53 protein-coding genes, 2 tRNA genes and 3 pseudogenes (2 of these 58 cut by a window edge) are annotated in these 55339 nt (G+C 73.1%); 33 read left to right on the forward strand and 25 right to left on the reverse strand.

The annotated features are described in order from the left end of the window. The 6 genes from ACGRHY_RS19110 to ACGRHY_RS19135 all read left to right on the forward strand — a co-directional run. On the forward strand, positions 1–337 hold the 3' end of the coding sequence (locus tag ACGRHY_RS19110; RefSeq protein ID WP_394636536.1) for a LuxR C-terminal-related transcriptional regulator. The gene continues 2543 nt to the left of window position 1, outside the view; 337 of the gene's 2880 nt are visible here — the last part of the coding sequence; its start codon lies off the left edge, out of view; it ends in the stop codon at positions 335–337. Between the two features lie 225 nt (positions 338–562). Further along, positions 563–1873, forward strand: a complete 1311-nt coding sequence (locus ACGRHY_RS19115) for a PucR family transcriptional regulator (protein ID WP_394636537.1) — start codon at positions 563–565, stop codon at positions 1871–1873. 232 nt (positions 1874–2105) lie between these two features. Next, a complete protein-coding gene (locus ACGRHY_RS19120) occupies positions 2106–3368 on the forward strand; it encodes an NAD(P)/FAD-dependent oxidoreductase (protein ID WP_394636538.1) in 1263 nt (420 codons plus the stop codon). A gap of 85 nt (positions 3369–3453) precedes the next feature. Then, positions 3454–3984 carry a GNAT family N-acetyltransferase gene (locus ACGRHY_RS19125; protein ID WP_394636539.1) on the forward strand — a complete coding sequence of 177 codons (531 nt, stop codon included), beginning with the start codon at positions 3454–3456 and terminating at the stop codon, positions 3982–3984. A gap of 10 nt (positions 3985–3994) precedes the next feature. Beyond that, positions 3995–5914, forward strand: a complete 1920-nt coding sequence (dnaG, locus tag ACGRHY_RS19130; RefSeq protein ID WP_394636540.1) for a DNA primase — start codon at positions 3995–3997, stop codon at positions 5912–5914. Positions 5915–6209: 295 nt separating this feature from the next. Further along, positions 6210–7358, forward strand: a complete 1149-nt coding sequence (locus ACGRHY_RS19135; protein ID WP_394638118.1) for an RNA polymerase sigma factor — start codon at positions 6210–6212, stop codon at positions 7356–7358. 26 nt (positions 7359–7384) lie between these two features. Here ACGRHY_RS19135 and ACGRHY_RS19140 read toward each other — a convergent pair whose 3' ends face one another. From ACGRHY_RS19140 to ACGRHY_RS19160, 5 genes are all read right to left on the reverse strand, one after another. Then, positions 7385–8860, reverse strand: a complete 1476-nt coding sequence (locus tag ACGRHY_RS19140; protein ID WP_394636541.1) for an FGGY family carbohydrate kinase — start codon at positions 8858–8860, stop codon at positions 7385–7387. 44 nt (positions 8861–8904) lie between these two features. Beyond that, positions 8905–10164, reverse strand: coding sequence for a cation:proton antiporter (locus ACGRHY_RS19145; protein ID WP_394636542.1), 1260 nt, complete (start codon positions 10162–10164; stop codon positions 8905–8907). 2 nt (positions 10165–10166) lie between these two features. Then, on the reverse strand, positions 10167–10640 hold the full coding sequence (locus tag ACGRHY_RS19150) for a cation:proton antiporter regulatory subunit (RefSeq protein WP_394636543.1): 474 nt from the start codon (positions 10638–10640) through the stop codon (positions 10167–10169). Between the two features lie 282 nt (positions 10641–10922). Next, a tRNA-Ile gene (locus tag ACGRHY_RS19155) sits at positions 10923–10996 on the reverse strand. A 224-nt stretch (positions 10997–11220) separates the two neighbouring features. Then, positions 11221–11293: transfer RNA gene (locus ACGRHY_RS19160), tRNA-Asn, on the reverse strand. 202 nt (positions 11294–11495) lie between these two features. Here ACGRHY_RS19160 and ACGRHY_RS19165 point away from each other — a divergent pair. Next, on the forward strand, positions 11496–11807 hold the full coding sequence (locus tag ACGRHY_RS19165; RefSeq protein WP_093849012.1) for a YtxH domain-containing protein: 312 nt from the start codon (positions 11496–11498) through the stop codon (positions 11805–11807). 38 nt (positions 11808–11845) lie between these two features. On the opposite strand, the gene ligD is transcribed toward ACGRHY_RS19165, so the two are convergent. After that, the gene (ligD, locus tag ACGRHY_RS19170; RefSeq protein WP_394636544.1) at positions 11846–12739 is read right to left on the reverse strand and encodes a non-homologous end-joining DNA ligase; all 894 of its coding nucleotides are present in this window, start codon (positions 12737–12739) and stop codon (positions 11846–11848) included. 213 nt (positions 12740–12952) lie between these two features. Between ligD and ACGRHY_RS19175 the strand changes: the two genes are divergently transcribed. From ACGRHY_RS19175 to ACGRHY_RS19185, 3 genes are all read left to right on the forward strand, one after another. Further along, a complete protein-coding gene (locus ACGRHY_RS19175) occupies positions 12953–13732 on the forward strand; it encodes an IclR family transcriptional regulator (protein WP_394636545.1) in 780 nt (259 codons plus the stop codon). Positions 13733–13797: 65 nt separating this feature from the next. Continuing rightward, a complete protein-coding gene (locus ACGRHY_RS19180; protein ID WP_394636546.1) occupies positions 13798–14664 on the forward strand; it encodes an SMP-30/gluconolactonase/LRE family protein in 867 nt (288 codons plus the stop codon). Positions 14665–14727: 63 nt separating this feature from the next. Further along, positions 14728–15693 (forward strand): SCO2400 family protein, encoded by a 966-nt coding sequence (locus ACGRHY_RS19185; RefSeq protein ID WP_394636547.1) that lies wholly within the window; start codon positions 14728–14730, stop codon positions 15691–15693. 45 nt (positions 15694–15738) lie between these two features. Here ACGRHY_RS19185 and ACGRHY_RS19190 read toward each other — a convergent pair whose 3' ends face one another. Further along, positions 15739–16206 (reverse strand): MarR family winged helix-turn-helix transcriptional regulator, encoded by a 468-nt coding sequence (locus tag ACGRHY_RS19190; RefSeq protein ID WP_394636548.1) that lies wholly within the window; start codon positions 16204–16206, stop codon positions 15739–15741. A gap of 84 nt (positions 16207–16290) precedes the next feature. On the opposite strand from ACGRHY_RS19190, the gene ACGRHY_RS19195 reads away from it, so the two are divergent. Continuing rightward, positions 16291–17307: an NADP-dependent oxidoreductase gene (locus ACGRHY_RS19195; protein ID WP_394636549.1), complete on the forward strand. Its 1017-nt coding sequence runs from the start codon at positions 16291–16293 to the stop codon at positions 17305–17307. A 130-nt stretch (positions 17308–17437) separates the two neighbouring features. Then, positions 17438–17863: pseudogene (locus ACGRHY_RS19200) on the forward strand (organic hydroperoxide resistance protein); the annotation flags it as partial. Between the two features lie 79 nt (positions 17864–17942). Here ACGRHY_RS19200 and ACGRHY_RS19205 read toward each other — a convergent pair. Continuing rightward, entirely contained in the window at positions 17943–18884 is a 942-nt protein-coding gene (locus ACGRHY_RS19205; RefSeq protein WP_394636550.1) for an SGNH/GDSL hydrolase family protein, read from the reverse strand. A 342-nt stretch (positions 18885–19226) separates the two neighbouring features. Here ACGRHY_RS19205 and ACGRHY_RS19210 point away from each other — a divergent pair, with 342 nt between their 5' ends. After that, positions 19227–19721, forward strand: a complete 495-nt coding sequence (locus ACGRHY_RS19210; RefSeq protein WP_394636551.1) for a DUF3145 domain-containing protein — start codon at positions 19227–19229, stop codon at positions 19719–19721. A gap of 313 nt (positions 19722–20034) precedes the next feature. Here ACGRHY_RS19210 and ACGRHY_RS19215 read toward each other — a convergent pair whose 3' ends face one another. The 6 genes from ACGRHY_RS19215 to ACGRHY_RS19240 all read right to left on the reverse strand — a co-directional run bounded on the left by ACGRHY_RS19215 (position 20035) and on the right by ACGRHY_RS19240 (position 26590). Continuing rightward, positions 20035–21297 (reverse strand): beta-ketoacyl-[acyl-carrier-protein] synthase family protein, encoded by a 1263-nt coding sequence (locus ACGRHY_RS19215; protein ID WP_394636552.1) that lies wholly within the window; start codon positions 21295–21297, stop codon positions 20035–20037. 87 nt (positions 21298–21384) lie between these two features. After that, positions 21385–21633 carry an acyl carrier protein gene (locus tag ACGRHY_RS19220; RefSeq protein WP_093654688.1) on the reverse strand — a complete coding sequence of 83 codons (249 nt, stop codon included), beginning with the start codon at positions 21631–21633 and terminating at the stop codon, positions 21385–21387. 71 nt (positions 21634–21704) lie between these two features. Further along, positions 21705–22709: a ketoacyl-ACP synthase III gene (locus ACGRHY_RS19225; protein WP_394636553.1), complete on the reverse strand. Its 1005-nt coding sequence runs from the start codon at positions 22707–22709 to the stop codon at positions 21705–21707. 14 nt (positions 22710–22723) lie between these two features. After that, positions 22724–23680 (reverse strand): ACP S-malonyltransferase, encoded by a 957-nt coding sequence (locus tag ACGRHY_RS19230; RefSeq protein ID WP_394638119.1) that lies wholly within the window; start codon positions 23678–23680, stop codon positions 22724–22726. A gap of 100 nt (positions 23681–23780) precedes the next feature. After that, positions 23781–24983 carry a PucR family transcriptional regulator gene (locus tag ACGRHY_RS19235; protein WP_394636554.1) on the reverse strand — a complete coding sequence of 401 codons (1203 nt, stop codon included), beginning with the start codon at positions 24981–24983 and terminating at the stop codon, positions 23781–23783. A gap of 338 nt (positions 24984–25321) precedes the next feature. Then, the gene (locus ACGRHY_RS19240) at positions 25322–26590 is read right to left on the reverse strand and encodes an MFS transporter (RefSeq protein ID WP_394636555.1); all 1269 of its coding nucleotides are present in this window, start codon (positions 26588–26590) and stop codon (positions 25322–25324) included. A 72-nt stretch (positions 26591–26662) separates the two neighbouring features. Between ACGRHY_RS19240 and ACGRHY_RS19245 the strand changes: the two genes are divergently transcribed. From ACGRHY_RS19245 to ACGRHY_RS19255, 3 genes and pseudogenes are all read left to right on the forward strand, one after another. Beyond that, on the forward strand, positions 26663–27271 hold the full coding sequence (locus ACGRHY_RS19245; RefSeq protein ID WP_394636556.1) for a CGNR zinc finger domain-containing protein: 609 nt from the start codon (positions 26663–26665) through the stop codon (positions 27269–27271). Between the two features lie 266 nt (positions 27272–27537). Next, positions 27538–28212, forward strand: coding sequence for a pirin family protein (locus tag ACGRHY_RS19250; protein ID WP_394636557.1), 675 nt, complete (start codon positions 27538–27540; stop codon positions 28210–28212). 429 nt (positions 28213–28641) lie between these two features. Further along, a pseudogene (locus ACGRHY_RS19255) lies at positions 28642–28830 on the forward strand (IS110 family transposase); the annotation flags it as partial. 168 nt (positions 28831–28998) lie between these two features. Here the strand turns inward: ACGRHY_RS19255 and ACGRHY_RS19260 are convergent. Next, positions 28999–29428 (reverse strand): annotated as a pseudogene (locus tag ACGRHY_RS19260) (transposase); the annotation flags it as partial. Positions 29429–29538: 110 nt separating this feature from the next. Here ACGRHY_RS19260 and ACGRHY_RS19265 point away from each other — a divergent pair. The 3 genes from ACGRHY_RS19265 (at position 29539) to ACGRHY_RS19275 (ending at position 31418) form a co-directional block, all read left to right on the forward strand. Further along, positions 29539–29688 carry a hypothetical protein gene (locus tag ACGRHY_RS19265; RefSeq protein WP_394636558.1) on the forward strand — a complete coding sequence of 50 codons (150 nt, stop codon included), beginning with the start codon at positions 29539–29541 and terminating at the stop codon, positions 29686–29688. Positions 29689–30316: 628 nt separating this feature from the next. Beyond that, on the forward strand, positions 30317–31078 hold the full coding sequence (locus ACGRHY_RS19270; protein ID WP_394636559.1) for a hypothetical protein: 762 nt from the start codon (positions 30317–30319) through the stop codon (positions 31076–31078). Between the two features lie 217 nt (positions 31079–31295). Then, positions 31296–31418: a hypothetical protein gene (locus ACGRHY_RS19275; RefSeq protein WP_394636560.1), complete on the forward strand. Its 123-nt coding sequence runs from the start codon at positions 31296–31298 to the stop codon at positions 31416–31418. 73 nt (positions 31419–31491) lie between these two features. Here the strand turns inward: ACGRHY_RS19275 and ACGRHY_RS19280 are convergent, their stop codons facing one another. Both ACGRHY_RS19280 and ACGRHY_RS19285 read right to left on the reverse strand, forming a co-directional pair. Continuing rightward, on the reverse strand, positions 31492–32205 hold the full coding sequence (locus ACGRHY_RS19280) for a type 1 glutamine amidotransferase (RefSeq protein ID WP_394636561.1): 714 nt from the start codon (positions 32203–32205) through the stop codon (positions 31492–31494). Positions 32206–32282: 77 nt separating this feature from the next. After that, positions 32283–33101, reverse strand: coding sequence for a serine hydrolase domain-containing protein (locus ACGRHY_RS19285; protein WP_394636562.1), 819 nt, complete (start codon positions 33099–33101; stop codon positions 32283–32285). Positions 33102–33234: 133 nt separating this feature from the next. On the opposite strand from ACGRHY_RS19285, the gene ACGRHY_RS19290 reads away from it, so the two are divergent. Beyond that, positions 33235–33699 carry a MerR family transcriptional regulator gene (locus ACGRHY_RS19290; RefSeq protein WP_394638120.1) on the forward strand — a complete coding sequence of 155 codons (465 nt, stop codon included), beginning with the start codon at positions 33235–33237 and terminating at the stop codon, positions 33697–33699. 63 nt (positions 33700–33762) lie between these two features. On the opposite strand, the gene ACGRHY_RS19295 is transcribed toward ACGRHY_RS19290, so the two are convergent. Next, a complete protein-coding gene (locus ACGRHY_RS19295; RefSeq protein WP_394636563.1) occupies positions 33763–34659 on the reverse strand; it encodes a DUF4429 domain-containing protein in 897 nt (298 codons plus the stop codon). Between the two features lie 288 nt (positions 34660–34947). Then, positions 34948–35610, reverse strand: a complete 663-nt coding sequence (locus ACGRHY_RS19300) for a TetR/AcrR family transcriptional regulator (protein ID WP_394636564.1) — start codon at positions 35608–35610, stop codon at positions 34948–34950. Positions 35611–35726: 116 nt separating this feature from the next. On the opposite strand from ACGRHY_RS19300, the gene ACGRHY_RS19305 reads away from it, so the two are divergent. Beyond that, entirely contained in the window at positions 35727–37328 is a 1602-nt protein-coding gene (locus ACGRHY_RS19305; protein ID WP_394636565.1) for an MFS transporter, read from the forward strand. A gap of 142 nt (positions 37329–37470) precedes the next feature. Continuing rightward, the gene (locus ACGRHY_RS19310) at positions 37471–37923 is read left to right on the forward strand and encodes a peptidase inhibitor family I36 protein (RefSeq protein ID WP_394636566.1); all 453 of its coding nucleotides are present in this window, start codon (positions 37471–37473) and stop codon (positions 37921–37923) included. On the opposite strand, the gene ACGRHY_RS19315 is transcribed toward ACGRHY_RS19310, so the two are convergent. Beyond that, positions 37904–38710, reverse strand: a complete 807-nt coding sequence (locus tag ACGRHY_RS19315) for a potassium channel family protein (protein WP_394636567.1) — start codon at positions 38708–38710, stop codon at positions 37904–37906. The genes ACGRHY_RS19310 and ACGRHY_RS19315 overlap by 20 nt on opposite strands. A gap of 60 nt (positions 38711–38770) precedes the next feature. Here ACGRHY_RS19315 and ACGRHY_RS19320 point away from each other — a divergent pair, with 60 nt between their 5' ends. After that, entirely contained in the window at positions 38771–39061 is a 291-nt protein-coding gene (locus tag ACGRHY_RS19320; RefSeq protein ID WP_394636568.1) for a small hydrophobic protein, read from the forward strand. Positions 39062–39153: 92 nt separating this feature from the next. Here the strand turns inward: ACGRHY_RS19320 and aceE are convergent, their stop codons facing one another. Continuing rightward, positions 39154–41886, reverse strand: coding sequence for a pyruvate dehydrogenase (acetyl-transferring), homodimeric type (gene aceE / locus ACGRHY_RS19325; protein ID WP_394636569.1), 2733 nt, complete (start codon positions 41884–41886; stop codon positions 39154–39156). A gap of 421 nt (positions 41887–42307) precedes the next feature. Here aceE and ACGRHY_RS19330 point away from each other — a divergent pair, with 421 nt between their 5' ends. From ACGRHY_RS19330 to ACGRHY_RS19355, 6 genes are all read left to right on the forward strand, one after another. Then, positions 42308–42748 carry a DUF3052 domain-containing protein gene (locus ACGRHY_RS19330; protein WP_093654740.1) on the forward strand — a complete coding sequence of 147 codons (441 nt, stop codon included), beginning with the start codon at positions 42308–42310 and terminating at the stop codon, positions 42746–42748. A gap of 145 nt (positions 42749–42893) precedes the next feature. Next, positions 42894–43367 carry a peroxiredoxin gene (locus ACGRHY_RS19335; RefSeq protein WP_394636570.1) on the forward strand — a complete coding sequence of 158 codons (474 nt, stop codon included), beginning with the start codon at positions 42894–42896 and terminating at the stop codon, positions 43365–43367. A gap of 104 nt (positions 43368–43471) precedes the next feature. Continuing rightward, a complete protein-coding gene (locus ACGRHY_RS19340; RefSeq protein WP_394636571.1) occupies positions 43472–44047 on the forward strand; it encodes a TerD family protein in 576 nt (191 codons plus the stop codon). 144 nt (positions 44048–44191) lie between these two features. Beyond that, on the forward strand, positions 44192–44770 hold the full coding sequence (locus ACGRHY_RS19345) for a TerD family protein (RefSeq protein ID WP_093848968.1): 579 nt from the start codon (positions 44192–44194) through the stop codon (positions 44768–44770). 73 nt (positions 44771–44843) lie between these two features. After that, complete coding sequence (locus ACGRHY_RS19350; protein WP_394636572.1) at positions 44844–45995, forward strand: DUF475 domain-containing protein; 1152 nt, start codon at positions 44844–44846, stop codon at positions 45993–45995. 169 nt (positions 45996–46164) lie between these two features. Beyond that, positions 46165–46890 (forward strand): Tellurium resistance, encoded by a 726-nt coding sequence (locus tag ACGRHY_RS19355; protein ID WP_394638121.1) that lies wholly within the window; start codon positions 46165–46167, stop codon positions 46888–46890. 55 nt (positions 46891–46945) lie between these two features. Here ACGRHY_RS19355 and ACGRHY_RS19360 read toward each other — a convergent pair whose 3' ends face one another. Further along, positions 46946–47971, reverse strand: coding sequence for a TerD family protein (locus ACGRHY_RS19360; RefSeq protein ID WP_394636573.1), 1026 nt, complete (start codon positions 47969–47971; stop codon positions 46946–46948). Positions 47972–48151: 180 nt separating this feature from the next. On the opposite strand from ACGRHY_RS19360, the gene ACGRHY_RS19365 reads away from it, so the two are divergent. From ACGRHY_RS19365 to ACGRHY_RS19380, 4 genes are read left to right on the forward strand one after another with little or no spacing between them, the layout of a single operon-like run. Next, a complete protein-coding gene (locus ACGRHY_RS19365; protein WP_394636574.1) occupies positions 48152–49324 on the forward strand; it encodes an HpcH/HpaI aldolase/citrate lyase family protein in 1173 nt (390 codons plus the stop codon). Further along, the gene (locus ACGRHY_RS19370; RefSeq protein ID WP_394636575.1) at positions 49321–51909 is read left to right on the forward strand and encodes a phosphoribosyltransferase; all 2589 of its coding nucleotides are present in this window, start codon (positions 49321–49323) and stop codon (positions 51907–51909) included. Before ACGRHY_RS19365 ends, ACGRHY_RS19370 begins: the two co-directional genes overlap by 4 nt. Then, positions 51906–52772, forward strand: a complete 867-nt coding sequence (locus ACGRHY_RS19375; protein WP_394636576.1) for an HAD family hydrolase — start codon at positions 51906–51908, stop codon at positions 52770–52772. The genes ACGRHY_RS19370 and ACGRHY_RS19375 overlap by 4 nt, the downstream gene beginning before the upstream one ends. A gap of 14 nt (positions 52773–52786) precedes the next feature. After that, on the forward strand, positions 52787–53458 hold the full coding sequence (locus tag ACGRHY_RS19380; protein WP_394636577.1) for an O-methyltransferase: 672 nt from the start codon (positions 52787–52789) through the stop codon (positions 53456–53458). 49 nt (positions 53459–53507) lie between these two features. On the opposite strand, the gene ACGRHY_RS19385 is transcribed toward ACGRHY_RS19380, so the two are convergent. From ACGRHY_RS19385 to ACGRHY_RS19395, 3 genes are all read right to left on the reverse strand, one after another. Beyond that, on the reverse strand, positions 53508–53735 hold the full coding sequence (locus tag ACGRHY_RS19385) for an FmdB family zinc ribbon protein (protein ID WP_394636578.1): 228 nt from the start codon (positions 53733–53735) through the stop codon (positions 53508–53510). A 124-nt stretch (positions 53736–53859) separates the two neighbouring features. Further along, the gene (locus ACGRHY_RS19390; RefSeq protein ID WP_394638122.1) at positions 53860–55119 is read right to left on the reverse strand and encodes a hypothetical protein; all 1260 of its coding nucleotides are present in this window, start codon (positions 55117–55119) and stop codon (positions 53860–53862) included. 101 nt (positions 55120–55220) lie between these two features. Next, positions 55221–55339, reverse strand: partial view of a hypothetical protein gene (locus tag ACGRHY_RS19395; RefSeq protein ID WP_394636579.1) — the 3' portion only. Its footprint extends 103 nt past the window's final position; only the last 119 of its 222 coding nucleotides appear in the window; its start codon lies beyond the right edge, outside the window — the gene reads right to left on this strand; its stop codon occupies positions 55221–55223.

A 55339-nucleotide genomic window follows, 5' to 3' on the forward strand; every position in this document is an offset into this window, starting at 1 on the left:
CGCGGCCCGCGGGGTGCTGCGCGACGCGCTTCTGGCCTTCGAGCGGTGCGGCGCCCGGAGCTGGGCCGACCAGGCCCGCGCCGAGCTGCGGGCCACCGGCGAGACGGCGGGGCAGGGCGCGCCGCGGGTGCTGGGCCGGCTGACCCCGCAGCAGCTGCGCATCGCGCGCTGCGTGGCCGAGGGGGCCACCAACCGGGAGGTCGCGCTGCGGCTGTCGGTCAGCCCCCGCACGGTCGACCACCACCTGCGCAACGTCTTCGCCGCGCTGGGCATCCGCTCCCGGGTGGAGCTCACCCGGGTCCTGGCGGCGGCCGGCGACGGCCGGCACGACGGCTGAGGACGGGACCGGGACGAGGCCGGTGGCAGGGTGTTCGCCGCCGCACGCCCCGGATGCCCCTCCCACGCGCTGCACCGGTTCGCCCCGCACCGGCCACGCACGTCGGGCACCTGGGAGACTGAGCGGTCGCTAAGCGATTTCCGCACACCTCTGGATATCCCGGTCCGGGCCTGCTGACAATGCTGCATCGAGCCGCTCCCGACACCCGCCAGGTGGAGGACCGAGATGCACCCCGTCGTACGCGCCCCCGTGAACGCCGAGGCCGTGGCCGTGCTGCACCGGGCCGCCCGGCCGCTGATGGACGAACTCCCCCGGCTCACCGACCGCGTGGTCGAGCTGCTGCGCGAGGAGGAGCCCGCCTACCGTGCCGCCTCCGTCGACCAGGACGAGCTGTGGCACGAGGTGTACCGCTCCCTGCGGCACAACGTGGGCTCCCTGCTGCGCCCCAAGGAACTGCGCGACGCCGCCCGCCGCTGCTCGTGGCGGATCGGCGCCGACCGCGCCGAGCAGGGGCTGCCGCTGGACGCCCTGATGCGGGCATTCCGGCTCGGCGGCGCGGTGGTCTGGCAGTCCCTGGTGGACCGGGTCACCCGGTACGACCCCGACGGCGCGCGGCTGCTGGTCCACGTCGCGGCCGAGGTGTGGGACTTCGTCGACGAGCACTGCGCGGTGGTCGCCGAGGCGTACCGGCAGACGGAGCGCCGGCTGGCCTGGCGCCACGGCAACCGCCAGAGGCTGATGGCCGACGCCCTGCTGGAGGGCACCATGCGCGTCGCCGACCTCGCGGAGACCTCCGAGGCGCTGGGGCTGCCCGAACGGGGACGGTACGCGGTGGTGGCCGTCGCGGGCCCCGGCCGGGAGGCCCACCGTGCCCTGATCCGCTCCCGCGTCCCCGCGGCCGTACGGATCCTGTGGCACCCCCGGTCCGACGCCGACCTGGGCATCGCCACGCTCGGCTGCGACCCCGGCTTCCCCGGCGGCCCCGGCGACCCCGGCACCGCCGACGGGCTGCTGGCGGAGCTGGCCGGCGCCCTGCCCGCGCTGCCGGGGCTGCGCACCGGCGTCAGCTCCGCGGTGGAGGGCCTGGCCCGGATCGGCGACGCCCGACGGCTCGCCGAGACCGCGCTGCGCTCCGCCGCCCCGGGCGGGGCGCCGGTCCTGCTCCAAGAACATCTGCCCGCCGCCCTGCTGGTCTCCTCGCCCGGCCTGGCCGCGGCGCTGGCCGAGCGGGTGCTGGGCCCGGTGCTGAGGCTGGAGGGCGCCGACCGGGACCTGCTGCTGGACACCCTCACCGCCTGGCTGGAGTGCGACGGATCCGCACGGCAGGCCGGGAGCAGGCTGTTCTGCCACCGCAACACCGTCCTCAACCGGCTGCGCCGCTTCGAGCAGCTCACCGGCCGGTCGCTCGGCCGCCCCCACGAGCTGGCCGAGCTCTCCCTCGCCCTGACCGCCCACCGGATCCTCCGCGGCCAGGCGGGCGGTCAGGTCCCGGGGGCGGCGCGGACCGTGCCCGGCCAGGACCGCCCCGCGGTCTGAGGCGCGCACACACGGAGGCGGGCGCGCGTACCGCATGGTCCCGGACAAACGAGGACGGTGCGCGCGAAGAGGGATAGAGCGGCCCGGAGGGTGGGGAGGATCTGTGTGAGAAGTCCGCGGACCCCGGACCGCGCCCGGAGACCCGCCCGCCGCCCCTTCCGGCGGCGGGACCGGCGGGGCGCGCTCCCGGGAAGTCCCACCGCAGGGGGGCAGTGCAACGAGGAGGAAGCACGTGGTCGACGCACATCGCACGTTCGTCATCGTCGGCGGCGGCCTGGCCGGGGCGAAGGCGGCCGAGACCCTGCGGGCCGAGGGCTTCACCGGCCGTGTCATCCTGATCGGCGACGAACGCGACCACCCCTACGAGCGGCCTCCCCTGTCCAAGGGCTACCTCGGCGGCACCGCCGAGCGCGACGGCGTCTTCGTCCACGAGCCCGCCTGGTACGCCGGGGCCGCCGTCGAACTCCACCTGGGCCAGCCGGCCGTCCGCCTCGACCGGGAGGCCGGCACGGTGCAGCTCGGCGACGGCACCCGGATCCACTACGACAAACTGCTGCTGGCCACCGGCGCCGAGCCGCGCCGCCTGAACGTCCCCGGCACCGAGCTGGCCGGGGTGCACCACCTGCGCCGCCTGGCGCACGCCGACCGGCTGCGCGGCACCCTGGCGGGGCTGGGCCGCGACAACGGGCACCTGGTCGTCGCGGGTGCGGGCTGGATCGGCCTGGAGGTGGCCGCGGCCGCCCGCTCCTGGGGGGCCGAGGTCACCGTCATCGAGCCGAACCCCACCCCCCTGCACTCCGTCCTCGGTCCCGAGCTGGGCGCCGTCCTCGCCGACCTGCACCGCGAGCACGGCGTACGCCTGTACTTCGGCACCTCCCTCACCGAGATCGTCGGCCAGGACAGCCAGGTCCTCGCCGTGCGCACCGGGGACGGCGAGGAGCATCCGGCGCACGCCGTGCTCGCCGCCATCGGCGCCGCCCCCCGTGTCTCCCTGGCCCGGGCCGCCGGTCTGGAACTGGCCGCAGAGCCCGTGGGCGGCATCGCGGTGGACGCCTCACTGCGCACCAGCGACCCCGGCATCCACGCGGCCGGCGACGTCGCAGCCCTCCACCACCCGCTGTTCGGCACCAGGCTGCGCGTCGAGCACTGGGCCAACGCCCTGAACGGCGGACCGGCCGCCGCCCGGGCGATGCTCGGGCAGGAGGTCTCCTACGACCGGGTGCCGTACTTCTTCTCCGACCAGTACGACATGAGCATGGAGTACTCCGGCTGGGCGCCGCCCGGCTCGTACGACCAGGTGGTCGTCCGCGGAGACCTCGGCAAGCGGGAGTTCACCGCGTTCTGGCTCGGCGAGGGACGGGTGCTGGCCGGGCTGGGCATGAACACCGAAGGCGTCACCGGGCCGGTCCAGCGGCTCGTCCGCTCCGGCCGGGAGACCGATCCGGAGAAGCTGGCCGACCCCTCGGTGCCGCTGGGGGAGCTGGCCGGAAAGTGACCCGCCGGACCCGCCCCGGACCCGGCCCGTCCGCCTCACCCGCCCCGACCGCGGGCGGCCGCCCGCGGAGCCGTAGCGTGGCGGCATGACCGCCCCCGCCATCCGTACCGCGCCGGTGCCCGTCCTGGAGATCCTCGGCCTGCGACGGGAGGTGCTGCGCCCGGGGCTGCCGCGCCAGGCGGCGGTCTTCCCCGAGGACGGCGACCCCGCCGCGTTCCACATCGCCTCCTACGAGGGGGACGCGCCGGAGGTCCTCGGATGCGGCACGTTCTTCCCCGAGCCGTTCCCCGGGCCGCTCCCCGAACCCCTCTCCGGCCCGCCGGCGGACTCCGCCGCGACCGCCTACCGCTTCCGGGGCATGGCCAGCGCCCCCGCCGCCCGCGGCCGGGGCCACGGCGCCGCCGTGCTGCGCGCGGGCACCGCCGAGGCCGCCGCCCGCGGCGCCGCACTGCTGTGGTGCAACGGCCGCACCCCGGCCCGGGGCTTCTACGAGCGCCAGGGCTTCCGGGCGCACGGCGAGGAGTTCGTCATCGAGGGCGTCGGCCCGCACCTCGTCTTCTTCCGGGAGGTCCGGCCCCGGACCCGCCGTACCGGGGATGTCGCAGGGCGGCCGTAGACTCTCCGCCGTGGCGGGACGGATCAACGACGACGACGTGAAGGCGGTGCGGGACGCGGTCCCGATCGACGCCGTCGTCTCCGAGTACCTCCAGCTCCGCCCGGCCGGCGGCGGCAACCTCAAGGGCCTGTGCCCCTTCCACGACGAGAAGTCCCCCTCCTTCCACGTCAGCCCGAGCAAGGGCCTGTACCACTGCTTCGGCTGCCAGGCCGGCGGGGACACCCTCGACTTCGTGATGAAGGTGGACCATCTCTCCTTCTCCGAGGCCGTCGAGCGGCTCGCCTCCCAGGCGGGGGTCACCCTGCGCTACGAGGAGGGCGGCTACGCCCCCGGCCGCCAGCAGGGCGAGCGCATCCGGCTGGTCCAGGCGCACAAGGCCGCCGCCGCCTTCTACACCGAGCAGCTCGACTCGCCGGAGGCCGAGACCGGCCGCCGCTTCCTGGCCGAGCGCGGCTTCGGCCAGGAGGCCGCCGCGCACTTCGGCGTCGGCTACTCCCCGGCCGGCTGGGACCACCTCACCCGCTTCCTGCGCGGCAAGGGCTTCAGCGACAAGGAGCTGATCCTGGCCGGCCTCGCCCAGGAGAGCCGCAACGGCCGCCCCATCGACCGCTTTCGAGGCCGGCTGATGTGGCCCGTCCGCGACATCACCGGCGAGGTCGTCGGCTTCGGCGCCCGCAAGCTGCGCGAGGACGACAACGGGCCGAAGTACCTCAACACCCCCGAGACGGCGATCTACCGCAAGTCCCAGGTGCTCTACGGCATCGACCTGGCCAAGCGCGAGATCGCGAAGACCGGCCGGGCCGTGGTCGTCGAGGGTTACACGGACGTGATGGCCTGTCATCTCGCCGGGGTCACCGGCGCCATCGCCACCTGCGGCACCGCCTTCGCAGGCGAGCACATCAAGATCCTGCGGCGGCTGCTGATGGACAACTCCCGCTCGGAGGTCGTCTTCACCTTCGACGGCGACGCGGCCGGGCAGAAGGCCGCCCTGCGCGCCTTCGAGGACGACCAGAAGTTCGCCGCCCGCACCTCCATCGCCATCACCCCCGGAGGCATGGACCCGTGCGAACTGCGGCTGGCCGAGGGCGACGAGGCGGTGGCGGCCCTGGTACAGGGGCGCTCGCCGCTGTTCGAGTTCGCCATCCGCTCGGTCACCGGGCGGCACAACCTGGACACCGCCGAGGGCCGGGCCGCCGCCCTGGAGGAGGCCGCGCCGATCGTCGCGCGGATCAAGGACGGCTCGATCCAGCACCAGTACGCCGTACGCCTGGCCGGGCTGCTCGGCATCCTCGACACCGAGTTCGTGGTGCGGCGGGTGGGGCAGCTCGCCCGCTGGGAGCGCGAACGGCGGGCCGGAGGGCAGGCAGGCCCGGGAGGTCCGCAGCAGCGCCGTCCCGCCGGGCCGCCCGCACCGCAGGTCCGGCCCGGCCCCGCGCCCGGCGGCCCCCGGCTGGACCTGCGCAGCCCCCAGCGGCTGGCCGAGCGCGAACTGCTCAAGCTGGCACTGCAGTTCCCCGCGCTGGTCTCCCCGCTCCTCGACGCTTACGGGGCCGACGAATTCACCGCCGAGCCCTATGCGGAGGTACGCCGGTCCGTCGAGAAGGCCGGGGGAGTGGAGCGGGCCGACGAGGAGTACCTGGCCCGGGTGCGGGACGCCGCGCCGGACGACACCGTGCGGTCGATGATCACAGAACTGAGCGTCGAGCCGCTGCGCACCCCGCGCGAGCCCGACGAGGCCTACGCCGGGGAGTTCCTGGTCAAGGTGCGGCTGGAGGCGGTCAACCGCCGGATCGCCGAACTGAGCAGCACCCTCGCACGCATGGCGAACAGCGGGGACGAGGCCCAGACGGCCGTCGCCGAGCAGCTGTGGACGCTGGAGCGGTACGGCCGGTCGCTGCGCGACCGCGGCGCCGCCGCGCTCTGGTCGTAGGCCGCGCGCGGACCGGGTCCCGTACCGGCCGGCCCTCCCGCCGGCCGGCGGCCCTCCTGCCGTCGGCGGCCGTTCACCGGCCCGTTCTGCCACGTTCCGTGCGCGTTCGGTCACCCAGGAGTCCAGAAACCGTGCGCACGCCCCTCGTGGCGGGAGTGTGTCGTACCCCACACTGAGGGAGGTACCTGAGTCCCCGGAGCGCGTACCCACCCTGGCACCGCTCGTCCGCCGCGGTGCGGGCAGCGGTGCGGCCGCGCCCGTCCTCGTCTCGCATGTCGTCCCCTAACCGGCAGCGATCAACTTGGAGGCCGCCCCCGTGCAGACCCGGACCCTGGCCGGCGCGGCCCTCGCCGCTCCCGCCGTCCCCGACTCCCCGAGCGCTCCGGTCCTGGCCGTCGTACCGCCCGACGGCCCGGCGGCCGCCCCGCCCGACCACCTGCGGGCCGTCCCCGGGCGGGACGCGGAACCGGATGCCGAACGCCTCCGGGCGGAGCCCCCTCTCGCCCCCCGCCTGGGCGGACCCGACGGAGCCGGCCCCTCCGCCGACCTCTTCCGCCAGTACCTGCGCGAGATCGGCCGCGTCCCCCTGCTGACGGCCGCCGAGGAGGTCGAACTCGCCCGGCGCGTCGAGGCGGGGCTGTTCGCCGAGGAGAGGCTCACCCGCACCCCCGGCCCCGACGAGAACCTCGCCCTCGACCTCGACCGGCTGGTGGTCATGGGCCGGGTGGCCAAGCGCCGCCTGATCGAGGCCAACCTCCGCCTGGTGGTGTCGGTGGCCAAGCGGTACGTCGGCCGCGGGCTGACCATGCTCGACCTGGTCCAGGAGGGCAATCTGGGCCTCATCAGGGCCGTGGAGAAGTTCGACTACACCCGCGGCTACAAGTTCTCCACCTACGCCACCTGGTGGATACGCCAGGCCATGTCCCGGGCACTGGCCGACCAGGCCCGCACCATCAGGGTCCCGGTGCACGTCGTGGAGCTGATCAACCGGGTCGTCCGGGTCCAGCGCCGCATCCTCCAGGAGCGCGGCTACGAGCCGACGCCCGAGGAGGTCGCCGCCCAGCTCGGCCTGACCGGGGAGCGGGTCGGCGAGGTGCTGCGGCTGGCCCAGGAGCCGGTGTCGCTGCACGCCCCGGTGGGCGAGGAGGACGACGTCAACCTCGGCGACCTCATCGAGGACGGCGACGCCCCCTCGCCCGTGGAGACCGCCGCCTTCCTGCTGCTGCGCCGGCACCTGGAGGCGGTGCTGTCCACCCTCGGCGAGCGCGAGCGCAGGGTCGTCCAGCTGCGCTACGGGCTCGTCGACGGCCGGCCCCGCACACTGGAGGAGATCGGCCGCCTCTTCGGCGTCACCCGCGAGCGCATCCGCCAGATCGAGTCCAAGACCCTCGCCAAGCTCCGCGACCACACATACGCGGACCAGCTCAGGGGCTACCTGGACTGAGCCCCCGGCCCGGCCGGGCCGGGGGCTCAGCCGAAAGCACCCGGATGCGTCTGCTCCCGCACCGTCGCGTACTGCTGCCGCACCGCCTGGCCCACCGCCAGTTCCTCGCCCGCTTCCAGGACCCGGCCGGCGGGGGCGGGCCACACCGGGGGCTGCTGCGGCGAGAGCGTGCCCCGGGACACCCCCAGGGCCCAGGCGGCCTGGCGGGCGGCGCCCAGCGCCGTGTAGTCGGCGGGCTCGGGGACGACCACCTGCGCGCCCAGCAGGGCCGGGGCGATCGCCTGTACCGCCGGGAGATCCGCCGCGGCCCCCAGCAGGAAGACCCGGCCGACCGACACGCCCCGGCCGCGCAGCACGTCGAGGGCGTCGGCGAGCCCGCACAGCATCCCCTCGAAGGCGGCGCGCGCCAGATGCTCCGGCTTCATGCTCTCGCGCCGCAGCCCGGCCAGCGTGCCGGCGGTGTGCGGCAGGTCGGGGGTGCGCTCGCCCTCCAGATAGGGCAGCAGCACCAGCCCGTGGGAGCCCGGTGTGGAGGCCAGCGCCAGCTCCGACAGCCCCTCCAGGGAGGTGCCGAGCAGCTCGGCGGCACCGCGCAGCGCCCGTACGGCGTTGAGCGTGTGCACCACCGGCAGGTGCATGCCGGTGGCGTCGGCGAGAGAGGTGATCATGCCGGTCGGCTCGGCCAGCGCCCGGTGGTGCACGGAGAAGACCGAACCGGACGCCCCCAGCGAGACCACCGCGTCGCCGGGGCCGACACCCAGGCCGAAGGCGGCGGCCATCGTCTCGCCCGTGCCGGCCGAGATCAGCAGCCCCTCCGGGGTGTGCCCGGCGGGCTCGGCCGGGCCCAGCACCTGCGGCAGCTTCACCGGGTGACCGAGCGCCAGCTCGGCCAGATCCGCCCGCCAGGACTCGGTGGCGGCCGACCAGTAGCCGGTCCCCGAGGCGTCACCGCGGTCGGTGGTGCGGCGCGGCGGACGGCCCAGCAGTTGCCACACCAGCCAGTCGTGCGGCTGGAGGACCTCGGCCACGCGCCGTGCCGCCTCCGGCTCGTTCCGGGCCAGCCAGCGCAGCTTCGCCACCGGCTGCGCCGCCTGCGGCACGGCGCCCACCGCCTGCGCCCACGCCTCGCGCCCGCCGAGCGCGTCGACGAGATCGGCCGCGGCGGTCTGCGCGCGCCGGTCGTTGCCGACCAGCGCGGGCCGCACCGGGTCGCCGGCCTCGTCGAGCGCGACCAGCCCGTTCTGCTGCGCCGAGACGCCGATGGCCTGGACACCCTCCAGCACCCCGCCGGCCGCGGCGTCGCCGAGCGAGAGCAGCCACGCCTGCGGGTCGGTCTCGGTGCGTCTGCCCGCGGCCGCTCCGGTCCCGTCCTCCCCGCCGCCGGCGCCCCCGGACGCGGGATGCGGGGCGTGTCCCTGTCTGACGACGGCACCGGTGTCGGTGTCGCAGACGACGATGCGGGTGTACTCGGACGAACTGTCCAGACCGGCGACTGTCCCCATGCAGGAGATGATGCCTCACCGCCCGCGGGCGGTTCCCCGCGACCCTACGGCTGAGTGGGGGAGTCCGCGCGGGCCGCCGTGTCGGAAGGAGTCCCGGACCCTTCCCGCCCCGCGGCCGGCGGCTGTCCCGACGGGGCGGGGGAGGCGTTCACCAGCCGGGGCATCAAGGCCCTGACGGCGGGTTCCGTCCAGCGGGCGGCCGGCGGGCCGACTATCACCATCAGCAGCACGTACGCGGTGGCCAGCGGACGGATCTCGGTGGCGACCCCGGCCGCCAGACCGGCGATGACGATGGAGAACTCGCCGCGCGCCACCAGGGCTCCGCCCGCCCGCAGCCGGCCCCTGGGACCGATGCCGGCGCGCCGCGCCGCGTACCAGCCGGTGGCGACCTTGGTCACCACGGTCACCACGGTCAGGATCAGCGCAGGGACGATCACCGGCGGGATGTTGCCCGGGTCGGTGGACAGGCCGAAGAAGACGAAGAACACCGCCGCGAAAAGATCCCGCAGCGGGGTGAACAGCCGCTGGGCGCTCTCGGCGACCTCACCGGACAGGGCGATGCCGACGAGGAACGCGCCGACCGCCGCCGAGACGTGCAGCTGCTGGGCGATCCCGGCGATCAGGACGGTCAGGCCGAGCACCACCAGCAGCAGCAGCTCGGGGTTGTCGGAGGAGACGGCCTTGCTGATCAGACGGCCGTGGCGCAGCGCGACGTAGAGGACCAGGCCGACCGTGCCCAGGGCGACGGTCAGGGTGATGCCGCCGCCCATCAGGCCGACGCCGGCCAGCAGGGTGGTCAGGATCGGCAGGTAGACCGCCATCGCCAGGTCCTCCATGACGAGGACGCCGAGGACGACGGGTGTCTCGCGGTTGCCGAGCCGGCCCAGGTCGGTGAGGACCTTGGCGATGACGCCGGAGGAGGAGATCCAGGTGACACCGGCCAGTGCCACGGCGGCCACCGGCCCCCACCCCAGGGCGAGGGCGGCGACGGCTCCGGGCGTGGCGTTGAGGACGAAGTCCACCGCCCCCGAGGGGTACTGGGTCTTGAGGTTGTCCACGAGCTCGGAGGCGCTGTACTCCAGGCCCAGCAGGAGCAGCAGCAGGATCACGCCGATCTCGGCGCCGATCGCGATGAACTCCTCGCTGGCGCTGAGCTCGAAGATGCCGCCGTGGCCGAAGGCGAGGCCGGCCAGCAGGTAGAGGGGGATGGCGGACAGGCCGATCCGTCCGGCGAACCGCCCGATGATCCCCAGGCCGAGGATGATGGCGCCCAGTTCGATGAGCAGCATGGTGGTGTCGTGCATACTCAGCCCCCCGCGATGATCTGGGCGAGTTCCTCGACGCCCTGGCGGGTGCCCACGACCACGAGGATGTCGCCCGGCTCCAGTCTGAAGTCCGGCCCCGGGGCAGGGTGCGGCGCGGTGCGCCGCAGCACCGCGACGATGGACGCCCCGGTGCGGGTACGGGCGCGGGTGTCGCCCAGCGGCCGGCCCCGGTAGGGGGACCTGGCGGTCACCGGGATCCGCTCGGTGGCCAGGTCCAGCTCCCCGACGGCCAGGTCCGGAGCCTCGGGCTCGGGAGCGATCAGCGCGGCCAGGGAGGCGGCCTCGTCGGAGTCGAGCTGGAAGGACGCCTGGCAGGTGTCGGGGTCCTCGGGGGCGTAGAAGCCCAGGAAACGCCGGCCGTCCTGGTGGACGACGACGGACAGGTGCCGCCCGGAGCGGGTGGTGACGTCGTACTGGATACCGACGCCCGGAAGCGGTGTGCGTTTCATCGGCAAGGCTCTCCCCCGGGGAACGGATCGGGCGGGCCCTGGACGTGCGACGCCGCCGGAAGAGCCCGTTCGCGTGGAATGCAGCCAAGTTTCGCACAGGAGGGTTCTCCGGGAGCCGGACACCGACGCGTATCCGCTGCTCAGGAGGCCGAACGCGGGCCAACCGCGGGCCGGACCGGGCCGGTTCGGGGAGGGGCGGCGGATACGGTCCGCCTTGGCCCGGGAGCCGCTCCGGCTCCCGGGCCAAGGCGCCGGAGGAGCGTTTCCGCGGCCCGGAAGGAGTGCGGGTGGGGCGGGTGGGACTCGAACCCACGGCCGACGGATTATGAGTCCGCTGCTCTAACCGGCTGAGCTACCGCCCCGGGACGGCGCGCCACGCACATCTGTGCGCGCCGTCTGCCGCAGCATAGCCGCTCATACGATCTCCCGCCCGTGCCGGGGTGAGCCAGGGGCGCTGGGGCCCGTAACCATGGGCCGGAGGCCGGTCGCCGGAACGGAGCAGGACCCCGGCAGGGCGCCGGACACGCGCCGGGTACAAGAAGCGGGCACAAGAAGAAGGACCCCTCGCGGAGCCCTTCCCGTTCTGCTCCCCCGACTGGACTCGAACCAGTAACCTGCCGGTTAACAGCCGGCTGCTCTGCCAATTGAGCTACAGGGGACTGCTGCTCGGAGGCGCCCGTTCCGGTTTCCCGGGGGCGTTCCCCGCTGGCGAGGAATACAGTAGCGCATGCCGGGGGGTGCTCTGAAATCGGTATTCGCGGCGCGCCTCGGGGTACCCGGTGGAACGTCCGCCGCAGACCGACAGGGCGCACACCCGCGCGGCAGGGGTGCGCCGGGAGAGACCTGAGAAAGGGTGGAGCCATGCGCTACCGGCTCACGTTCGTCGTAGGAGTGGCCGTCGGGTACGTGTTCGGCACGCGGGCCGGGCGGGAGAAGTACGAGCAGCTGCGCGAGAGGGCCCGGAAGTTCGCCGAGAACCCCGCGGTGCGCAATGCCTACGAGTCCGCCGCGCACAATGGGCGGGAGATGGCCGGCAAGGCGCTGAACACGGTCTCCGACCGGATGGGCGACCGTGTGCCGGGCCCGGTCTCCGACAGGGTGCGGATGCTGCGCGGCCGCCGTGTCGAGCAGCGCACGCCGTTCGACGACGGCTGGGGCACCGGCAACGCCTGAGGAGGGCAATGCCCGGGGCGCACCCGGCGGCGCCCGTGTCAGGGTCCGCCCGGCAGCCGCCCCGCGAGAGCAGGGTCCAGGAGGGGGCCGAGCGGATCGCCGTACCTCTCCAGCCGGGAGGCCAGATCCCCGGCCGTGAAGACGAGGTCGCCGGGCTGTTCGCAGCCGGCGACCTCGTCCCACGTCACCGGGGCGGAGACGGTCGGCCGGGACCGCGCGCGCAGGGTGTACGGGGCGGCGGTCGTCCGCGTCCACAGGTTCTGGCCGTGGTCGACGAAGACCCGGCCCTCGCGCAGCCGCCGGGGCACCTGGTCCACGACGAGGTCCGGCAGCGCCTCGGCCGCCTCGCGGGCCAGCCGCTCGGCGTAGTCGGCCGCCGCCGCGGAGTCGGTGGGCCGCAGTGGGGCGAGCACGTGCAGCCCCTTGGAACCGGAGGTCTTGGCGTACGAGGGCAGGCCGTCGCGCTCCAGCCGGTCGCGCAGCCCGAGGGCGACCGCGCAGCACTGGACGATCGTCGCCGGGGCGCCCGGGTCGAGGTCGAACACCAGCCGGTCGGCCATCCCCTCGGCGGGGAGCCGCCACTGGGGTGTGTGCAGTTCCAGGACGGAGAGATTGGCCGCCCACAGCAGGGTCGGCAGGTCCTGGACGACCACCTGCCGGCCGGTCTTCCCGCCGACACGGTGGACCTCGCACACCGTCACCCACTCCGGTGTGCCGGGCGGTACGTGCTTGGCCATGAACGAATCGGCCCCCACGCCGCGGGGGGCGCGGACGAAGGACACCGGGCGGTCGCGCAGATGGGGCAGGAGCACCTCGGCGACGGAGGTGTAGTAGTCCACGACATCGCCCTTGGTGAAGCCGGCGGCGGGGTAGAGGACCCTGCCCAGGCTGGTCAGCTCGATCGTGCGGCCTTCCACGACGGTGCTCGTCATGGAGCGCGGGTTCCACGGACGGCGCCGTCCATGCGGGGCACCGTGCCGCGTATCGCGGCGGGGCGCGGGCCGGGTGCCGGCGGGGAGGGGCCGTTGCGGGGTGCTTCGGGCCGCGGCTAGCCTGTGTTCGTGATTCCGGTCGTTCTTCGGAATCTCGAACGACTGCGGGTGCCGGTGAGCCCGGAGCCCCCGGGGGAGAAGGGGAGGGCTGCCATGGGGCGCCTCGTGCCGGCCGTGACCAGGGCTCTCGACGTCCTGGAACTCTTCCTCGACGGGGACGGGACTCTGTCGGCGCCGGAGATCACCCGGAAACTGGGCCTGCCCCGCACCACCGTCCACGAACTGGTGACCACCCTGGCCGCGCGCTCGTATCTGGTGCCCGTGCCCGAACAACCCGGACGTTACCGGCTCGGGGTGCGCACCTACCAGCTCGGGAGCCGCTACGCCGAGCAGCTCGACCTCGCCGCCGAAGGGCGGCAGGTGGCCCAGAACGTCGCCGAGACCTGCGACGAGACCGTGCACGTGGCCATCCTGGAGGACGCGGACGTCATCTACATCGCCAAGGTGGACAGCACCCACGCGGTCCGCATGGTCTCCGCCGCCGGCCGGCGTCTGCCCGCGCACTGCACCTCGGTGGGGAAGATGCTGCTGGCCTCGCTGCCCCCGGACGAGCTGGACGCGCGCCTGCCCGGTTCCGGCGCCGAGCCGCTGCGGGCGATGACGCGGAACTCCATCACCTCGCCGGAGGTGCTGCGCGAGGCGCTGGCCGAGATCCGCGAGCGCGGCGTCGCCGTCGAGCGGCGCGAGTCCAACCCGGACGTGAGCTGTGTGGCCGCGCCCGTCCGGGACGGTACGGGGAAGGTGGTCGCGGCGCTCAGTATCTCGGTACCCATGATCCGCTGGAGCGAGGAGCGGCGCGCCGAGCTGGAGGCCCTGGCGGTCGAGGGCGCGGCCGAACTGTCGGCGCGGCTGGGACACCGCGGCGCGGCGTAGCCGGGCGGGCACGGGCGGACAGCCGGACACCGGCGGGTGGCCGGCGAGGAGAGGGGCGGGACGGTATGACCGGATCGGGGACGACGGTGCGGCTCGAGGTCGCGGTGCGGCAGGGGGCACTGCTGGGCGAGGGGCCCACCTGGGACGCGGAGCGCGAGCGCCTGGTGTGGGTGGACATCCTCGCGGGCCGGGTGCACACCTACGCCCCGGCCGACGGCCGCCGCACGGTGCTGGCGACCGAGCAGCACGTGGGCGCGGCCAAGCCGCGGGCGAGGGGCGGCCTGGTGGTCAACCTCCGCGACGGGGTGGGCCTGTACGACGGGGACGGCTCGTTCTCGTGGCTGCACCGCGAGCCCGTCCCGGGCCGCCGGGGCAACGACGCCGCCGTCGCCCCCGACGGCGCGCTGTGGGCGGGCACGATGGCGTACGACGAGCGCCCGGGCGGGGGCACGCTCAGCCGCGTCGCCCCGGACGGCTCGGCCGTCACGGTCCTGGCGGACGTGACGATCGGCAACGGCACGGGCTGGAGCCCGGACGGGCGGCTGATGTACCACATCGACACCCCCACCCGCCGGATCGACGTCTTCGACACCGACGGCCCCGAGGTGCTGGGCCGCCGGGTGCTGGTACGGATCGAGGAGGGCGCGGGCTTCCCCGACGGGCTGGCGGTGGACGCGGAAGGCTGCGTCTGGGTCGCCCTGTGGGGCGGGGGCGCGGTCCGGCGCTACACCCCCGACGGCAGGCTGGACCGGACGGTCGCCGTCCCGGCCTCCAACACGACGGCGTGCGCCTTCGGCGGGCCGGGTCTGCGGGACCTCTACATCACCACGGCCCGGACGGGTGCCGACCCCGGCGCGGAACCGCTGGCCGGTTCGCTGATGGTGCTGCCGGACGCGGGGGAGGGACTGGAACAGCCGCCTTTCGCGGGCTGACACCAGATCTTCACAGGGAGCGTCTTCTCCTCTTCCCGCCGGGCCTCGTAGCCTGCGGACTCCATGACCTACTGCGTCACATGCCGTCGGCATCTCAACGGCGCCCTCTCCTGCCCGGGGTGTGGCACACCCAGCCACGGCCCGGCACCGGTGGACCCCTCGGCCTCCGCCGATCCGTACGGTCAGGGGCCCGGTCCGTACGGCCCGTACGGCGGCGATGACGTGTACGGCGGGTACGGGCAGGGCGGCGGGTACGGCCACCAGGGCGGCCACGGAGGTGCCCACCAGGCGTCCGGGCAGGCCGGGGAGGAGATCCCCGGCCAGGAGCGCGGCTTCCGCGGCGGTGCCCGCGACACGTACGGCGACACGTACGGCGCGGAGGTCTCCGGCGGGCACGGCGGGCGCGATGAGTACTGCGAGCACGGCGAGCACGACGGTGGCCCGGGTGGCGGGGCCGGTGGCCGGGCGGCCGCCCGACGCGGCCGCCGGGCGCGGTCGCAGGCCGGGCGGCGGCGCCGTACCGCCGTCGTGGGTTTGATACTCGGCGCCGGGCTGGGCACCCTCGGCGTCGCGGAGTTCACCACCGAGGGCGTACTCAAGGAGCTGCCCATACCGGGCGTCTCCCCGGACGGCGGCGGGGACGGGCCCGATGAGGACGCCGACGGTGAGGAGGGTGCCGGATCCGCCGGCTCCGACGGCTCGGCCGAACAGCCGCCCGGGGCTGAACGGCCGGGCGCCGGCCCGTCGGGCCCGCCGTCCGCCGTGCCCTCCGCGTCGGGCTCCTCCTCGGCCGGGCCGTCGGGGTCGGCGGACTCCTCCGCGGATCCCTCCGCCTCCGCGGACCCCTCGGCCACCGCGGTCGAGAGCGGCGGCGTCACCACGGCTCCCGGACCCACCGCCGACCCCACCCAGGCCCCCGATCCGCCGCCCCGGGAGACGCCGCCCGCCGATCCGCCGCCCCCGGCGGAACCGGAACCCGGGCCGGAGCCGACGCCCACCTGCGAGCGCTTCCTGTGGTGGTGCACCTAGGGCAGGGCCGCTCCGCCCGGCCCTGCCCCTTCCCGCCCGCCTCGTTCAGTCCGGGGAGGCGTCCGGTGAGTCGTCGCCGGAACCGCCGCCCAGCATGCGTCTGAGCAGGTCGCGCAGGAGGGCGCGCTCCACCGGCGTCAGATCGGCCAGGGGCTCGCCGGCGAAGTCCATCGACGCGCGCAGCCGTTCGGTCGTCTCGTGGCCCGCCTCGGTTGCGGCGGCGAGCTTGACGCGGCGGTCGGCCGGGTCGGGGCGCCGCTCCACCAGGCCGCGCGACTCCAGCCGGTCGACGATGCCCGTGACGTTGGACGGCTCGCACTTCAGCCGCCGGGCTATCTCCCGCATGGGCAGGCACTGGTGGTGGAGCAGGGCGAGCAGCCGCGCCTGCGCTCCGGTCAGGGAGTGCCTGGCGGCGGCCTCGTCGTACTCCTGGTGGAAGCGGGTGACGACGGAGCCGATCAGTTCGACGACCTCGAGGGTGAGGGGGTCGGCGGGGGCGGTACGGGAGGCCATGGACCCAGAGTACCGATTCGCTTGACAACATGAAACATCAAGTGGATGGTTGTTTCACAGTCTTAAGCATATGGAGGCGTTTCCATGACGTTGCCCGCCACCGGACGTGAGTGGCATCTGACCGCCCGCCCGCAGGGATGGCCGACGCCGGAGGGGTTCGCGCTGCGCGAGGCCCCCGTGCGCGCCCCTGTGGCCGGTCAGATCCTGGTGCGCAATCTCCACCTCTCGGTCGATCCCTACATGCGCGGCAGGATGGACGACGTCAAGTCCTACGCCCCGCCGTTCGAGCTGGACCGGCCGATGGGCGGCGGTGCGGTCGGCGTCGTCGTCGCCTCCGAGGCCGAGGGATTCGCCCCGGGCGACCACGTGCTGCACGGCCTGGGCTGGCGCGAGTACGCCACGGTGGACGCGGGGAACGCGGCGAAGGTCTCCGCCGAACCGGCCCCGCTGACGACTTATCTCGGGGTGCTCGGCATGCCCGGGCTGACCGCCTACGCCGGACTGCTGGAGGTGGCCTCCTTCAAGGAGGGCGACGCCGTCTTCGTCTCGGGCGCGGCGGGCGCGGTCGGCGGCCAGGCCGGCCAGATCGCCCGGCTCAAGGGGGCCTCCCGCGTCGTCGGCAGCGCCGGCTCGGACGAGAAGGTCGCGCTCCTCACCGGGGAGTACGGCTTCGACGCCGCCTTCAACTACAAGAACGGTCCGGTGGCCCGGCAGTTGGAGGAGGCCGCGCCCGACGGCATCGACGTCTACTTCGACAACGTCGGCGGTGAGCACCTGGAGGCGGCGATCGGCTCGCTCAGGGCGCACGGCCGTGTCGCGGTCTGCGGGATGATCGCCCAGTACAACGCCACCGAGCCGCCCGCCGCCCCGCGCAACCTCGCGCTGGTCATCGGCAAGCGGCTGAGGATCCAGGGCATGCTCGTGGGTGACCACTCGGATCTGCGGCCGCGGTTCGTCGAGGAGGTCTCGGCCTGGATCCGGTCCGGGGAGCTGAAGTACCACGAGACGGTCGTCCAGGGCATCGAGAACGCGGTGGACGCCTTCCTCGGCATGCTCCGCGGCCAGAACGTCGGAAAGATGGTCGTCAGTCTGGACGGCTGACGGGCCGTCGAAGGAGCCGGGGCGTCCCGGAGGCCGTGCGCCCCGGCCGCATCCCTTCCCGGCGCGCGGCGCGCGCCGCGCGCAGGCGGCCTCGACGCAATTCGACGCAGTCCGACACAGGAGGATCCGTATGTCCGTCCAGTCCGCCGACGTTCTCTACACCGCCGTCGCCACCGCCGAGAACGGCCGCGAGGGCCGGGTCGCCACCGACGACGGCAGGCTCGATGTCGTCGTCAACCCGCCCAGGGAGCTGGGCGGAAGCGGTGACGGCACCAACCCCGAGCAACTCTTCGCCGCCGGTTTCAGCGCCTGCTTCCAGAGCGCGCTCGGTGTCGTCGCCCGCCGTGAGAAGGCGGACATCTCAGGATCGACCGTGACCGCACGGGTCGGGCTGGGCAGGACGGAGGACGGCGGCTTCGGCCTCAGGGTCGAACTCACCGCCTCCATACCGGGCCTGGACCGGGAGGCGGCTCTCCAACTGGTGAAGAAGGCCCATCAGGTGTGCCCGTACTCGCGGGCGACCGAGGGGAACATCGAGGTCGTCTTCGATATTTCGTCACACGTTCGAAATGCTGGCGCGAATGTAATGACGGGGCTCGACCGGCGTCAATGGGGCGGGCGCGGGTTTCCGCCGCTCAGGCGGGCGGACGTCCGGCGGTGACCTGCCGGTGGGCGATCTCGGCGAGTGCGCGCTGGCCCTCCGGGCCGGGGTGGAACCAGTCCCAGGAGCTCAGCTCGCGGGCGGTGAAGCGGTAGCCGTGCACCGCCCCGCCGTCGTGCCGGCAGCGCGCGTCGCGCTCGCAGACCTCCGCCAGCGCGGTGTTGTACGCCCGCACCCGCGCCGACACCTTCGCGCGGCGCTCCGCCGCCGCGGTCTCCGAGGTCCCCGCCCCGTCCAGCATCGACGGGCAGATGCCGAGCTGCCACACCTGCGCGGCCACCGGGTGGGACCGCCCCAGGGACCACAGCCGCTCCAGGTCCGGCACGCCGGCCACGTACACCTGGGTCTTCGGCGAGGCCCGGCGCAGGGTGCGCAGCGCCTCGGCGAAGTCGGCGCGGAACTCCTCCGCCGGCGTCATCCGCTCCACCGTCGGCCGGCAGGCGTCGTTCGCGCCGATCAGCACCGTCACCAGCTCCGGCCGGCGCGCCGCCGCCTTCCGGGCCTGGGCGGGCAGCTCGGCCATCAGGGCGCCGGAGCGCGCGTGGTTCCAGGTCGCGGAGGCCGGGACGCCCAGCCGCCGCGCCAGGCTGTCCACCTCGGGGGAGGTGCCGGTGGCCCAGGAGGCCTCCGGGCAGTCGTCCAGCAGCGAGCAGGCGTCGAAGGCGCGGGTGATGGAGTCGCCCAGGGCCGCCAGCGAGTCGGGACCCGTGTCCCATGCGGTGGAGGGTGAAGGGGAGGGGCGGGCCTCGGCGGACGCGCCCCGGGAGTCCGGCGCACCACCGCCGGAGCCGCCGCACGACACGGCGAACACGACGAGGGCCGCGGTGACGGCGACCGCGGCCCGGGCGGCGGACGGCGGCCCCCCGCGGCGGACGCGTCCCGCGGGCGGACGGCCGGACGGCGCGTTGTCTCGCACGGGTGCTCCCCCCGTTCCTTCCTGTGTCCCGGTGGGGTGATGGTTCGGACGGGTGGGTTGACCGCCTCGGCCGACGGTACGTCACCCCATGGGTGCCGCGGCACGGTAGCTTTTGCCATGACGGTCCGAAAATGGCCGCCGGACACGTTTGACAGATTACATCGCGTCACTTGCTGTCCCTTTTAGGGAGAATCGGCACGGATAGTGTTTACTGTTCGTAACTTCGGGAGCCGGAGGACACGTGACCGATGGGACAGGATGTCAACCGGTGACCCGGCGCATGGCCGGCAGGGATTCGAGGCCGCCACGGAAGGTCGCACTCGAACCACACAGGAGGTCCCGGTGACGACACGTGGAGTTCTGTACGTGCACTCCGCCCCCCGCGCACTGTGCCCGCACGTCGAATGGGCCGTCGCGGGAGTGCTCGGCGCCCGCGTCAGCCTCGACTGGATCAAGCAGCCCGCATCCCCGGGAACCTGGCGCGCGGAGCTGTCCTGGCAGGGCGAACCGGGCACCGCCTCCAAACTCGCCTCCGCGCTGCGCGGCTGGCGCATGCTCCGCTTCGAGGTGACCTCCGAGCCCTGTTCCACCGCGGAGGGCGAGCGCTACAGCTCCACCCCCGAGCTGGGCATCTTCCACGCCGTCACCGGCATGCACGGCGACATCCTCATCCCCGAGGACCGGCTGCGCGCCGCCGTGGACCGCGCCGCACGCGGCGAGACCGAGCTGGAGGCCGAGATCTCCAAGCTCCTCGGCAAGCCCTGGGACGACGAGCTGGAGTCTTTCCGCTACGCGGGCGAGGGTGCCCCGGTGCGCTGGCTGCACCAGGTGGTCTGACACCGGCCCGGCGCCGCGCTCGTACGGCCGCACGGCCCCCCGGACCGCGCGAGCGCGTCACAGGGTCGCGCTCCCGATCCGGCCGGGCACACGGCGAGCCGGACGGTGTCCGCGGCGGCCCCCGGCGCCGGTGCCACGGGCGCGCCGGCGTTCCGAGCGCCGGCCCGGCCTCCGCCTCCCGGAACCCCACCCCGCCGGACTCCGGTCCCTCCGGACGCCCGAGGGGCCCGCCGGACGATGTCCGGCGGGCCCCTCGGGCGATACACGCGCCCGTCGCGGCGGGCTTCAGGCGGTGCCGGTGCTCAGGCGGTGCTCAGGCGGTGCGGAAGGCCACGACGACGTTGTGGCCGCCGAAGCCGAAGGAGTTGTTGATCGCCACCAGCGGGCCCTCGCCCAGTGGGCGCGGTCCGCCGGTCACGACGTCGGCGTCGACCTCCTCGTCCAGGTCGTCGACGTTGATGGTCGGCGGCGCCGTGCGGTGGTGCAGCGCCAGCGCCGTCGCCACCGTCTCGATGCCGCCCGCGCCGCCCAGCAGATGACCGGTCATGGACTTGGTGGCGGAGATGGCGACGTGGTCCAGGTCGGAGCCCAGCACCTTGCGCAGCGCCTTGATCTCGGCGATGTCGCCCTGCGGGGTGGAGGTGGCGTGCGCGTTGAGGTGCGCGATCTCCGAGGGCTTGAGGTCGGTGGCCTCCAGCAGGCCCTGCAGGGCGTCGGCGATGCCCCGGCCGCCCGGCTCGGGCTGCGCGATGTGGTGGTTGTCCGCGGACAGGCCCTGCCCCAGCACCTCGCAGTAGACCTTCGCGCCGCGCCGGGCCGCGTGCTCGGCCGACTCCAGCACCACGACGCCCGCGCCCTCGCCGAGCACGAAGCCGTCGCGGGCCTTGTCGTAGGGGCGCGAGACCTTCGCCGGGTCGCCGTCGTTCTTCGACAGCGCCATCATGTTGGCGAACGCCGCGATGGGCAGCGGATGGATCGCCGCCTCGGTGCCGCCCGCGACGACCACGTCGGCGCGTCCGGTACGGATCATCTCCACGGCGTAGCCCACCGCCTCGGCCCCCGAGGCGCAGGCGCTGACCGGAGTGTGCACGCCCGCCTGGGCGCCCACCTCCAGGCCCACGTTGGCCGAGGGGCCGTTGGGCATCAGCATCGGCACGGTGTGCGGGGAGACACGGCGTACGCCCTTCTCCTTGAGCACGTCGTACTGGTCGAGCAGGGTGGTGACACCGCCGATGCCGGAGGCGATGACGGTGCCGAGCCGGCCAGGGTCCACCTGGCCGTTCTCCCCGGCCCTGCCCTCGTAGCCGGCGTCCGCCCACGCCTCGCGGGCCGCGATCAGCGCGAACTGCGCCGAGCGGTCCAGCTTGCGGGCAAGCGGACGGGGCAGGACCTCGGACGGGTCGACCGCCGCCCGCGCGGCGATCTTCACGGGCAGTTCGGCCGCCCACTCCTGCTCCAGGGCCCTGACCCCGGAGCGGCCGGCGAGCAGGCCCTCCCACGTCGATGCGCTGTCGCCACCCAGCGGTGTGGTTGCGCCGATACCGGTGACGACCACGGTGTGGTGGGTCGCGTTCACAGGAATTTCTCCACTGGTAGGGGAAGTGCGGTCATCCGCCACCGCGGGGCGGGTGGCGACAAACGCTTCAACGGGCGTGCAGACCGGTCAGTCCTGGTGGTTGAGGATGTAGTCCACCGCGTCGCCGACGGTCTTGAGGTTCTTGACGTCGTCGTCCGGGATCTTGACGCCGAAGCGCTCCTCGGCGGCGACGACGACCTCGACCATGGACAGCGAGTCGACGTCCAGGTCGTCGGTGAAGGACTTCTCCAGCTGGACGTCCTCGGTCGGGATGCCGGCGATCTCGTTGACGATCTCGGCGAGACCCTCGACGATCTCTTCCTTGGTGGCGGCCATGGTGGCGCTCCTTCGTGTCGTGTTACGCGTGGTGTGTTGCGGTCCGGTGTACTGCGGTGCTGAACATCCGGCTATGGGAGGGTAACGACCGTCGCCGCGTAGACGAGACCCGCCCCGAAGCCGATGACGAGCGCGGTGTCGCCGCTCTTCGCCTGCCCGGTCGCCAGCAGCCGCTCCATGGCGAGCGGAATGGAGGCGGCCGAGGTGTTGCCGGTGGTCTCCACATCGCGGGCGACCGTGACGTGCTCCGGCAGTCTGAGAGTCTTCACCATCGAGTCGATGATCCGCATGTTGGCCTGGTGCGGGATGAAGACGTCCAGGTCGTCGACGGTGATCCCGGCCGCCTCCAGCGCCTGCTGGGCGACCTTGGCCATCTCGAAGACGGCCCAGCGGAAGACCGTCTGGCCCTCCTGGCGGAGCGCCGGGAACTTCTCGACCTCGCCCTCACGGTAGTCGTCCCACGGCACCGTCTGCGAGATGACGTCCGCCTTGTCGCCCTCCGAACCCCACACCGAGGGTCCGATGGCGGGCTCCTCGGACGGGCCGACGACGACCGCCCCGGCGCCGTCGCCGAAGAGGAAGGCGGTGGTGCGGTCCGTCAGATCCGTCAGGTCCGAAAGCCGTTCGACGCCGACGACCAGCACGTACTCCGCGCTGCCCTCCACCACCAGGCCCTTGGCGATGGTCAGGCCGTAGCCGAAGCCCGCGCAGGCCGCGGAGATGTCGAACGCGGCGGCCTTGCCGGTGCCCAGCCGGTGGGCGACCTCGGTGGCGATCGAGGGCGTCTGCTTGAAGTGGGAGACGGTCGAGATCACGACCGCGCCGATCTGCTCGGGGTCGATTCCCGCGTCCGCGATCGCCTTGCCCGCCGCGGCGAGCGTCATCTCGGCGACGGTCTCCTCCGGCCCGGCCCAGTGCCGGGTGGTGATGCCCGAGCGGGAGCGGATCCACTCGTCGGACGAGTCGATGTGCTTGAGGATCTCCTCGTTGGGCACTACGCGGGTCGGACGGTAGCCGCCGACGCCGAGGATGCGCGCGTACGGTGCGCCCTTCGCAGGCCTGATCTTCGCGGTCATGCTCTCGCAAGCTCCTATCGACTGCTGTCCGGCCACTGGGCCGCGGGAGAGGCGTGCTCGGCGATCAGCTCACGGGCCGCGTCGAGGTGCTCGGGGGTCTTCAGAGCCAGCGTCTTCACGCCCGGCAGGGCACGCCTGGCCAGGCCGGTGAGGGTGCCGCCGGGGCACACCTCGATCAGCGCGGTGACGCCCATCTCCTTGAACGTCTCCATGCACAGGTCCCAGCGCACCGGTCCGGCGACCTGCCGCACCAGCCTCTGCAGGACCTCGCCGCCGTCGGCGACCGCCCGCCCGTCCCGGTTGGAGACGTAGGGCACGCGCGGGTCCTTGGGCGCCACGCCCTCGACGGCCTTCGCCAGCGCGTCGACGGCCGGGGCCATGTGATGGGTGTGGAAGGCGCCCGCCACGGGCAGCGCCTTGACCATCCGCGCCCCCTCCGGCTTGTCCTCGGCCAGGGCGGCGAGCTGCTCCATGGTGCCGGCGGCGACGATCTGGCCGGCGCCGTTGACGTTGGCCGGGGTCAGCCCCAGCCCCTCCAGATGGGCCGTCACCGTCTCCGGATCGCCGCCGACGACGGCGGCCATACCGGTCGGGGTGACGGCGGCGGCCTCGGCCATCGCCCGGCCGCGGGCGCGCACCAGCGCCATCACGGCCCCGGGGGTGAGTACTTCACCGACCGCGGCGGCGGTCAGCTCGCCCACGCTGTGGCCCGCGACGGCGCCGAGGGAGTCCAGCGGGACGCCCTCCAGCAGCGCCTGCGCGGAGACCAGCCCCGCGGCCACCAGCAGCGGCTGGGCCACGGCCGTGTCGCGGATCCGCTCGGCGTCGGCCTCGGTGCCGTAGTGCACCAGGTCCAGGTCGATGGCGGCCGACCACTCACGCAGCCGGTCGGCGACGCCGGGGAGTTCGAGCCAGGGAGTCAGGAAGCCGGGCGTCTGGGCGCCCTGGCCGGGAGCGACGAGTACGAGCACCCTCACACTCTCTCTTGTCGACGGAGGTCCACGCCGGTGGGGACCAGCACGAAGAACGGTCAGGGGAATTGTGGGAGGCCGACAAAACCGATGGGCACGACTATATCTGCCCTCCCCCGTCTGCCAGGCGACCCAGGATCAGCGCGACGCGCAGTGTGAACGCCGAACGGACGTCCGAGGGGGACCATCCGGTGACGTCCGTCACACGTCGCAGCCGGTAGCGAACGGTGTTGGGGTGTACGAACAGCATCCGCGCGGCCCCCTCCAGACTGCTCGCCTGCTCCAGATAGACACTCAGAGTCTCCAGGAGGGCGGCTCCGGCTTCCTGGAGCGGTCTGTAGATCTCCTCCACCAACAGCGCGCGCGCGGTGGGATCCGCGGCCATCGCGCGTTCGGGCAGCAGATCGTCCGCCAGCACCGGGCGCGGCGCGTCCGGCCACGCGGCGCACGCCTTCAGCCCGGCCGCGGCCGCCTGCGCCGAACGCGTCGCCGACAGCAGGTCGCCCACCACGGGGCCGGCCACCACCGGGCCCGCGGCGAACGGACCGATCAGCGACCTGGCGACGTGCAGCGGATCGTCCGAGCCGCCGGCGATGACCACCAGCCGGTCGCCCAGCACCCCGGTCAGCACCTGGAGCTTGGCGTGCCGGGAGGCACGCCGGATCGCCTCCACCGTCAGCTCGCTGTCCCCGTCGGGCGCGTTGCCCAGCACGACCGTCACATGCTCGGGGGAGCTCCAGCCCAGCGCCGCCGCGCGGGAGACGGTCCCCTCGTCGGCCTCGCCGGAGAGCACGGCGTTGACCACCAGCGACTCCAGCCGCGCGTCCCACGCGCCGCGCGCCTCGGCGGCCTGCGCGTACACCTGGGCGGTGGCGAAGGCTATTTCGCGGGCGTAGACCAGCAGCGCCTCGCGCAGCACGCTCTCGTCACCGGGCGCGGCGACCTCGTCGATCGCCGTCTCCACGACCTCGATGGTGGTGCGGACCATCTCCACGGTCTGCCGCAGCGTGATCGCCCGCGTCAGCTCGCGCGGCGCGGTGCCGAAAACGTCCGTGCTGATCGCCTGGGGTGTCTCGGGGTGCCGGAACCACTCGGTGAACGCCGCGATGCCCGCCTGCGCCACCAGGCCGATCCACGACCGGTTCTCCGGCGGCATCGCCCGGTACCAGGGCAGTTGCTCCCCCATGCGGGTGAGTGCCGCGGCGGCCAGCTTGCCGGAGGACTGCTCCAGCCGCCGCAGCGTCGCGGGGTGCGGGTGGGGGCGCTGCTTGTCGGGTGCTGGTGTCTGAGTGGGTTCTGGCACGGGACAAGACTGCCCTATTGGTACGGCCGTATGGGTGGCGGGTGTCGGATCCGTACAACAGGCGCCCGCGCGGGGCCGGGACCGGGCCGCCGTCGGCCCGGGGGAGCCGGGACCGGTGGGCCCACTACCCGCCCGGTGCCTCGGCGGGTCCGGCCGGCCGGACCGTGGTCCTCGACCTCGTGGAGCGGCGAGTCCACCGACCAGTCGGCGAGGAACTCCTCGGCGCGGCCGTGGGAGTGCGCGGTGTCGGTGTAGCGCGCCCCCCGGCTCCCGGGCGAGGTCCGGCGGTTCGCGGGTGCGGCGGCGCGACCGCGGCACCGTCCGCCCGGCGCAGAGGTTCAGCCGGAGGGCCGCTGCCCGTGGGCCGGGGCGCCGGCTCCGGCGGCCGGCTTCCCCGCCGGGCGCGGACGAGGACGAAGCAGGCGGTGGAGTCCGGCGGCGGCGAGCTGGAAGGCCGCGATGCCCAGCAGCAGCAAGTGCGGCGGCAGCCCCGCCGCGGCCCCGGCGAGGGCCGAACCGCAGGCCGCCGCCGAGATCTTCAGTCCCGCCCCGATGGTGAAGACCTGTGACCGCACCCCGGGCGGGGAGTGGTCGGCGCGGATGCGCAGCGTGGCGCTCAGCAGCGGCCCCTCGAAGACACCCGCCACCGCGAACAGCGCCGTCTGCGCGGCGAACGAGGGCGCGGCAGCGGCGGCGGCCAGGCCCAGGCCCGCACCGGTCAGGCAGAAGGGGACCAGGCGCCGGGCGGGGAAGGACCGCAGCCACCGGGCCACCGCCAGGGAACCCGTCAGCGCTCCGAGCGCCAACGCCGTCATCAGCACGCCCCCGGCGTCCGGGCGGCCCCGGTCGCCGGCGAGGAGCACAGCGGTGGTGGTCAGACCGCCGACACCGACGAAGGCCAGGGAGGTGGCGGCGGTGACCGCGCGCAACTCCCGCACGCGCCACATCGCCGCCAGGCCCGCCCCGAGATCGGTCCGCAGCGTCGTCCGGGACTTCGGGCCGGGCGCCGCGGTCCCGGTCCCGCCTCCGCCCGTGTCCGTCCGCCCGTCGTACGGCAGTGCCGCCGCGGTGACGGCCGCGCCCGCCGCCGACGCGGCCAGCAGCACCACGGCCGGGGCGGGCGAGGCCAGCGCGGCGATCACGCTCACCAGGGCGGGGCCGGCCACCGAGACGGCGTTGTAGGTGGCCGCGTCCAGGGCGTACGCGCGGTCGCGGTCCGCTCCCCCGGGCACCAGGCGGGCCACCAGGCCGGACAGTCCGCCGGTGGCCACCGGGCCGCAACCGCCGCCGAGGACGGCGACGGCCAGCACCACGGGCAGGGGCGCGCGTCCGGTGATCGCAGCCAGCGCCGCGATACCGGCCGCCAGGCCGCCCAGCGCGCCCAGGTAGAACAGCCGGGGGCTGCGGACCCGTTCGGCCAGCGCCCCGGTCAGCGGCGCGGCCAGTACGTGCGGGGCCATCCACGCGGTGAGCACGAACGCGCCCTGGGCGGCGCTGCCGGTGCGGTGCATCGCCAGCATCACCACGGCCACCGCCATGCCCTCCTCGGCGAGCCTTGCGAGGAAGGCAGTGGCCAGATAGGACCTCAGCCCGGTGTGCGCGCGCACGGGCGCCTCCAGTGTGTAACGCCATACAGGGGAAAGACGTTACCCTGTAGGGAGGTGATGGGGGAGGGAGACGTGAACGACGTGGTGACCGGAGGCGGATTCCAGCCGGCCCGGCGGCTGGTCGACCTCGCCAACGCGCTCCGCGCCGACCCGGAACTGCCCCGGGAGGCACTGGCCGAACTGCTCGTCCGTCACGGGGAGCGGCCGGAGGACCTGGCCGGGGACGCGTTCCCGGCGGCCTGTGCTGCCGAACTGCGTTCCGCCGTCGCCCGTATGACGGCGGTGCTGGCCGAGACCGGGACCGGTCCGGCCGCCCGCGCGCTCAACGAGATCCTCGCCGAGTGCGGCGCCCGCCCCCGCCTGACCGACCATGGCGGACGCCATCCCTGGCACCTCCACGTCGACCGGGACGAGGACGCGGGCTGGGCCGACTGGTTCCTGGCCACGAGCGCTCTGGCCCTGGCTCAGATCGTCACCGAGCACGGCCGCGCCGCCTGGGGCGAGTGCGCCGCCCCCGGCTGCTCCGCCTTCTACCTGGACGCCGGCCCCGGCAGTGCCCGCCGCTACTGCTCGGCCACCTGCGCCTCCCGCGCCCGCGTCGCGGCCCACCGCCGCCGCCGGAAGAAGGGCGACGCGGACAACCCGGCCGGTCGGCGGGAAGGGCGGGACGGTGCGAGGTGAAGCGGGAGAGTCGTCCGCCTTCCGGGAGCGCCGGCGGTCAGCCGTCCCGACGCCGAGCTGTACCGTTCGTCCGGCCTGCACACCGCGGCCGCTGCGCCGGGTCCTCCCCTGGCCGGCGGAGGTGGAGCCGCGCTGTACGCCGTATGCGCGACGAACCGCCGGAGTCTCCCCGCTTCGGTGAGCCCTCCTCCGAACGGCCCTGTTACGCCGGGGGAGTGAGGGTGGCCGTCGTGTGGGATGTCCGGCCGTCCGCGTACCGTGGAGGAATGCTGCACATATGGCGCGGTGCGGGCCGTTATCGGGGCGGGGAGCCGGCGGCCGGCATCGAGACACGGCACGCCTTCTCCTTCTCCGGCTTCTACGACCCGTCCAACACGCGCTTCGGGCTGCTGGTCGCCTGCAACGAGGAGTGGCTCGCGCCGGGCGCGGGCTTCGCCGAGCACCCGCACGCGGACGTGGAGATCGTCTCGTGGGTGGTCGAGGGCGAGCTGACCCATGAGGACTCGGCCGGCCGCCGCGTGACCGTGCGGCCCGGGGACGTGCAGCGCCTGAGCGCCGGGCGGGGCATCCGGCACGTGGAGCGCAACGCGGGGAGCGAGCCGTTGCGGTTCGTGCAGATGTGGCTGGTGCCGGGGGTGTTCGGCGGTGAGGCGGAGTACGAGGTCGTACGCGGCATAGCGGACAACACCCCGTACGCCCTGGCCCGCGCCGACGCGGTGCTGCACGTGCGGCGGCTGGGTGCGGGGGAGCGCACCGCGGTGCCGGACGCCCCGTGGGTGTACGTGCACGTGGTGCGCGGCGGGCTGCGCCTGGGCGGGGAGCCGCTGGAGGCGGGCGACGCGGCGCGGATCACGGACGCGGAGGGTCTGGAGGCGTCCGGATGCGAGGCCGGGGCCGAGGCGCTGCTCTGGGAGATGCACTCCGAGCCGTTCTACGGCTGAGCCCGCCCCCTCGCGGCGGTTCGGCGGCGGGCTCCCCGGCGGACTCCGGGACCGGGAGCACGCCGGAGCAGGTGGCGCGCCCGTAGGAGCCGAAGGCGGTTGGCCTCCTGTGCGGCCTCCGGATCCTTTGGCGCCGGATTCTCCGGGCGGTCGGCCGATTCCTCCGCCCGCGTGCGGTCTTTTTCCTCGTCCGGTGTGTCCGGGGGCCCGGACATGCCCTTGCTCATGGCGATCCCCGTCACCTTCTTTGTGGCCTCGCAAGGAGGCTCCCGGCCTTCGGTCCCGGCATGACCTGAGCCCCCAGTCGACGATGATCGAAAAGTGGTGTCACCGGGTCCGAAGGCATTGGCGGACCGCTGATCAGGGGCACGAGCGTCGATCCCGCACCGGGAGAGGCAGTCTCTTCGCAACGTGGATGCCGGCACGCTGATGCCGCAGGTAGGGCCGGGAAGAACGCGAGTACTGAGCAAGTACGTGAGCGGTGACGACGGTATCGACGTCTACCTGGGCCTGGACGTCGGTAAGGGCGAACATCACGCCACGGCGCTGACTCCGGCGGGCAGGAAAGTCTTCGACAGGCGGCCGCCCAACACGGAGCCGATGCTCCGAGAGGTCTTCGCTAACCCTCGATCTTTCGTGAGGGTCCGCCGACGGGGTCGGCGGACCCTCACCCGTTCTGTTCCTGAGCCCGGGCAGGTCGGCGGCCCGGCTGTCGCGTCGGGTGGGCGCCGGGTTCCGCTGCTCCGGGCCGGGTCCTCTTTCCGCAAGGGCAGGTGAATGCGCTGGTCAGCCGGGGTTGGGCAGGAGCGCGAGGCGTTCGAGGGCGCCGGTGACCGTGTCGGTCCGGGGCCAGTGGGCCGCCAGGCGGAGGATGCGGCGGTGGCCGGTGGTGACGAGCTGTCCGGCCGCGCTGAACAGGCGCAGCCGCAGCCGCAGGCGGCGGGGTTCCCAGAGCCGGGCGGTGTCGGTCAGGGTGAGCATGGGCATCCTCCCCCAGACTTCGTCCGGGGGTGCCCCCGGCCAGCAGGTCGAGGGCGATCTGGACGATCTCCAGCCAGATCCGGTTCCGGGCGGTGCGGTGCAGGGGCAGGTTGCGCAGGCCGGTGGCCCGGGCGGCGCGGATGCGGTCCCCGGCCCTCGCCCGCAGCCGGTGGCGCAGCTCCAGCTCGGCGATCGGCCGGCCCGAGGTGTTGGTCGCGAAGCAGGTCAGCCGGAGGACTACCTGCTCCTGGAGGTGAAGGGCTCTTCTCCTCTCGACAGCGTCAGACGCGCCCTGGAGGGCCGGGGCTGGGAGGTGCGCGAACCGGAGGGGGAGACCTCCTTCTGGTGGCGGACAAGTCCAAGGCCGGGCTGACGCTCAGCCGCTACTCCGAGGAGCGCTGCGGCATCCAGGGTGAGAAGTGCGGGATCTTCCGGGAGAAGGCCGCGGGCCGGTCCGGAGCGCTTTTCACCGTATCGATCATGCCTTGCGTCTGAGGCCCGGGACGGTGCGGCGGCCGGGTCTTGGACGAAGGCGCGAGAGGTTCGCAGGCCGACCGCCCGGTGCCGATGGCGGCCGAGGTGTCCTGCCGCAGGGCTTTCCGGGCCTTCGGGGCCCGGCTCGCACGGTCACCGCATCTGTGCGCAACCGGCCGTGGCATGTGCTGCTCGGTGGTGGCCTCCGAGTTTCTTCGAAGGGTCCTGGATCAGGAGGAGGCCGTGAAGGCGTGGCAGATGGAGGCGGCGCGTCACGATTGGGGTGCTCTGCGGTGCGGGTGCGGTGAGTCGGGCGCGCATCTGCCGAAGATGTTCGACCGGTTGGTGTCGGCCCGGGCGCCGGGTGAGGTGGCGGGGTGTCTGCTGAGCGGGCATCTGGAGGAGCAGCCGATGCTCTTCCGGGTCGCCCCGCCGGCGGTTCCGGTGATCCTGTCGGCGCGGATGGACGGGCGGGTGAAGGTGAGCGCTTGTTCGGTCTGCCGGAGGTGTGGCAGCGTGTGCCGACCGTGGAGCGAGGATCGGCGGATGTGCCGTCGGGCGGCGGCCGGTGATCGTGCGGGGCCGCCACGGCGGTGGGTCTCCGCACGTGTGCGAGACGGTGAACTGGTAACAGGGAATGGGGGGTTTGGTGGGCAAGAGCAGAGTGTTCCTGACGGCCGCGGCGATGGCGCCGCTGCTGGCGCTCACGGCGGCGTGCGGTGGTTCGGACGATGCCTCCGGCAAGGACGCTGAGAAGCGGTCCGGGAGCGGGAGCAGTGCGTCGACGGAGGCGGGGAAGCAGGACGGGAAGGCATCGGGGCCGGTCCTCGACGAGGCGGCGCTGAAGAAGGCGCTGCTCGCCGAGGGCGAGGTGAAGGGCTATCAGGTCGCCGCCGCCGACCAGGAGTCGGTGACGCCGAAGGCGGACCGGGACGAGTGCCGGCCGCTGGCCGACCTGACCGCCTACGGCACCGGACGTACGCCCGAGGCGCGGGCGTTCGCCGCCCAGGGGTTCGCCGGGACGGGGCAGGAGACGGCCGGGCGGATCGTGTCGGTGTCGCTGCTGTCCTACGACGGCGACGGCGCGGCCCGGACGGTGGAGGGCGTGCGGTCGGCGATCGAGGCGTGCGGCGACGGTTTCACCACCTCGGGCAACAACGGCGGGGAGACGATCCGCTACAAGGCCGTGGAGGAGATCGAGACGCCCGAGGGCGGTGACGAGGCGGTCGCGGTGCGACTGGTGGGCGAGGCGGAGGGCACCGAGGTGCCGATGCACTTCGTGGTGGTGCGCTCCGGGGCGTCGCTGGCGCAGTTCATGGGGCTGAACATCAAGTCGCCGTCGGGCGCTTCGGTGCCGCAGGACGTCGTCACCGCGCAGGTGGACAAGCTCGCCGGGGTCGCGGCCGGCTGAGGGAACGGGGGGTACGGGACCGGCCGCCCCGGTGTGCGAGGCAGCCGGTCCTGGGTCCGGTCCCGGTCCTGGGTCCGGTCCCGGTCCTGGCTCCGGTCGGGGGATACGTGGGGGAGGTGGTGGTCCGGCACGCCGGTGCGGTATGGGTGGACTTCGACGCCGGGCAGCGCGAGCGGTTCGGGCAGCCGGTGGGCGTGCGGATGCCCGACGGGCGCGTGTGGAACCCGCTGGGCGGTGTGGCCACCGGTTCGCGTACGGCTCGCAGGAGTCGGTGTCGACGTTCTTCCTGCTGCTGCACGGCCGGGACCGGCCCGGCGGGAGCGACCCCGACGCCGCCTGACGGCTTCCGGCCCATCCGCGACCGCCGCGTGCGACCGTGTCCGTGACTTCGCCGGGCGGGAGGCCGCGCAGGCTCAGCCGCCGCGTACGAGCGAGGCGAAGCGGAGGGCGACCGTGCGCCACACCCCGGCCGAGGCGGGCTCGTCGGCCTCCGCCCGGCGTACGGTCTCCGCGGGGTCGAAGCCCAGGCGCCGCAGCCGCTTCGGATCCCACGCCCGTACCTGTGCGGCCGTCGCCTCGGGGTGGAACTGCGTACCCCACGCCCGGCCGCCCACGGCGAACGCCTGGTACGGGCACCGTTCGCTCTGCGCCAGCCACCGGGCGCCGGGCGGGAGCTCGGTGATGGCGTCGACATGGTTCTCGATCGCGGCGGTACGGTCGGGCAGTCCGCGGAAGAGCGGGTCGTCCGCCGCCTCGGGCCGCAGCGCCAGCGGTGTGCTGCCGACCTCCGGCTCGCCGTGCTCCCCCGCGACCGTCCCGCCCGCGACCTGGGCCAGTATCTGGCCGCCCAGGCAGATCCCGAACACCGGGACGCCGCCGTCCAGCGCCCCGGCGACCAGGGCGCGGGTGGGGGCGAGCCAGGGGGCGCGCGTGTCGTCGTCCGGCAGATAACCGCCGCCGAGGACGAGGACGCCCCGGTGGCCGTCCGTCCGGGCGGGCAACGGCTCGCCGTCGTATGCGTGGACGATGTCCAGCGCCAGGCCGCCCTCGGCCAGCCAGGTCCCGAAGCGGCCCGGCCCGCCGTTCGGGGTGTGCTGCACCGTCAGTACGCGCGGCTGCCCGCCCATGTGCCGTTCCTTCCTCCCGCGTCGGCCGGCGGCCGGTCCGCGGCCGGTCCGTGTCGGTCCGCTTCGGTCGGGGTGTCTCAGTTCCCGCGCAGTTCGGCCAGTACCGCGTCGGTGAACGGCGGCCATGCCTCGATCGCCCAGGGGCCGAACGCCCGGTCCGCCAGGACCACGCAGGCGGCGCCCGCGTCCGGGTCCACCCACAGGAACGTACCCGCCTGCCCGAAGTGGCCGAAAGTGCGCGGGGAGGAGGAGTCGCCCGTCCAGTGCGGGGACTTGCCGTCGCGGATCTCGAAGCCCAGGCCCCAGTCGTTGGGCTTCTGGTTGCCGTAGCCGGGCAGGACGCCGGGGAGGCCGGGGAAGACCACGGACGTGGCCCCGGCGACGGTGCGCGGATCCAGCAGGCGCGGGGCCTGGAGCTCGGCGGCGAAGCGGACCAGGTCGGCCAGGGTGGAGACGCCGTCCTTGGCCGGGGAGCCCGGCAGGTCGGTGGCGGCCATGCCCAGGGGGACGAGAACGGCCTGGCGCAGATACTCGGGGAAGGGGATGCCGGTGGCCTTGGCGATGTGGTCGCCGAGTACCTCGAAACCGGTGTTGGAGTAGATCCGGCGGGTGCCCGCGGCGGCCATCGTGCGGTGCTCGTCGAAGGCCAGGCCGGAGGCGTGGGCGAGCAGGTGCCGCACCGTCGAGCCCTCGGGACCGGCCGGCTCGTCCAGCTCGATCGCGCCCTCCTCGACGGCGATCAGCGCCGCGTACGCCGCCAGCGGCTTGGTGACCGAGGCGAGCGCGAAGCGGTGGTCGGCGGGGCCTTGCGTTCCGGCCACCGTGCCGTCGGCGCGTACGACGGCCGCCGCCGCCGTTGTGGCCGGCCAGTTCTCGATCGTGCGCAGGCTGTCCATGGTCCTGAGCCTAACGTGGGGCGGGGTGGGCCGACGTGGCGGGATTTCGCCCCTGTTATTCGCTTGCCTGGAGCGCACTCCAACTCCGTAGCGTTCCCCCATGACCGTGACGCAGACGCAGGTGCAGACGGGGATGGACACGGACGCCGGTGGGGAAACCGGGGAGCTGCGGGCGGATGCGTGCGCGACGGCCGACGTGCCCCATCCGCGGCCGGACGGGCGGGACCGCTACACGATCGGCGAGGTCGCCGCGATCACCGGTCTGAGCGCCCACACCCTGCGCTGGTACGAGCGGATCGGGCTGATGCCGCACATCGACCGGTCGCACACCGGACAGCGCCGCTTCACCAACCGCGACCTGGACTGGCTGGCCTTCGTCGGCAAGCTGCGCCTGACGGGGATGCCGGTGGCGGACATGGTGCGCTACGCGGAACTGGTGCGCGCGGGCGACCACACCTTCGAGGAGCGGCAGGAGTTGCTGCGCGCGACCCGCGAGGACGTCAGGCGCAGGATCGACGAGCTGCGGAGCACACTGGCGGTCCTCGACTTCAAGATCGACTTCTATGCGGACGCCCGGCGGGCGTCGGAGAGGTTCTGAGGAGCCGGACGAGCTGGGACAGGAGCGAACGGACCGCCACGGCGCGGCTCGGCGCGACACGGTTCACAGCTCGGCGAGGAGCTCGGCCTTCTTCACACTGAACTCCTCGTCGGTGAGCAGCCCGGCCCCGTGCAGCTCTCCCAGATGCCGGATGCGGTCGGCGATGTCGGCAGGGGCGGGCCGGACCGTGGCGACCGGGTCCGCCGCGCGGGGGACAGGAGCCGCCGCCTCCGGGACCGGGGCGGGCTCGGCCGCCCGTACCGCCTCCAGCACCGAGGCCGCCAGCGGCAGCGACTCGTGCACCAGACCGTAGCCAAGGCCGAAGACGACGGCGGCCGGGTCCTGGTCGGCCTCCGGGCGTTCCCGGTCCTCCGCCTCGCCGCGGCGGACCAGCCGCAGATGGCCGCCCACCACCTCCGGCGAGCGCCATCGGAGACCCTGCAACTCGCCGACCGGGAACGACTGGTCGCCCGCCTTCCACTTCGCGGAGGAGGCTCCGGTCCAGAACCAGCGGAAGGACACCGCCCGGCCGTCGAAGGAGACCTTGCCGTCGTACGCCTTGAACTGCAGCGGAGCGGCGGGCGCGGCGACCAGGTGGCGGTCGGCCGGCTCCTGCGCCCGGGGGCCGAGCACGGAGGACAACTCGCTGACCCGGGCGGCGGCCAGGGGCTCGTGCTCGGCGGGGAGCACCAGGCGGTACGGGTCGCTGGTCTCCCTGAGCTGCCCGGCGGCGGCCTCCATCAGCGGATCGGCGCCAGGGCGCGGTTCGGCACGCAGTACGACGGTGCCCCGTCTGGTGCCGGGAGCCAGCTCGACAGACCTCAGCGCCTCGTAGGGGACGCGTCGCTCACCGAGCACGTGGAACAGCTTCGGAGTGCGGATGCCCCGTTCGAAGCGGATGAGCACGGAGTCGGTGTCGAACTCCCAGGAGGAGTTAATTCCGGCCAGCACGTCACCCATACGGGTCATCGTATGCGTCGGCGCCCGAGTCTTCCTCCTCCGCCGTGCCGCATACGTCACACCTCGTCCACCCGGTGGCGGGCGCCCGTACCGAAGGCCTTCATGTCGGCCGGGGCTCCCGGTGCCCGGCCCGGAGTCCCCGGTGTGACCGTGCGGCGCCCTCGCCGGCGGGCTCGGCGTCCGCGGTGCCCGCGCCGCCGCAGCGGGGGGGAGGTGCCGGCCCGGGCGACGGCGTCGTCCGGGGCGCGGAGTCACCGGAGCGGGTGAACCGCGGCGGGGCGTCCTATGTCACATCCGGCACGGAGGAAGGCCCTCCCCGCTTCCACCGGCGGACCGCCAGTCCTCCGCCAGAGCTGGGCCGAGCCGGTCGAGGTGCTCCCGGAAGACCCTGCGGGCGCCCTCAACGGTGATGTCCCGGCCGGTGGCCCAGCGGCGCCCCGCGAGCTGGAGCACGCCCGCGAAGGCCGCGACCAGTACCCGTGGCCGCGGATCGTGCTCGGGATCGACCCCGGCGCGGCGGGCGATCTCGGCGGCGAGCCGCTCCTCCTGCTCGGTGGAGTGCCGCAGATGGACCGCCGTCAGGGCGGGGGTCGTCTCGATGACCTGCCACATCCTCATGTAGACCTCGAGTGGCACGACCTCCTGGATGGCGTCACCGATGTCGTTCCAGGCGGCACCGAGCGCGTTGCCCAGGACCTGCAGGGGCGCCTCGTCGGCGGGGCGCTCCCCGACGGCGGTGAAGAAACGCTCCTCGACCGCCCGCAGGAGGGCGAAGGCGACCTCCTCCTTGCTGGCGAAGTAGCGGAAGAACGTCCGCTGGGAGACGTCCACGGCGGTGGCGATCTCGTCGATCGTGGTGCGCTCGTACCCCTGGGCGGCGAACAGTTCGTGTGCCGTGCGGACCAGCGCGTCCCGGGTGCGCTGTTTCTTGCGCTCGCGCAGTCCGGCCACCCGGGCACCTCCTGCCGTCTCGAAAGGTGCCGGTCACCCTACCCGTGAGCTGGGCTTCAGCCGGCAGGCACATAATCACTTCGGAAGTGTCAGTCGCTGACATTAAGCTCCCGGCCATGACTTCCAACACGGTCTCCGTCACCCCCGGTGCATCGGGGCCGGACACGGCCCCCGGCCGTGCCGGGCTGCGCGGCCACCCCTGGCTGACCCTCCTCGCCGTCGCGCTCGGTGTGGTGATGGTCGCCCTGGACGGCACCATCGTCGCCATCGCCAACCCGGCCATCCAGCAGGACCTCGGCGCCTCGCTCGCCGACGTCCAGTGGATCACCAACGGCTATCTGCTAGCCCTGGCCGTCGCACTGATCACCGCCGGAAAACTCGGTGACCGCTTCGGCCACCGCCAGACCTTCCTGACGGGCATCGTCGGCTTCGCCGCCACCTCCGGCGCCATCGGACTGTCCGAGGGCGTCACCATGGTCATCGCCTTCCGGGTGCTCCAGGGGCTGTTCGGCGCCCTGCTGATGCCCGCCGCCCTGGGGCTGCTGCGCGCCGCCTTCCCGGCCGAGAAGCTCAACATGGCGATCGGTGTCTGGGGCGCGGTCATCGGCGCCTCCACCGCGGCCGGACCGATCGTCGGCGGCCTGCTGGTGGAGCACGTGAGCTGGGAGTCGGTCTTCTTCGTCAACGTCCCGGTGGGACTGCTGGCCGTGTTCCTGTGCCTGGCGATCCTGGTGGACCACCGGGCGGAGAACGCACCCAGGTCCTTCGACGTCCCCGGCATCGCCCTGCTGTCGGGCGCGATGTTCTTCCTGGTGTGGGGCATCATCAAGGCGCCCGAGTGGGGGTGGGGCGACAGCGCGACGGTATGGTGCCTGTCGATCGCGGCGCTGACCCTCCTGGCCTTCCTGGTCCGGGAGACCACGGTGGGCGAACCCCTGCTGCCGCTGGGGCTGTTCCGCTCCGTCCCGCTCTCGGCGGGTACCGTGCTGATGGTCCTGATGGCCTTCGGTTTCATGGGCGGCCTCTTCTTCGTCACCTTCTACCTCCAGAACGTGCACGGGATGAGCCCGGTGGACAGTGGACTGCACCTGCTGCCGCTGACCGCGATGATGATCGTCGCCTCGCCCGTCGCCGGAGGGCTGATCACCAAGGTCGGCCCGCGCCTCCCACTGGTCGGCGCGATGCTGGTCACCGCAATCGCGATGTTCGGCCTGTCCACCCTGGAGCGGGGGACCGGCACTCTCGAGATGTCGCTGTGGTTCGGCCTCCTCGGTCTCGGCCTCGCCCCGGTGATGGTGGGCGCCACCGAGGTCATCGTGGGCAACGCCCCGCTGGAGCACGCCGGGGTCGCCGGCGGTCTCCAGCAGGCCGCCATGCAGGTCGGCGGCAGCCTCGGCACGGCCGTCCTGGGCGCGGTGATGGCCTCCCGGGTGCACGAGACCCTGCCCGGGAAGTGGGCCGAGGCCCAGCTTCCCCCGCTGCCGCCGCAGGACGCCGAACGGCTGGGGGAGGCCGCCGAACTGGGCATCGCCCCGCCCGCTCCCGACGGAACCCCCGAGCAGATGGCCGAGGCCATGGGCCGGGTGGTGCACGACTCCTTCCTCTCCGGCATGGGCCTGGCCTTCACCCTCGCCGGGATCGTGGCCGTCCTGGCCGCGGGCGTCGCGCTGTTCACCAAGGGCGGCCAGCGTGACACGGCTCCCTCGATGCATGTCTGACTCGGCGGGAAGCTGTGGACAACCGGATGGTTGTGGACAACTTTGTTACCCGTCCTGGTGAAACGGCCGGTCTGCTCTTGGCAGGCCGGCCGACCCGTGCCGAAGCTGATCGCACAACGACCGACACGGGGGAGATACCCACATGCGTCACGTACACTGCACCCGCCGCATCCGCGCCCACCGCATCCGTACCCACCGTGGCCACAGGGCCCGCCGGGCCGCACTGCCCGCGGTCCTGACCGCGACCGCCGCGGTGCTCACGGCCCTGACGCCGCAGACGGCCGTGTCGGCGGCGGCGCCGGCACCGGCACCGCGCCTGGGGGAGTGTGCGGCCGGGGAGCTGTGTCTGTGGGAGCGTGCGGACTTCGGGGGGCCGCGCCGCACCCACGAACTGTCGGACACCGACATCGAGAGCTGTGTGCCACTGCCGCAGGGCACCTCCGCGGCCTCGCTCGCCAACCGCACAGGGCGGCCCGTCACGGCCTACCAGAGCGCGGAGTGCGCCGAGACCGGCGAGTTCGACACCTATCCGTCGGGCAGCTGGGCGCCGCGGACGGACTACCGGGTGCGAGCCGTCAAGATCTGGGAGAGCTGACGTGGCCCGCAGCACCCGCCACCTTCCCGTCCCCGGGGCCACCGGAGCCCGTGAACCCGCCCCGCAGTTCCGCGACCTCCGCCCGCAGGGCACGTACCTCGGCCGTCAGGCCTTCTATCGCCGCCGTCTGCTGCTGCTCCGCGGCGTCCTCCTCGTCGAACCGGGCGATGAACCATGCGGCGATGTTGGCGGTGACCACACCGAGCAGGGCGATCCCGGAGAGCATCAGCCCGATGGCCAGCAGCCGGCCCATGCCGGTGGTCGGCGCCAGATCGCCGTAGCCCACCGTGGTCATGGTGGTGAAGGACCACCACACCGCGTCGCCGAGTGTCGTGATGTTGCCGTTCGGGGAGTCCCGCTCCACCTCAAGAACGGCCAGCGAGCCGAACACCAGCAAGCCCAGGCAAGAGCCGGCCACATAGGTGGTCACCCGCACCCGGGAGACCATCCGGGCCCGCTGCCCGACCAGCAGCAGTGCGGAGATCAGCCGCAGCAGCCGCAGCGGCTGGAGCAGGGGAAGCAGTACGGCCAGCAGCGCGAGCGGCTGGCTGCGCACGAAGTCCCACCGTCGCGGGGCCAGCCGGAGCCGTACCGCGTAGTCCAGCGCGAACGCCGCCCAGACCCCCCATTCCACAGCCCTGCACGCGTCCCGTGCCCACGGAGCGAGATCCGTGCGCACGATCGGTACGGCATAGGCGACGGCGAAGAGGACCGACAGCAGCAGCAGTGGTCCCTGCGTCCGGCGCTCCCAGCGTTCCTTGGCCCGTATGTCCGCCATGCCCGGCATCGTACGGGGGCCTCGGGGTATCCGAAGCCACGGCCCGGTCCGACGACCCTGGGAGGGAAGATGACGGGCACGCGGTACTTCGAAGGCAAACGGCGCGGCGGCGGTGATCTCACCGGGGACGAGCGTTCGACATTCGGCGTCATCGGTGCGGTCTGCGCGGTCGTCGGGCTCTTCGTGATGGGGTTCGTACTCGGTCCCATCGCGATGGTCTGCGGCTGGCTCGCCATGGGACGACACTGGAACACCCGGTCGAAGGCGGCGGTGGTTGCCGTGGTCCTGGGCGCGCTGGACACGGTCTTCGGCCTGATATGGCTCTTCGCAGCCTCCGGCTCGTGGGGGCTGTGGCTGTGACGACGGGGCACGCCTGATGTGTCCGGGCCCCGGCTCGGAAGCCGGGGCCCGGACACATCAGCAAGATCCGCGGTCGCAGCCGCGGCCGGGGATCAGGCGTCCCCGCCCGCCGGGCCCGGGTCGGCGGCGGCCACATTGAGCAGCCGGTACCGGTCGATGGCCTGCTTGAGCACCGAGCGGTCCACCTTCCCCTCCCCGGCCAGTTCGGTGAGCACGCCCAGGACGATCGACTCGGCGTCGATGTGGAAGAAGCGCCGGGCCGCGCCACGGGTGTCGGCGAAGCCGAAACCGTCCGCGCCCAGCGACTGGTAGCGGTTCGGCACCCAGCGGGCGATCTGGTCGGGCACCGAGCGCATCCAGTCCGAGACGGCCAGCGCCGGGCCCTCGGTCCCCTGGAGCTTGCGGGTCACGTACGGCACGCCCTGCTCCTCCTCCGGGTGCAGCAGGTTGTGCCGCTCGACCGAGACCGCCTCACGGCGCAGCTCGTTCCACGAGGTGGCCGACCAGACGTCCGCCCTGACGTTCCAGTCCTCGGCGAGGATGCGCTGGGCCTCCACGGCCCAGGGCACCGCCACGCCGGAGGCGAGGATCTGAGCCGGGATCGACCCGGCCTCGCCCCGCCGGTACCGGTACAGCCCCTTGACGATGCCCTCGGCGTCCACACCCTCGGGCTCGGCGGGCTGCCTGATCGGCTCGTTGTAGACGGTCAGGTAGTAGAAGACGTCCTCGGCGTTCTCGCCGTACATCCGCCGCAGGCCGTCCCGCATGATGTGGGCGATCTCGAAGCCGAAGGCCGGGTCGTAGGCGACGCAGGCCGGGTTGGTCGAGGCCAGGAGCTGGGAGTGGCCGTCGGCGTGCTGCAGGCCCTCACCGGTCAGTGTGGTGCGGCCGGCGGTGGCACCGAGTACGAAGCCGCGCGCGAGCTGGTCGGCCATCTGCCAGAACTGGTCGCCGGTGCGCTGGAACCCGAACATCGAGTAGAAGACGTAGACCGGGATCAGCGGCTCGCCGTGGGTGGCGTGGGCAGAACCCGCCGCGATCAGCGAGGCCGTGCACCCGGCCTCGGAGATGCCGTCGTGCAGCATCTGACCGTTGGGAGACTCCTTGTACGCCAGCAGCAGCTCGCGGTCCACCGACTCGTAGGTCTGGCCCAGCGGGTTGTAGATCTTGGCCGAGGGGAAGAACGAGTCCATTCCGAAGGTGCGGTACTCGTCGGGGGCGATCAGCACGAACCGCTTGCCGATCTCCTTGTCCCGCATCAGGTCCTTCAGCAGCCGCACGAACGCCATCGTGCTGGCGACCTGCTGCTGGCCGGAGCCCTTCTTCACCGTGGCGTAGGTCTTGTCGTCCGGCAGCACCAGCGGCTTGGAGCGGTCCACGCGCCTGGGCGTGAAGCCGTCCAGCTCGCGCCGCCGGTCGTGCATGTACTGGATCTCCTCGGAGTCCCGCCCCGGGTGGTAGTAGGGGGGCAGGCCGGACTCCAGCTCCTTGTCGGCGATCGGCAGGTGCAGCCGGTCGCGGAAGCGCTTGAGGTCCTCGACCGTCAGCTTCTTCATCTGGTGGGTGGCGTTGCGGCCCTCGAAGTTCGGGCCGAGCGTCCAGCCCTTGACCGTCTGCGCCAGGATCACCGTCGGCTGGCCCTTGTGCTCCCGGGCCGCCTTGTAGGCCGCGTACACCTTGCGGTGGTCGTGACCGCCGCGTCCCAGGTGCAGGATCTGCTCGTCGGTCATGTTCTCGACCATCTTCCGCAGCCGGTGGTCGCCGCCGAAGAAGTGCTCGCGGATGTACGCGCCGGTCTCGGTGGCGTACGTCTGGAACTGGCCGTCGGGGGTGGTGTTCAGCTTGTTGACCAGCACGCCGTCGCGGTCCTGCCCCAGCAGCGGGTCCCAGGAACGGTCCCAGATGACCTTGATCACGTTCCATCCGGCGCCGCGGAAGGCCGACTCCAGCTCCTGAATGATCTTGCCGTTGCCGCGCACCGGGCCGTCGAGCCGCTGGAGGTTGCAGTTGACCACGAAGGTCAGGTTGTCCAGGCCCTCGCGGGCGGCCAGGGAGAGCTGCCCCAGGGACTCGGGCTCGTCCATCTCGCCGTCACCCAGGAAGGCCCACACATGGCAGTTCGAGGTGTCGGCGATTCCGCGCGCCTGCATGTAGCGGTTCATCCGGGCCTGGTAGATCGCCCCGATCGGACCGAGCCCCATGGAGACCGTCGGGAACTCCCAGAAGTCCGGCATCGACCGCGGGTGCGGGTAGCTGGACAGACCGTCGGGCGCCTTCGACTTCTCCTGGCGGAATCCGTCGAGCTGCGCCTCGGTGAGCCGGTCCAGCATGAAGGCGCGGGCGTAGATGCCGGGGGAGGCGTGCCCCTGGAAGAAGATCTGGTCGCCGCCGTCGCCGCCGTCCTTGCCGCGGAAGAAATGGTTGAAGCCCACGTCGTACAGCGAGGCCGAGGAGGCGAAGGTGGCGATGTGGCCGCCCACCCCGATGCCCGGCCGCTGAGCGCGCGAGACCATCACGGCCGCGTTCCAGCGGGTCGCGTTGAGGATCTTGCGTTCGATCTCCTCGTTGCCGGGGAAGAACGGCTCGTCCCTGGTCGCGATGGTGTTGACGTAGTCCGTGCTGCGCATCTCCGGCACGGCCACACGCTTCTCGCGGGCGCGCTCGATGAGGCGGAGCATCAGGTAGCGGGCACGTTCCCGGCCCCGCTCGTCGACGGCGGCGTCGAGCGAGTCGAGCCACTCCCGGGTCTCCTCGGGATCGAAGTCCGGGACCTGGCTGGGAAGGCCACCAATGATGATCGGGTTGCGATCGGATCCGGAAGCCACGCTGTTCCTTCGCTGTTCGGTCTTGCTCTGCTGGGATGTCGCGCCGTCTCCCATCGTGTACCGCTGGGGCGGATACGTCATCTCTACCGAGGGGTAACCCCGCTCCGTGAGACGCCCGGGTGCCCGGGCCGGTGCGGCCGGGGCGTGAGTCGGCCGAACGGCAACCCTACGCCCAAGGGGGGTGCTGTCCGCGCACGGCCGTTCGATCCCAGTCTTATTCGCCATTCATTGGGGCAAAATAGGCGTACGGGTGTGCCGTGCGCCACAGCGGTTCAGGTGGTGTGCGGCGACACGTCAACGTTTGGGCGGGATCAGTGGCCGGGTACTTGCGCGATCGGTCCAGCCCGTGTGGACTACGCCCACATGCTCCGCGCGCCCGCGCGGGCACCACCTACTTTCGAAAGATGACAGGAGGCAATCCGTGAGCGCGACCGCGGACCACGCGGAGGAGCGGACCAACCCCGCCGCGAGGCTGGGTTTCCAGCCCGGGCAGGTGGTCCAGGAGCTCGGTTACGACGACGACGCCGAGCAGGCCCTCCGCGAGGGAATCGAGGCCATCACGGGCCAGGAACTCGTCGACGAGGACTACGACGACATGGCCGACGCCGTGGTGCTGTGGTTCCGCGAGGATGACGGCGACCTGACGGACGCGCTGGTGGACGCCATCACGTTGGTCGAGGACGGTGCCCCGGTCTGGCTGATGACGCCGAAGACCGGGCGGCCCGGGTACGTCGAGCCGAGCGAGATCGGCGAGGCGGCCCAGACCGCGGGCCTGGCCCAGACCAGCACCGTCAACGCCGGCAAGGACTGGACCGGCAACCGCCTGGTCACCCCGAAGACCGCCCGCACCGGCAAGCGGTGACCCACCACTGACCCCTCCCGGCCTCTCGAGGGCCGGGCCGAGCCCCCCGTACGGCGCCCGCCGTACGGGGGGCTCGGCGCTTTTCGGGGACCGGGGGAGCCCTGCGTAGGGTGGATACGTCACTTACACCGAAGGGAACGCGTCCATGGCGATCGAGGTGGGCACCAAGGCCCCGGAGTTCGAGCTGAGGAACCAGCACGGCGAGACCGTGCGGCTCGCGGACTTCAAGGGCGAGAAGAACGTCGTCCTGCTCTTCTACCCCTTCGCCTTCACCGGGGTGTGCACCGGTGAGCTGTGCGCCCTGCGTGACGAGCTGCCCCGCTTCGTCAACGACGACGTCCAGCTCCTGGCCGTCTCGTGTGACTCCCCGTTCACGCTGCGCGTCTTCGCGGAGCAGGAGGGCCTCGACTACCCGCTGCTGTCGGACTTCTGGCCGCACGGCGACACCGCGCGCGAGTACGGCGTCTTCGACGAGGAGAAGGGATGCGCGGTGCGGGGGACCTTCATCATCGACAAGGAGGGTGTGGTGCGCTGGACGGTGGTCCACGCGCTGCCCGACGCACGTGATCTGAACGAGTACGCGAAAGCCCTCGAAAGCCTTCAGGGCCGTGTCCTGTAAGGCCGTGTAAAGGCCGGGAACCGATCACTAGGATCGGCTCGTTATCGAACGGCATCCACGCAACGGGGGCACATCGTGCTCCATACGACCAAACGGGAGGACTCGTGGGAGTCAGCCTCAGCAAGGGCGGCAACGTCTCGCTGACCAAGGAAGCCCCCAACCTGACCGCCGTGATCGTCGGTCTCGGCTGGGACGCCCGCACCACCACGGGCACGGACTTCGACCTGGACGCCAGCGCGCTGCTGACGAGCGCCGAGGGGAAGGTCGTCTCCGACCGGCACTTCGTCTTCTTCAACAACCTCACCAGCCCCGACGGCTCCGTGGAGCACACCGGTGACAACCTCACCGGTGAGGGCGAGGGCGACGACGAGGTCATCAAGGTGAACCTCGCCGGGGTGCCCGCGGAGGTCGCCAAGATCGTCTTCCCGGTGTCGATCTACGAGGCCGAGACCCGCCAGCAGAGCTTCGGCCAGGTCCGCAACGCCTACATCCGCGTGGTGAACCAGGCCGACAACAAGGAGCTGGCCCGCTACGACCTGAGCGAGGACGCCTCCACCGAGACCGCCATGGTCTTCGGTGAGCTGTACCGCCACGGTGCCGAGTGGAAGTTCCGGGCCATCGGCCAGGGCTACGCCTCCGGCCTGCGCGGCATCGCGCAGGACTTCGGGGTGAACGTCTGAAGACCTGTCGGTCACTTCCTGCCGCCGGTCGGTTCCACCCGATCCCGGCAGTCTCCGGCGCCGCAGACTTCCATGTCCGGGAGGTATGCGGCGCCGGGTGTTCCGGGAACACTGGGCGCATCGCATCGGGAGAGGAACAGCAACATGGGCGTCACGCTCGCCAAGGGGGGCAATGTCTCCCTCTCCAAGGCCGCACCGAACCTGACCCAGGTCCAGATCGGGCTGGGCTGGAAGGCCCGCTCCACCACGGGCGCGGACTTCGACCTGGACGCCAGCGCGCTGCTGTGCGCGGGCGGCCGGGTGCTCGGTGACGAGTACTTCGTCTTCTACAACAACCTCACCAGCCCCGAGGGATCGGTCGAGCACACGGGCGACGAGCTGGTCGGCGGCACGGGCGGCGGCGACGACGAGACGATCCTGGTGGACCTGACCCAGGTGCCCCAGCAGGCCGACAAGGTGGTCTTCGCGGTGTCGATCCACGACGCCGAGGCCCGGCGGCAGAGCTTCGGCCAGGTCACCGACGCCTACATCCGCGTGGTGAACCAGGCCGACGGCAACGAACTGGCGCGCTACGACCTCACCGAGGACGCCTCCTCCGAGACGGCGATGATCTTCGGAGAGCTCTACCGGTACGGGGGCGAGTGGAAGTTCCGGGCCGTCGGCCAGGGGTATGCGTCGGGACTGCGGGGCATCGCCCTAGACTTCGGAGTAAACGTTTCGTAAAGCGGGCCGCGCGGCGGCCCCACACCGCCCACGGCGTGGGGGGATTCCCGCCAGAGAGAAGATTGGGTAATCAGTGGTTCTAAGGACATTCGGCTGGTCCTTCGGCGTCACCGCCGCCGGACTCGTCGCCGCCTTCTTCTTCGGGGGGTGGGAGGCGTTCGCCCTGGTGGGGATCCTCTCCATCCTGGAGATCTCGTTGTCCTTCGACAACGCCGTCGTCAACGCCGGCGTGTTGAAGAAGATGAACGAATTCTGGCAGAAGATCTTCCTCACCATCGGCATCCTCATCGCCGTGTTCGGCATGCGCCTGGTGTTCCCCATCGTCATCGTCTCCATCTCGGCCCAGTTGGGGCCGATCGAGGCGGTCGACCTGGCGCTCAACGACCAGGAGCGTTACGAGCAGCTGGTCACCGACGCCCACCCGTCGATCGCGGCCTTCGGCGGCATGTTCCTGCTGATGATCTTCCTCAACTTCCTCTTCGACGAGGAGCGCGACATCCACTGGCTCAAGGTGGTCGAGCGCCCGCTGGCCCGCTTCGGTCAGGTCGAGGGGCTCAGCGTGGTCGTCGCACTGATCGCCCTGCTGATCTCGGGGTCCGTCCTGGGTACCCACGCCGTGCTCTACGAGGGGCACGCCGACGAGTCCGCGGCGGTCTACCTCGCGGGCATCGCGGGTCTGCTCACCTATCTGATCGTCAACGGCCTCTCCAGTCACTTCGAGAACAAGATCGAAGAGGACGAGGAGCAGCAGCACGAGGCCGAGGAGGCCGCCCGGCGCGCCGGCAAGCAGGCTCCGGTCGTCCTGCTCGCGGGCAAGGCCGCGTTCTTCATGTTCCTCTACCTGGAGGTCCTGGACGCGTCCTTCTCCTTCGACGGCGTCATCGGCGCCTTCGCCATCACCAACGACCCGGTCGTCATCGCGCTCGGCCTGGGCATCGGCGCGATGTACGTCCGGTCCATCACCGTCTACCTGGTCCGCCAGGGCACGCTGGACGAGTACCGCTACCTGGAGCACGGCGCCCACTACGCCATCGGTGCCCTGGGCGTCCTGCTGCTGGTCACCATCAGGTGGCACGTCAACGAGGTCATCACCGGCCTCATCGGCGTCGCGCTGATCGGCACCGCCTTCTGGACCTCGGTGCGGCACAACCGCAAGGAAGCCGTGCGGGACGGAGGTGAGGGAGACAGCCCGGCGCAGAAGCCGGAAGTCCCCTCGGGCGTGTGACGGCGGTCCGATTGCGGAACGCTCTGTGCGGGGGCGGCCACGAGACGTCTCGTGGCCGCCCCCGCGGCATGGTGCCGCAGACGCGGTCATGGCACGGTCATGGGACGGTCCGCTCGGGAGTTGGGGGTAGGAAGTCATGGTCTCCCTGTGGGAGAACTGGCGCAGCGGCATGCGCAGAGGTCCGAAGTTCGACACGGTCGGCGGCGCGTCGACGTACGCGGTGGAGCTGACCAGGCGGCACTCGACGGTCTCACTCACCCGGCAGGGCGCCGACAGCGGCCATCTGCAGGTCAATCTCTCCTGGCGGATGCGCTCGTCCGACTTCGGCGGGCGGCCGCGGCGCGCCGGCCTGCTGCGCAACCCGCTCCAGGCGTTCAAACCCGAACCGGTGCAGGGGCACACCCGGGGCGTGGTGACGGTCGACCTCGATCTGGCCTGCATGTACGAGCTGAAGGACGGCTCCAAGGGCGTCGTCCAGCCGCTCGGCGGGCTGCTCGGGGAGATCAACGCGCCGCCGTACGTCAAGCTCAGCGGCGACGACCGGTTCGGCGGCTCCTCGGGCGAGACCATCTACGTCAACCTCGACCACAAGGACAAGATCAAGCGGCTGCTGGTCTTCGTCTACATCTACGACGGGACCCCGGCGTTCGACCGTACCCAGGCGGTGGTCTCACTGATCCCCAGCAACGGCCCGCGCATCGAGATCGGCCTCGACGAACGGGCGCCCGAGGCCCGCTCCTGCGCGGTGGTGCTGATCGAGAACGACGCCAAGGGCCAGCTGGTGGCCCGCCGTGAGGTGCGCTATGTCTACGGCTTCCAGTCGGAGCTCGACCGGCTCTACGGCTGGGGTCTGCAGTGGGGGCGCGGCTACAAGAACAAGGCGGACCGGTCGTGACCCGCGGATCGGCCGGTGGGCCTCCCCGCGAGGGGAGGCCCACCGGCCGATCCGGCTAACGGCCCACGAACTGCGGCCCCTGGGGCGGCAGGGTGAAGGCCGGGTCGGTTGTGCCGGGCCGGTGAGCCGGGGGCCGGGCCGGCGGCGGGGGCACGTGCGGGTAGCCGTACGCGGGCTGCGCCGGGGAGACCCCCGGCGCGGGCTGCGGGTAGCCGTAGGCAGGCCCCGGGGGCGGCCCGGCCGGTACCGGCGCGGGCGGGTGCGACGCGGCGGCGGGCTCGGGCTGGGGTTCCGGACCCGGCTCAGGCCCCGGTCCGGGGTGCGGCGGCTGTGGCTGCGGCTCCGGCTCCGGCTCGGGCAGCGGCTCCGGCCCGGGCGTGGGACCGGGAACGGGGCGCGGCGGCGGAGGGTTCGGCCCGGGCTGCGGCTCGGGGTGCGGCTGCGGCTCGGGGCGGGGCTCGGGCATCGGTTCCGGCCGGGGGAAACCCGGCTCCGGAGGCGGCTGCGGGATCGTCTGGCCCGGCTCCCCGGGCGCGGCCGACTCGGTCTCCTCCACCGAGATGCCGAAGTCCGTCGCCAGCCCGACCAGCCCGGTGTCGTACCCCTGCCCCAGCGCGCGGAACTTCCAGCCGTCCCCGCGCCGGTACAGCTCACCGCAGATCAGCGCCGTCTCCGAGCCCGTCTCGGGACGGATCTCAAAACGGGCGACCGTCTCACCGCCGCCGTCGTCCACCACCAGCAGTACCAGATCGCGCACATCGGCGAAGGTGCCGCCGTCCGCCGACGCGGACAGCATCACCCGCTCCACGGACGGGTCGAGACGGCCGAGGTCCACCTCGACCGAGTCCGTCAGCCCCTCCGGCTCGCGCCTCTTGGGCAGGTACCGCACCAGCCCGGAGGGGTGCAGCGGCTGGTTGTAGAAGACGAAGTCCTCGTCGGAGCGCACACGCCCGTCCGCACCCAGCAGCAGCGCGGAAGCGTCGACGTCGAGGACGCCCGTGCCCGGTGTCCAGCGCAGTACGGCGCGCACGGCCGTCGCGTGGAGCTGGATGTTCGACCCCTTCAGCATCGCGTGCGTCATAGCGCCATCCTGCCTGTCGCGGCCCGCCGGTACAACGCGGGTGCCTCGGCACCCCGGGTTTATGCGTAAGTAATGCTATGTTCATGCGTTCGAGTAACTTTTGAGCCACGTGCGTGCTTACGATGACCGGCCGGATCTCGCTCATGAGAGGCATGGGGCCGGTGATGGAACGGGGGTCCTGTGCGGCACTTCGGACACCTTTCGCCGCAGGTGCGGCGGGAGCTGTTCCACAGGGAACCGGCCGAGTTCTCGGCGCGGTCCCCGGGCCATCTGCTGTCGGTGGCCCTCGGCGCCACCCTCTACAGCCCCGCGACCCGCCCCCGGCTCGCCCACGATGTGCTCAAGCAGGCCCGTCGGGGTGTGGTCTCCATGGTGCTCTGCCTGGAGGACTCCATCGACGACGCCGAGGTGCCCGGCGCCGAGGAGAACCTGGTCCGGCAACTCGCCGAACTGGCCGCCTCCGCCCCCGCCGTCGGCTCCACCGAGCCCCCGCTGCTGTTCGTCCGCGTCCGCGAGCCCGCGCAGATCACCTCCCTGGTCCGGCGCCTGGGCCCCGGCACCCGCCTGCTGTCCGGTTTCGTGCTGCCCAAGTTCACCGAGGAGCGCGGCCTGCCCTTCCTGGAAGCGCTCACCGCGGCCGAGGCCGACTGCGGGCGGCGGCTGTTCGCCATGCCCGTCCTGGAGTCCCCCGGCCTCCTGCACCTGGAGACGCGGGTGGAGACGCTCACCGGGATAGCCCGCACCGTCGACAAGTACCGCGACCGTGTCCTGGCGCTCCGCCTGGGCGTCACCGACTTCTGCTCCGCCTACGGACTGCGCCGCAGCCCCGACATGACCGCCTACGACGTGCAGATCGTCGCCTCGGTGATAGCCGACGTCGTCAATATGCTCGGCCGGGCCGACGGCACCGGCTTCACCGTCACCGGACCCGTGTGGGAGTACTTCCGGCTCCAGGAGCGGATGTTCAAACCGCAACTGCGCCAGAGTCCGTTCACCGGCCGGGCCGAGGAACTGCGCGCCGCACTGATCGAGCACGACATGGACGGACTGCTGCGCGAGATCGGCCTGGACCGGGCCAACGGCCTGCAGGGCAAGACGTGCATCCACCCCTCCCATGTCGCACCCGTCCACGCCCTGTCGGTGGTCAGCCACGAGGAGTTCAGTGACGCCACGGACATACTGCGTCCCGAGCGCTGCGGCGGCGGAGTGCTGCGTTCCGCGTACACCAACAAGATGAACGAGGTGAAGCCGCACCGCGCCTGGGCCGAGCGCACCCTGCTGCGGGCCGAGGCCTTCGGCGTCGCGCGCGAGGGCGTGGGGTTCGTCGAGTTGCTGGCGGCTGGGAGCATATGAGTCATACGAACGAGGACGGCCACGACCGAGGCCAGGGCGAGGGGTACGGCAGGGTGACGCAGGCGGCGGACGCGCACGGGCGCACGGGCGGGCTGGAGGCCGGGGAACCGGGGAAGACCGGTGGGCCCGGCCCCGCGCAGGGGCCCGGCGAATGGTCCGGCGAGTGGGTCGCACAGCGGCTGGAGGTACGGCTGGAGGCCCCGCCCGGCGAGGAGGAGGGGCGCCTGCGCGACCTGCTCGGCCTGGCCCTGCGGCGCAACCCCCGCCGGGCGCACCTGCTGGTCTCCCAGGTGCTGGGCAAGCACGTCCCCCAGCTCCCCGGCATCGTCCACGGCACCGGCCTGGACCTGGGCAGGCGCGTTCGCGAGCTGCTGGGTGCGGACGCCGGCCGCGCGGTCGTCCTCGGCTACGCCGAGACCGCCACCGGCCTCGGCCACAGCGTCGCCGACGGCCTGGGCACCGCCCCCTACCTCCACTCCACGCGCCGCGCCGTCCCCGGGGTGGAGCCGGTGGGCGGCTTCGAGGAGGAACACTCCCACGCCACCTCCCATCTGCTGCTGCCCGAGGATCCGGAGCTGCCGGCCGGAGACGGGCCGCTGGTCCTGGTGGACGACGAGTTCTCCACCGGCACCACCGTTCTGAACACCATCACCGCACTGCACCGCGCCTTCCCGCGCGAGCGGTACGTGATCGTGGCGCTGACCGACCTGCGCGGACCGGAGGACCGGGCCCGGCTGGAGAAGTTCACCGCCGACCTCGGCGTCCGTATCGACGTGGTGGCCCTGGCCACCGGCACCGCAGAACTCCCCGACGGCGTACTGGAGCGCGGCGCCGCGCTGGTGGAGGCCCACGACAGCCCGCCGCCGCGACCCGCGCCCGGGTTCGACCCGGGGCAGGTGCACCGCGTCGACCTGGACTGGCCGCCGGGCCTGCCCGACGGCGGGCGGCACGGCTTCACCCCCGCGCACCGCGCCCGGCTGGAGGCCGCGCTGCCGGCGATGGCCGACCGGATCGCCGCCCGTCTCCCCGAGGGTGCGCGCAGGGTGCTCGTCCTGGGGTGCGAGGAGCTGATGTACGCGCCGCTGCGGCTGGCCGGCGCCCTCACCGGCGCCACCGGCGCCGAGGTCCGCTACTCCACCACCACCCGCTCGCCCGTCCTGGCGGTCGACGAGCCCGGCTACGCCATCCGCACCCGCCTGGTCTTCCCCGCCCACGACGACCCCGCCGAAGGCACCCCCGACCAGCCGGGCGACCGGTACGCCTACAACGTCGCGGGCCAGGGCTTCGACGCCGTCGTCGCCGTCGTGGACTCCGCCGCCGACACCCCCGCCCTCCACGCCCCCGACGGCCTGCTGGCCCACCTCGCCGCCCACACCGGCCGGGTACTGCTCGCGGTCGTCCCCTCCCGCCGGCCGCTGCCCGCACCGCTGCGCGGCCCGCACTTCTCCTCCTACGCCGCCGAAGACGTCGGCTGGCTGCTCCAGGACCTCTCCGGTGTCACCCTGGAGGCGCCCACCGAGGAGCGCGAGGAGGCCATCCAGTCCGGCGGGGCGCACTACGCCGAGTCGCTACCGGTGGAGTACCAGCCCGGCCAGGAGTACCAGCGCCTGTTCCACCAGGCGCTGGAGGCCTCCGCCGACCGGATCGCCCGCGCCGTCGGCGCGGTCACCGACACCCTGCTCGCCGAGCGGGGCGGCACGGGGGACCGGGAGGGCCGGGGCGGTCGTGAGGGTGGTCCGGTACTGGCCTCCCTCGCGCGCGCCGGCACGCCCGTCGGGGTGCTGATGCGCCGCTGGGCCCGGCACGTGCACGGCCTGGACGTACCGCACTACGCCGTCTCCATCGTCCGCGGCCGCGGCATCGACACCACCGCCGTGCGCTGGCTCGCCGCCCATCACGACCCGGCCGACGTGGTCTTCGTCGACGGCTGGACGGGCAAGGGCGCCATCACCCGCGAACTCGCCGACGCCCTGCGCCCCTTCCCCGGCTTCAGCCCCGAACTCGCCGTCCTGGCCGACCCCGGCGGCTGCGTGCGCACCTACGGCACCCGCGAGGACTTCCTCATCCCCTCCGCCTGCCTCAACTCCACCGTCTCCGGCCTCGTCTCGCGCACCGTGCTCCGCGCCGACCTCGTCGGCCCCGACGACTTCCACGGGGCCAAGCACTACCGCGAACTGGCCGGCTCGGACGTCTCCAACCTCTTCCTGGACACCGTCGCGAGCCGCTTCGACGCCGTACGCGCCGACGTGGCCGCGGACGTGGCGGAACTGCTCAACGCCGACCGCGCCCCCACCTGGGCCGGCTGGAGGGCGGTGGAGCGCATCAGCGAGGAGTACGGCATCGGGGACGTCAACCTCGTCAAGCCCGGCGTCGGCGAGACCACCCGGGTGCTGCTGCGCCGCGTCCCCTGGCGCGTACTGGCCCGGCGCGGCGCGGGCGCCGACCTGGACCACATCCGGCTGCTCGCCCGGCAGCGCGGCGTGCCCGTCGAGGAGACCGACGACCTGCCCTACTCCTGCGTCGGCCTCATCCACCCCCGCTACACGCGCGGCGCCACCGGCGCCGACGGAAAGGCCGCCCGATGAGCAGCCCGGTGAGCCGCCCGGCAACCGGCCCCGCGCCCGCGACCCCGGAGCGCCGTACGACCCTGGTCGCCAGCGACCTGGACCGCACCCTCATCTACTCCGCCGCCGCACTCGGCCTGACCACGCCCGACGCCGAGGCCCCGCGCCTGCTGTGCGTGGAGGTCTACCGGTCCAGACCTCTGTCGTACCTCACCGAGGCCGCCGCCACCCTGCTGGCCGAACTCGCGGACCGGTCCGTCTTCGTCCCCACCACCACCCGCACCCGCGAGCAGTACGGGCGCATCCACCTGCCGGGCCCGCCCCCGCGCTACGCGATCTGCGCCAACGGCGGCCACCTGATGGTGGACGGCGAGTCCGACCCCGCCTGGCACGCCCGGGTGCGGCGTGCCCTGGACGCCGACTGCGCACCGCTGGAAGAGGTACGCGCCCGCATGGTGGGAGCCGCCGACACCGGCTGGCTGCTCAAGGAGCGCGTCGCCGAGGAGTTGTTCGCCTACCTCGTCGTCGACCGCGAGAAACTGCCCGGCACCTGGGTCAAGGAACTGGCCGACTGGGCCGGGCCGCGCGGCTGGACGGTCTCCCTCCAGGGCCGCAAGCTCTACGCCGTGCCGCGCCCGCTCACCAAGAGCGCCGCCGTCGCCGAGGTCGCCCGGCGCACCGGCGCCGAGCACGTCCTGGCCGCCGGCGACTCCCTCCTCGACGCGGACCTGCTGCTGGCCGCCGACACCGGCTGGCGGCCCGGTCACGGGGAGCTGGCCGACCTGGGCTGGACCGCCCCGCACATCACCGCCCTGCCCGAGCGCGGGGTCGCGGCAGGGGAGCGCGTGCTGCGGGAGTTCCTCGCGCGCACCGGGCGGGCCTGAGCGAGGATGCGGACATGACGTCACCGGCGCCCCGCGACAAACGCCCCTTCCAGACCGCCGAGCTGTACCGGTACGTGCTCGACCACAACCCGCCGCTCGATCCCGTCCTGCGCGACCTGGTGGAGACCACGCACGCCCGCTTCCCCGGCCGGGCCGGGCTGCAGTCGGCCCAGGAGCAGGGCCCGATGCTGGCCTTCCTGGTACGGCTGACCGGAGCCCGCCGCGTCGTGGAGGTCGGCACCTTCACCGGTTTCTCCGCACTCGCCATGGCCCAGGCCCTGCCCGAGGACGGCACACTCATCGCCTGCGACGTCTCACGCGAGTGGACGGACCTCGGACGCGAGGCCTGGACCAGGGCCGGCGTGGCCGACCGCATCGACCTGCGCCTCGCCCCGGCCCTGGACACGCTGCGCGCCCTGCCCGCCGAAGCGGAGACCGACCTGGCCTACCTCGACGCCGACAAGGACAACTACATCGCCTACTGGGAGGAGCTGGTGCCGCGGATGCGGCCGGGCGGGCTGATCGTCGCGGACAACGTGCTCTACCACGGCGAGGTCGCCGACCCGGACGCCACCGGCAACGCCGCCGCGATCCGTGCCTTCAACGACCACGTCCGTGCCGACGACCGGACGGAGGCGATCATGCTGACGGTCGCCGACGGCGTGACCATCGCGCGCAGGCGGTAGCCCGCGCTCGGGCGGGCCGCCCGCCGGCCGCTTCCGCCTGCTCTCCCGCTCAGCCGCAGCAGCCGCCCCCGCAGCACCCTCCGCCTCCGCCGCCACCAGGGCTCGGCGCCGGGGCGGAGGATCGGGCGGCCGCGCCGCCCACCGCGACGGTGGACAGCAGCTTCACCGTGTCGCCGTGGCCCTCCGGGCAACTGGCGGGCGCACCGGACTCGGCCATCGGGCGGTTCACTTCGAACGTGGTGCCGCAGGCGCGGCAGCGGAACTCGTATCGGGGCATGCAAGCAGGATAAGCGGCGGGCCGGTGATCGCGGGGAGCCTGTGGACAGCGGTCGCGGCGCCATGGCGCGACCGGACCGCGTACGTACATCTGTGCGCCACCGGGCCGTCCACGGCCGCGCGGCTCAGCCGCCCGCCGCACGCTCCTCGCGTATCCGGCGCACCACGGCCGCCACCGTCTCGCGGATGGCGTCCAGTTCCGTCACAAAGCCCCACCAGTCCGGGTGCCGCCCGGACAGCCCCGCCACCGCCCGCTCCAGCCGGGTCACCGAGTCGTCCAGTGGACCCGCGTGCCGGGGATCGGGATGGCTGCGCCCGGCCATCGCCAGCCGCTGGGCGTCGCGGATGGCGAAGCGAGTCCGCTCCACCTCGCCGCTGTGGTCGAAGGAGACCTCGTTCAGCCGCCGCAGGCGCTCACCGGCCGCCGAGACCGCCTCGTCCGCGTCGTTCAGCAGCGCCCGCACCGTCGACAGCCGGGCGGTGGCGTCCGCCCACCGCTGCTCCTGCCGGGCGGTACGCGCCTCGGCCAGCTTCTCCTCCGCCTGCCGCACCGCGCCCGCCACCTGCTCCGGCACGTTCTGCAGGTCCTCCCAGCACGCGACGGTGAACCGCCGCCGCAGCTCGCTCAGCACCGGCCCGACGTTCTCCGCCCGGTGCCGCAGCGCCTCGGCGCGGGTGCGCAGGGAGGACAGCCGCCGGTCGGTCCCGGCCGCCCGCTCCGGCAGCAGCTCGACCTCCCTGCGCATCCCCTCCGCATCCCGCAGCACGCGCTCGGCCCGCTGGAGGGTGTCCCGCACGCCGTGGCGCGCGGCGCCCTCATTGAGCCTGGTCAGCTCGGGGGAGAGGGCGGCCAGCCGGGCCGCCGCCTCGTCGGCCCGCAGTCCGGCGGCGCGTACGGCGTCCAGCGCCTTCGTCGCACCCAGCAGCGCCTGCCGGGCCCGTTCCACGGCGGGCGCCAGCCGGGCGAGCTGCGTCTCGGCCTTCTCCAGCAGCGGACCGAGCCCCTGCCCGAACCCCTCCAGATCCGCGCGGGTGCGCTCCAGGTCCTCCCGGGCCCTGTCCAGCGCCCGGCGGGCGCGGGAGGCGGTGTCGGCGTCCAGATCGTCGCGCTCCAGGTCGTGGGCGTCCACGGTGGCGATGTACTCGTGGCTGACCTGGTCGATCCGCCGCCCGAACTCGGCGAAGTCCTCGACGGCCCGGCGCGCGCCCGGGGAGTCGTCGACGGCCGCCAGGGTCTCGATGGAGATCCGCAGATCCCGCTGCGCGGTGTCCAGTTCGTAGAACGCGGTGGCCGCCGCGTCCTTGGCGGTCTGGGCCTCGGCACGCCGGTTCTCGGCACGCCCGCCGCCTCCCCAGCCCCAGCGGCGTGCGCCGCCGCCGTTCATCGCCGCCACGTGTGTCCTCTCCCCGTACGCCCTCACCGGCCCGGCTGCCATTCTCCCACCCGGTCCGGGGGAACACACGGGAGGCGACCGGTGCGGTCACCTCACGACCGGTCCCGCCGACGTGCGAGGCGCACGGTCACATCGCCGTTGGCGGCGCGGACGGTCACGGCCGGAGCGCCCGCACCACCCCGCGGCACCTCCACCCGGGTGCCGCCGTTGT

Origin of the sequence: Streptomyces shinuiensis, from assembly GCF_043660855.1 — a bacterium.
Lineage (GTDB): Bacteria > Actinomycetota > Actinomycetes > Streptomycetales > Streptomycetaceae > Streptomyces.

What these genes read in the sequence shown, in the direction of transcription:
- ACGRHY_RS19115 (WP_394636537.1), top strand. Translation starts at nt 563, where the DNA reads ATGCACCCCGTCGTACGCGCCCCCGTGAACGCCGAGGCCGTGGCCGTG.
- ACGRHY_RS19125 (WP_394636539.1), top strand. Translation starts at nt 3,454, where the DNA reads ATGACCGCCCCCGCCATCCGTACCGCGCCGGTGCCCGTCCTGGAGATC.
- ACGRHY_RS19140 (WP_394636541.1), bottom strand. Translation starts at nt 8,860, where the DNA reads ATGGGGACAGTCGCCGGTCTGGACAGTTCGTCCGAGTACACCCGCATC.
- ACGRHY_RS19145 (WP_394636542.1), bottom strand. Translation starts at nt 10,164, where the DNA reads ATGCACGACACCACCATGCTGCTCATCGAACTGGGCGCCATCATCCTC.
- ACGRHY_RS19165 (WP_093849012.1), top strand. Translation starts at nt 11,496, where the DNA reads ATGCGCTACCGGCTCACGTTCGTCGTAGGAGTGGCCGTCGGGTACGTG.
- ligD (WP_394636544.1), bottom strand. Translation starts at nt 12,739, where the DNA reads ATGACGAGCACCGTCGTGGAAGGCCGCACGATCGAGCTGACCAGCCTG.
- ACGRHY_RS19175 (WP_394636545.1), top strand. Translation starts at nt 12,953, where the DNA reads ATGGGGCGCCTCGTGCCGGCCGTGACCAGGGCTCTCGACGTCCTGGAA.
- ACGRHY_RS19180 (WP_394636546.1), top strand. Translation starts at nt 13,798, where the DNA reads ATGACCGGATCGGGGACGACGGTGCGGCTCGAGGTCGCGGTGCGGCAG.
- ACGRHY_RS19185 (WP_394636547.1), top strand. Translation starts at nt 14,728, where the DNA reads ATGACCTACTGCGTCACATGCCGTCGGCATCTCAACGGCGCCCTCTCC.
- ACGRHY_RS19190 (WP_394636548.1), bottom strand. Translation starts at nt 16,206, where the DNA reads ATGGCCTCCCGTACCGCCCCCGCCGACCCCCTCACCCTCGAGGTCGTC.
- ACGRHY_RS19195 (WP_394636549.1), top strand. Translation starts at nt 16,291, where the DNA reads ATGACGTTGCCCGCCACCGGACGTGAGTGGCATCTGACCGCCCGCCCG.
- ACGRHY_RS19220 (WP_093654688.1), bottom strand. Translation starts at nt 21,633, where the DNA reads ATGGCCGCCACCAAGGAAGAGATCGTCGAGGGTCTCGCCGAGATCGTC.
- ACGRHY_RS19225 (WP_394636553.1), bottom strand. Translation starts at nt 22,709, where the DNA reads ATGACCGCGAAGATCAGGCCTGCGAAGGGCGCACCGTACGCGCGCATC.
- ACGRHY_RS19250 (WP_394636557.1), top strand. Translation starts at nt 27,538, where the DNA reads ATGCTGCACATATGGCGCGGTGCGGGCCGTTATCGGGGCGGGGAGCCG.
- ACGRHY_RS19280 (WP_394636561.1), bottom strand. Translation starts at nt 32,205, where the DNA reads ATGGGCGGGCAGCCGCGCGTACTGACGGTGCAGCACACCCCGAACGGC.
- ACGRHY_RS19285 (WP_394636562.1), bottom strand. Translation starts at nt 33,101, where the DNA reads ATGGACAGCCTGCGCACGATCGAGAACTGGCCGGCCACAACGGCGGCG.
- ACGRHY_RS19290 (WP_394638120.1), top strand. Translation starts at nt 33,235, where the DNA reads ATGGACACGGACGCCGGTGGGGAAACCGGGGAGCTGCGGGCGGATGCG.
- ACGRHY_RS19295 (WP_394636563.1), bottom strand. Translation starts at nt 34,659, where the DNA reads ATGGGTGACGTGCTGGCCGGAATTAACTCCTCCTGGGAGTTCGACACC.
- ACGRHY_RS19305 (WP_394636565.1), top strand. Translation starts at nt 35,727, where the DNA reads ATGACTTCCAACACGGTCTCCGTCACCCCCGGTGCATCGGGGCCGGAC.
- ACGRHY_RS19310 (WP_394636566.1), top strand. Translation starts at nt 37,471, where the DNA reads ATGCGTCACGTACACTGCACCCGCCGCATCCGCGCCCACCGCATCCGT.
- ACGRHY_RS19315 (WP_394636567.1), bottom strand. Translation starts at nt 38,710, where the DNA reads ATGCCGGGCATGGCGGACATACGGGCCAAGGAACGCTGGGAGCGCCGG.
- ACGRHY_RS19320 (WP_394636568.1), top strand. Translation starts at nt 38,771, where the DNA reads ATGACGGGCACGCGGTACTTCGAAGGCAAACGGCGCGGCGGCGGTGAT.
- ACGRHY_RS19335 (WP_394636570.1), top strand. Translation starts at nt 42,894, where the DNA reads ATGGCGATCGAGGTGGGCACCAAGGCCCCGGAGTTCGAGCTGAGGAAC.
- ACGRHY_RS19345 (WP_093848968.1), top strand. Translation starts at nt 44,192, where the DNA reads ATGGGCGTCACGCTCGCCAAGGGGGGCAATGTCTCCCTCTCCAAGGCC.
- ACGRHY_RS19355 (WP_394638121.1), top strand. Translation starts at nt 46,165, where the DNA reads ATGCGCAGAGGTCCGAAGTTCGACACGGTCGGCGGCGCGTCGACGTAC.
- ACGRHY_RS19360 (WP_394636573.1), bottom strand. Translation starts at nt 47,971, where the DNA reads ATGACGCACGCGATGCTGAAGGGGTCGAACATCCAGCTCCACGCGACG.
- ACGRHY_RS19370 (WP_394636575.1), top strand. Translation starts at nt 49,321, where the DNA reads ATGAGTCATACGAACGAGGACGGCCACGACCGAGGCCAGGGCGAGGGG.
- ACGRHY_RS19375 (WP_394636576.1), top strand. Translation starts at nt 51,906, where the DNA reads ATGAGCAGCCCGGTGAGCCGCCCGGCAACCGGCCCCGCGCCCGCGACC.
- ACGRHY_RS19380 (WP_394636577.1), top strand. Translation starts at nt 52,787, where the DNA reads ATGACGTCACCGGCGCCCCGCGACAAACGCCCCTTCCAGACCGCCGAG.
- ACGRHY_RS19385 (WP_394636578.1), bottom strand. Translation starts at nt 53,735, where the DNA reads ATGCCCCGATACGAGTTCCGCTGCCGCGCCTGCGGCACCACGTTCGAA.
- ACGRHY_RS19390 (WP_394638122.1), bottom strand. Translation starts at nt 55,119, where the DNA reads ATGAACGGCGGCGGCGCACGCCGCTGGGGCTGGGGAGGCGGCGGGCGT.